General features: G+C 69.6%; 50 protein-coding genes and 5 pseudogenes (1 of these 55 only partly in view). 28 read left to right on the top strand and 27 right to left on the bottom strand.

Annotated features, from left to right (window positions below; translation table 11 throughout):
* On the top strand, window positions 1–149 hold the 3' end of the coding sequence (locus ABZ904_RS35460) for an IS200/IS605 family accessory protein TnpB-related protein (RefSeq protein WP_361828087.1). The gene continues 1483 nt to the left of window position 1, outside the view; only the last 149 of its 1632 coding nucleotides appear in the window; the start codon falls outside the window, past its left edge; its stop codon occupies window positions 147–149.
* A gap of 12 nt (window positions 150–161) precedes the next feature.
* Here ABZ904_RS35460 and ABZ904_RS35455 read toward each other — a convergent pair whose 3' ends face one another.
* Complete coding sequence (locus ABZ904_RS35455) at window positions 162–1019, bottom strand: Ku protein (protein WP_361005590.1); 858 nt, start codon at window positions 1017–1019, stop codon at window positions 162–164.
* A gap of 330 nt (window positions 1020–1349) precedes the next feature.
* Here ABZ904_RS35455 and ABZ904_RS35450 point away from each other — a divergent pair.
* Window positions 1350–1592 (top strand): annotated as a pseudogene (locus ABZ904_RS35450) (transposase); the annotation flags it as partial.
* 276 nt (window positions 1593–1868) lie between these two features.
* On the opposite strand, the gene ABZ904_RS35445 reads toward ABZ904_RS35450, so the two are convergent.
* Entirely contained in the window at window positions 1869–2348 is a 480-nt protein-coding gene (locus ABZ904_RS35445) for a MarR family winged helix-turn-helix transcriptional regulator (RefSeq protein WP_361005587.1), read from the bottom strand.
* Between the two features lie 391 nt (window positions 2349–2739).
* Here ABZ904_RS35445 and ABZ904_RS35440 point away from each other — a divergent pair, with 391 nt between their 5' ends.
* Window positions 2740–3087, top strand: coding sequence for a hypothetical protein (locus ABZ904_RS35440; protein WP_361828083.1), 348 nt, complete (start codon window positions 2740–2742; stop codon window positions 3085–3087).
* 188 nt (window positions 3088–3275) lie between these two features.
* Window positions 3276–3494 carry a hypothetical protein gene (locus ABZ904_RS35435; protein ID WP_361005581.1) on the top strand — a complete coding sequence of 73 codons (219 nt, stop codon included), beginning with the start codon at window positions 3276–3278 and terminating at the stop codon, window positions 3492–3494.
* Between the two features lie 82 nt (window positions 3495–3576).
* Here ABZ904_RS35435 and ABZ904_RS35430 read toward each other — a convergent pair whose 3' ends face one another.
* From ABZ904_RS35430 to ABZ904_RS35420, 3 genes and pseudogenes are all read right to left on the bottom strand, one after another.
* Window positions 3577–3858, bottom strand: coding sequence for a hypothetical protein (locus tag ABZ904_RS35430; RefSeq protein WP_361005578.1), 282 nt, complete (start codon window positions 3856–3858; stop codon window positions 3577–3579).
* Between the two features lie 210 nt (window positions 3859–4068).
* Window positions 4069–5252: pseudogene (locus ABZ904_RS35425) on the bottom strand (IS3 family transposase).
* A gap of 155 nt (window positions 5253–5407) precedes the next feature.
* Entirely contained in the window at window positions 5408–5863 is a 456-nt protein-coding gene (locus ABZ904_RS35420; protein WP_361005575.1) for a hypothetical protein, read from the bottom strand.
* Window positions 5864–7723: 1860 nt separating this feature from the next.
* Between ABZ904_RS35420 and ABZ904_RS35415 the strand changes: the two genes are divergently transcribed.
* On the top strand, window positions 7724–10120 hold the full coding sequence (locus tag ABZ904_RS35415) for an alkaline phosphatase family protein (RefSeq protein WP_361004400.1): 2397 nt from the start codon (window positions 7724–7726) through the stop codon (window positions 10118–10120).
* A gap of 947 nt (window positions 10121–11067) precedes the next feature.
* Here the strand turns inward: ABZ904_RS35415 and ABZ904_RS35410 are convergent.
* On the bottom strand, window positions 11068–11235 hold the full coding sequence (locus ABZ904_RS35410) for a hypothetical protein (RefSeq protein ID WP_361004403.1): 168 nt from the start codon (window positions 11233–11235) through the stop codon (window positions 11068–11070).
* A 145-nt stretch (window positions 11236–11380) separates the two neighbouring features.
* Between ABZ904_RS35410 and ABZ904_RS35405 the strand changes: the two genes are divergently transcribed.
* The 3 genes from ABZ904_RS35405 to ABZ904_RS35395 all read left to right on the top strand — a co-directional run bounded on the left by ABZ904_RS35405 (window position 11381) and on the right by ABZ904_RS35395 (window position 15163).
* Complete coding sequence (locus tag ABZ904_RS35405; RefSeq protein ID WP_361004406.1) at window positions 11381–12208, top strand: sulfurtransferase; 828 nt, start codon at window positions 11381–11383, stop codon at window positions 12206–12208.
* A gap of 41 nt (window positions 12209–12249) precedes the next feature.
* The gene (locus ABZ904_RS35400) at window positions 12250–13935 is read left to right on the top strand and encodes a DUF1416 domain-containing protein (RefSeq protein WP_361004409.1); all 1686 of its coding nucleotides are present in this window, start codon (window positions 12250–12252) and stop codon (window positions 13933–13935) included.
* Between the two features lie 610 nt (window positions 13936–14545).
* Window positions 14546–15163 carry a superoxide dismutase family protein gene (locus ABZ904_RS35395; protein WP_361828078.1) on the top strand — a complete coding sequence of 206 codons (618 nt, stop codon included), beginning with the start codon at window positions 14546–14548 and terminating at the stop codon, window positions 15161–15163.
* A gap of 222 nt (window positions 15164–15385) precedes the next feature.
* Here the strand turns inward: ABZ904_RS35395 and ABZ904_RS35390 are convergent, their stop codons facing one another.
* Window positions 15386–15592, bottom strand: a complete 207-nt coding sequence (locus tag ABZ904_RS35390) for a hypothetical protein (protein ID WP_361828075.1) — start codon at window positions 15590–15592, stop codon at window positions 15386–15388.
* Here ABZ904_RS35390 and ABZ904_RS35385 point away from each other — a divergent pair.
* The 5 genes and pseudogenes from ABZ904_RS35385 to ABZ904_RS35365 form a co-directional block, all read left to right on the top strand.
* A pseudogene (locus tag ABZ904_RS35385) lies at window positions 15585–16106 on the top strand (hypothetical protein); the annotation flags it as partial. The gene ABZ904_RS35390 and the pseudogene ABZ904_RS35385 sit on opposite strands and share 8 nt — an antisense overlap.
* 212 nt (window positions 16107–16318) lie before the next feature.
* Window positions 16319–17587 (top strand): glycosyltransferase, encoded by a 1269-nt coding sequence (locus ABZ904_RS35380; RefSeq protein ID WP_361004415.1) that lies wholly within the window; start codon window positions 16319–16321, stop codon window positions 17585–17587.
* Window positions 17584–19230: a glycosyltransferase family 39 protein gene (locus ABZ904_RS35375; protein ID WP_361004417.1), complete on the top strand. Its 1647-nt coding sequence runs from the start codon at window positions 17584–17586 to the stop codon at window positions 19228–19230. Before ABZ904_RS35380 ends, ABZ904_RS35375 begins: the two co-directional genes overlap by 4 nt.
* Window positions 19227–20396 (top strand): glycosyltransferase family 2 protein, encoded by a 1170-nt coding sequence (locus ABZ904_RS35370; protein WP_361828071.1) that lies wholly within the window; start codon window positions 19227–19229, stop codon window positions 20394–20396. The genes ABZ904_RS35375 and ABZ904_RS35370 overlap by 4 nt, the downstream gene beginning before the upstream one ends.
* On the top strand, window positions 20393–22792 hold the full coding sequence (locus ABZ904_RS35365) for a galactose oxidase early set domain-containing protein (RefSeq protein ID WP_361004423.1): 2400 nt from the start codon (window positions 20393–20395) through the stop codon (window positions 22790–22792). The genes ABZ904_RS35370 and ABZ904_RS35365 overlap by 4 nt, the downstream gene beginning before the upstream one ends.
* Here the strand turns inward: ABZ904_RS35365 and ABZ904_RS35360 are convergent.
* Window positions 22789–23163, bottom strand: a pseudogene (locus tag ABZ904_RS35360) (Mut7-C RNAse domain-containing protein); the annotation flags it as partial. The gene ABZ904_RS35365 and the pseudogene ABZ904_RS35360 sit on opposite strands and share 4 nt — an antisense overlap.
* Between ABZ904_RS35360 and ABZ904_RS35355 the strand changes: the two are divergent.
* Window positions 23111–23518 (top strand): substrate-binding domain-containing protein, encoded by a 408-nt coding sequence (locus ABZ904_RS35355; RefSeq protein WP_361828068.1) that lies wholly within the window; start codon window positions 23111–23113, stop codon window positions 23516–23518. The pseudogene ABZ904_RS35360 and the gene ABZ904_RS35355 sit on opposite strands and share 53 nt — an antisense overlap.
* On the opposite strand, the gene ABZ904_RS35350 is transcribed toward ABZ904_RS35355, so the two are convergent.
* Complete coding sequence (locus ABZ904_RS35350; protein WP_361828065.1) at window positions 23415–24362, bottom strand: DMT family transporter; 948 nt, start codon at window positions 24360–24362, stop codon at window positions 23415–23417. The genes ABZ904_RS35355 and ABZ904_RS35350 overlap by 104 nt on opposite strands.
* Window positions 24363–24471: 109 nt before the next feature.
* On the opposite strand from ABZ904_RS35350, the gene ABZ904_RS35345 reads away from it, so the two are divergent.
* The gene (locus tag ABZ904_RS35345) at window positions 24472–26103 is read left to right on the top strand and encodes an IS200/IS605 family accessory protein TnpB-related protein (protein WP_361828062.1); all 1632 of its coding nucleotides are present in this window, start codon (window positions 24472–24474) and stop codon (window positions 26101–26103) included.
* Window positions 26104–26356: 253 nt separating this feature from the next.
* Window positions 26357–27784 carry a cytosine permease gene (locus tag ABZ904_RS35340; protein ID WP_361828059.1) on the top strand — a complete coding sequence of 476 codons (1428 nt, stop codon included), beginning with the start codon at window positions 26357–26359 and terminating at the stop codon, window positions 27782–27784.
* Here the strand turns inward: ABZ904_RS35340 and ABZ904_RS35335 are convergent.
* On the bottom strand, window positions 27678–28061 hold the full coding sequence (locus ABZ904_RS35335) for a transcriptional regulator (RefSeq protein ID WP_361828056.1): 384 nt from the start codon (window positions 28059–28061) through the stop codon (window positions 27678–27680). The genes ABZ904_RS35340 and ABZ904_RS35335 overlap by 107 nt on opposite strands.
* A 110-nt stretch (window positions 28062–28171) precedes the next feature.
* On the opposite strand from ABZ904_RS35335, the gene ABZ904_RS35330 reads away from it, so the two are divergent.
* On the top strand, window positions 28172–29146 hold the full coding sequence (locus tag ABZ904_RS35330) for a zinc-binding dehydrogenase (protein ID WP_361828053.1): 975 nt from the start codon (window positions 28172–28174) through the stop codon (window positions 29144–29146).
* A gap of 96 nt (window positions 29147–29242) precedes the next feature.
* On the opposite strand, the gene ABZ904_RS35325 is transcribed toward ABZ904_RS35330, so the two are convergent.
* Entirely contained in the window at window positions 29243–30223 is a 981-nt protein-coding gene (locus ABZ904_RS35325; protein ID WP_361005695.1) for a 2-oxoglutarate and iron-dependent oxygenase domain-containing protein, read from the bottom strand.
* Complete coding sequence (locus tag ABZ904_RS35320; RefSeq protein WP_361828050.1) at window positions 30201–30653, bottom strand: nucleoside deaminase; 453 nt, start codon at window positions 30651–30653, stop codon at window positions 30201–30203. Before ABZ904_RS35320 ends, ABZ904_RS35325 begins: the two co-directional genes overlap by 23 nt.
* A gap of 96 nt (window positions 30654–30749) precedes the next feature.
* Here ABZ904_RS35320 and ABZ904_RS35315 point away from each other — a divergent pair, with 96 nt between their 5' ends.
* A complete protein-coding gene (locus ABZ904_RS35315) occupies window positions 30750–32033 on the top strand; it encodes a PucR family transcriptional regulator (RefSeq protein WP_361828047.1) in 1284 nt (427 codons plus the stop codon).
* Window positions 32034–32743: 710 nt separating this feature from the next.
* On the opposite strand, the gene atzF is transcribed toward ABZ904_RS35315, so the two are convergent.
* Genes atzF through ABZ904_RS35295 form a run of 4 tightly spaced genes read right to left on the bottom strand, consistent with a single transcriptional unit; the run spans window position 32744 to window position 39406 of the window.
* Window positions 32744–34417, bottom strand: a complete 1674-nt coding sequence (atzF, locus tag ABZ904_RS35310; protein ID WP_361828045.1) for an allophanate hydrolase — start codon at window positions 34415–34417, stop codon at window positions 32744–32746.
* Complete coding sequence (gene uca / locus ABZ904_RS35305) at window positions 34414–38004, bottom strand: urea carboxylase (protein ID WP_361828042.1); 3591 nt, start codon at window positions 38002–38004, stop codon at window positions 34414–34416. The genes atzF and uca overlap by 4 nt, the downstream gene beginning before the upstream one ends.
* A gap of 5 nt (window positions 38005–38009) precedes the next feature.
* Window positions 38010–38648, bottom strand: a complete 639-nt coding sequence (locus ABZ904_RS35300; RefSeq protein ID WP_359407639.1) for an urea amidolyase associated protein UAAP2 — start codon at window positions 38646–38648, stop codon at window positions 38010–38012.
* On the bottom strand, window positions 38645–39406 hold the full coding sequence (locus ABZ904_RS35295) for an urea amidolyase associated protein UAAP1 (RefSeq protein ID WP_361828039.1): 762 nt from the start codon (window positions 39404–39406) through the stop codon (window positions 38645–38647). The genes ABZ904_RS35300 and ABZ904_RS35295 overlap by 4 nt, the downstream gene beginning before the upstream one ends.
* A 238-nt stretch (window positions 39407–39644) precedes the next feature.
* Here ABZ904_RS35295 and ABZ904_RS35290 point away from each other — a divergent pair, with 238 nt between their 5' ends.
* Window positions 39645–40331 (top strand): helix-turn-helix domain-containing protein, encoded by a 687-nt coding sequence (locus tag ABZ904_RS35290; protein WP_361004011.1) that lies wholly within the window; start codon window positions 39645–39647, stop codon window positions 40329–40331.
* Window positions 40332–40341: 10 nt separating this feature from the next.
* Here ABZ904_RS35290 and ABZ904_RS35285 read toward each other — a convergent pair whose 3' ends face one another.
* The 3 genes from ABZ904_RS35285 to ABZ904_RS35275 are packed head-to-tail and all read right to left on the bottom strand — an operon-like array spanning window position 40342 to window position 43841.
* A complete protein-coding gene (locus ABZ904_RS35285) occupies window positions 40342–41934 on the bottom strand; it encodes an amino acid permease (protein WP_361828036.1) in 1593 nt (530 codons plus the stop codon).
* A gap of 60 nt (window positions 41935–41994) precedes the next feature.
* Window positions 41995–43032 carry a 2-oxoglutarate and iron-dependent oxygenase domain-containing protein gene (locus ABZ904_RS35280; protein WP_361828033.1) on the bottom strand — a complete coding sequence of 346 codons (1038 nt, stop codon included), beginning with the start codon at window positions 43030–43032 and terminating at the stop codon, window positions 41995–41997.
* Window positions 43029–43841, bottom strand: coding sequence for a hypothetical protein (locus tag ABZ904_RS35275; protein WP_361828030.1), 813 nt, complete (start codon window positions 43839–43841; stop codon window positions 43029–43031). Before ABZ904_RS35275 ends, ABZ904_RS35280 begins: the two co-directional genes overlap by 4 nt.
* A 612-nt stretch (window positions 43842–44453) precedes the next feature.
* Between ABZ904_RS35275 and ABZ904_RS35270 the strand changes: the two genes are divergently transcribed.
* Window positions 44454–44945 (top strand): hypothetical protein, encoded by a 492-nt coding sequence (locus ABZ904_RS35270; protein WP_361828027.1) that lies wholly within the window; start codon window positions 44454–44456, stop codon window positions 44943–44945.
* Here the strand turns inward: ABZ904_RS35270 and ABZ904_RS35265 are convergent.
* On the bottom strand, window positions 44911–45051 hold the full coding sequence (locus ABZ904_RS35265; RefSeq protein ID WP_361828024.1) for a hypothetical protein: 141 nt from the start codon (window positions 45049–45051) through the stop codon (window positions 44911–44913). The genes ABZ904_RS35270 and ABZ904_RS35265 overlap by 35 nt on opposite strands.
* Before the next feature lie 305 nt (window positions 45052–45356).
* On the opposite strand from ABZ904_RS35265, the pseudogene ABZ904_RS35260 reads away from it, so the two are divergent.
* Window positions 45357–46538: pseudogene (locus tag ABZ904_RS35260) on the top strand (recombinase family protein); the annotation flags it as partial.
* Window positions 46539–47332: 794 nt separating this feature from the next.
* Here ABZ904_RS35260 and ABZ904_RS35255 read toward each other — a convergent pair.
* The 3 genes from ABZ904_RS35255 to ABZ904_RS35245 form a co-directional block, all read right to left on the bottom strand.
* Window positions 47333–48187 carry an IS5 family transposase gene (locus ABZ904_RS35255; protein ID WP_361828021.1) on the bottom strand — a complete coding sequence of 285 codons (855 nt, stop codon included), beginning with the start codon at window positions 48185–48187 and terminating at the stop codon, window positions 47333–47335.
* Between the two features lie 433 nt (window positions 48188–48620).
* Complete coding sequence (locus ABZ904_RS35250) at window positions 48621–50018, bottom strand: IS1380 family transposase (RefSeq protein ID WP_361828018.1); 1398 nt, start codon at window positions 50016–50018, stop codon at window positions 48621–48623.
* Between the two features lie 321 nt (window positions 50019–50339).
* The gene (locus ABZ904_RS35245) at window positions 50340–50654 is read right to left on the bottom strand and encodes a DUF6415 family natural product biosynthesis protein (RefSeq protein WP_361828015.1); all 315 of its coding nucleotides are present in this window, start codon (window positions 50652–50654) and stop codon (window positions 50340–50342) included.
* Between the two features lie 57 nt (window positions 50655–50711).
* Here ABZ904_RS35245 and ABZ904_RS35240 point away from each other — a divergent pair, with 57 nt between their 5' ends.
* The 6 genes from ABZ904_RS35240 (at window position 50712) to istB (ending at window position 55050) form a co-directional block, all read left to right on the top strand.
* Window positions 50712–51548, top strand: a complete 837-nt coding sequence (locus ABZ904_RS35240) for a hypothetical protein (protein ID WP_361828012.1) — start codon at window positions 50712–50714, stop codon at window positions 51546–51548.
* The gene (locus ABZ904_RS35235) at window positions 51545–52030 is read left to right on the top strand and encodes a hypothetical protein (RefSeq protein WP_361828009.1); all 486 of its coding nucleotides are present in this window, start codon (window positions 51545–51547) and stop codon (window positions 52028–52030) included. Before ABZ904_RS35240 ends, ABZ904_RS35235 begins: the two co-directional genes overlap by 4 nt.
* A complete protein-coding gene (locus ABZ904_RS35230) occupies window positions 51913–52413 on the top strand; it encodes a phytanoyl-CoA dioxygenase family protein (RefSeq protein ID WP_361828090.1) in 501 nt (166 codons plus the stop codon). The genes ABZ904_RS35235 and ABZ904_RS35230 overlap by 118 nt, the downstream gene beginning before the upstream one ends.
* Before the next feature lie 38 nt (window positions 52414–52451).
* Window positions 52452–52907 (top strand): class I SAM-dependent methyltransferase, encoded by a 456-nt coding sequence (locus ABZ904_RS35225; protein WP_361828006.1) that lies wholly within the window; start codon window positions 52452–52454, stop codon window positions 52905–52907.
* Between the two features lie 64 nt (window positions 52908–52971).
* On the top strand, window positions 52972–54225 hold the full coding sequence (gene istA, locus ABZ904_RS35220; RefSeq protein ID WP_361828003.1) for an IS21 family transposase: 1254 nt from the start codon (window positions 52972–52974) through the stop codon (window positions 54223–54225).
* A 3-nt stretch (window positions 54226–54228) separates the two neighbouring features.
* Window positions 54229–55050 (top strand): IS21-like element helper ATPase IstB, encoded by an 822-nt coding sequence (gene istB / locus ABZ904_RS35215; protein ID WP_361006047.1) that lies wholly within the window; start codon window positions 54229–54231, stop codon window positions 55048–55050.
* 1 nt (window position 55051) lies between these two features.
* Here istB and ABZ904_RS35210 read toward each other — a convergent pair whose 3' ends face one another.
* Entirely contained in the window at window positions 55052–55291 is a 240-nt protein-coding gene (locus ABZ904_RS35210) for a hypothetical protein (RefSeq protein WP_361828000.1), read from the bottom strand.
* Between the two features lie 73 nt (window positions 55292–55364).
* Between ABZ904_RS35210 and ABZ904_RS35205 the strand changes: the two genes are divergently transcribed.
* Window positions 55365–55751 carry a hypothetical protein gene (locus ABZ904_RS35205; RefSeq protein WP_361827997.1) on the top strand — a complete coding sequence of 129 codons (387 nt, stop codon included), beginning with the start codon at window positions 55365–55367 and terminating at the stop codon, window positions 55749–55751.
* 178 nt (window positions 55752–55929) lie between these two features.
* Here ABZ904_RS35205 and ABZ904_RS35200 read toward each other — a convergent pair whose 3' ends face one another.
* The 3 genes from ABZ904_RS35200 to ABZ904_RS35190 form a co-directional block, all read right to left on the bottom strand.
* Window positions 55930–56334, bottom strand: coding sequence for a PIN domain nuclease (locus ABZ904_RS35200; protein WP_329512225.1), 405 nt, complete (start codon window positions 56332–56334; stop codon window positions 55930–55932).
* Complete coding sequence (locus ABZ904_RS35195; protein ID WP_359407616.1) at window positions 56331–56591, bottom strand: type II toxin-antitoxin system VapB family antitoxin; 261 nt, start codon at window positions 56589–56591, stop codon at window positions 56331–56333. Before ABZ904_RS35195 ends, ABZ904_RS35200 begins: the two co-directional genes overlap by 4 nt.
* A gap of 300 nt (window positions 56592–56891) precedes the next feature.
* On the bottom strand, window positions 56892–57105 hold a 214-nt coding region (locus tag ABZ904_RS35190; protein ID WP_361827993.1), incomplete at its 5' end, for a zinc ribbon domain-containing protein.

Here is a 57105-nt window from a genome sequence, read left to right as displayed (position 1 = left end):
AGGAAACTCGCCCCCGCATCCCCGGACCACGGACACGATCCGTGTCGCCGGACGCGGCGCGAACGCGGGAGACCAGTGCATCCACCACCGTTCGGGATGCGCCAGTTGACCAGGATTGGGTACAAGACTCACTCCTGCTCACTGATTAAGAACGGTTGTGGTCAGCCGGCGGAACGACGCCGGTGTGCCTTCTTTGCCGCGGTCTTCTTCGCCGTCTTCCTTCCGGTCGGCTTCGCACGGCGTGTCTGTGCTGCGTCCACGCTCTGTTGCAGCACCGCCATCAAGTCCACCATGGCTCCCTCGACGCCCCGGGACTCCGGTGCGTGCGGCGGCTCCATGCCCTGAAGCCTGGCAGCGACGACCCGCTGCAGGGCGCGGCTGTAGTCGTCGTGCTGCTCCGCCAGGTCGAAGCCGGAGCCCATGGCGTCCATCAGGCTGTACGCCATCTGCAGTTCCTGGCGGCGGGCCGGTGGGGTCTTCGGGACGGTGATCTCCTGAGCAGGGCGCAGTTGGTCGGGCCACAGCATGGTCTGCATCGCGATTACCTCGTCCCGAGCCCAGAGTACGACGAGCGATTCCCGGGTACGCAGCGCTGTCCGTGCGATGGCCACTCGCCCGGACTTCCTCATGGCGTCGCGCAGCAGGACATACGGGCGCGCGCCAACGGTGCCGGTACCGAGGTAGTACGCCGTGTCCAGTGCGAGCGGGTCGATCTGGTCTGCGTCGACGAACGCCAAGATCTCGATGCGTCTGGCGGTAGGAAGCGGAAGGTCGGCGAGATCGTCGTCGCTCAGTATGACGACCCGGCCGTCCGGGGCCTCGTAACCGGGCGCCACTTCCTCAAACGGGATTTCGACGTCCTCGTGTTCGCAATAGCGGCGCAGGCGTACCCGGCCACCGCCACACCGCGTGTGCACCTGGTGCAGCGGGACCTCGTGTTCCTTGGTGGCCGCGTGCACGGTCACCGGGATGGACAACAGGCCCCAGGTGATGGCCAGCTTGATGATGGTCTGCGGCATGGCTCCCATCGCACCTATGCCCGCCAATGATCGCATGTCGAGCAGGCCGCATTGGGTGTTCCGCTTGGCCTGTCTGCATGCTTCGGCTGAGACACTTTGGCCGTCAAGGAGCTTGGTGAGCTGATCCGGAGGGTGCAACATCGGGTGTGGAAGCTGCGCTCGGGGGTGGCTGGTGTACTTCGATCAAGCAGCGTGACACCTCGGGATGCCAGTGGGGTTCCAAAAGTCCCGCATACGTGCTGACCTGTTTGTTCGCCAGCTGATGTCGATCTTCGTCAAGCCGTGTTGCGGTACTCGTGGATCAGGCCGCCAGGGACGTCGTGGCGCTGTATCCGCTACAAGGCTCGACGTGCCGGAGTCCCGCTCGTGTTCGTGGATCCCGCCTATTCCTCCAAGGAGTGCGCGCAGTGCGGGCACGTGGACCGGCTCAACCGCGTCTCCCAAGCCAAGTTCGCATGCCGGTCGTGTGGCGTCGTTGCGCACGCCGACCGGAACGCTTCCCGCGTCCTCGCCCGCAGGGGCGAAGACGCGTGGACTGCGGGGTGTGAGTCACACGCCCCTGCCACCTCGTAAGGGTGTCTGGACGGAGGAGCCCACCCAGCAGCCAGTTGGGCGCTACCTCCAAGCCCGCTCCTTCAGGGCCGGGTCAAGTGACTTCCACCCCGGCGGCCCGACCCGTCACGGGGAGCCGGGCGACGACGACACCGCGGCGCGTACAGCGGCACTGTCAACAACGGCGTGATCTTCGGCTGAGTATCCGGCCCGCCGACCCAACCTCCAGCACCTCCGGCCACCGGGGGTGCTGTTCCCGTTCGGGCATGCCGCCAGACGCCGGGCCGGGCGCCGGGGTCATTGCTCGGCGCAGACTGCGTCGCCCGGTGAGGTGCGTACCCGGGCCAGGAGTGCGCGGAGTGCGGTCATCTCCTCCGGGGACAGGTCGCCGAAGAGTCCGCGTTCGACCTCGTCCACCGCGGTCTGGGTCTCGGCCAGGACGCCGCGGCCCCGGTCGGTGATGGCGACGATGTGCCGGCGCCGGTCGGAGGGGTTGCGGCGGCGCTCGACGAGCTGGGCGGACTCCAGGTCGTTGAGGATCGCGACCATGATGCTGGGATCCACCTCGAGCGCCGCGACGAGGCCCTGCTGCCCCATGGATCCGCACCTGCCGAGCAGCATCAGCGTGGCTGCGGCCCGCGGCGCGAGGCCGCAGGAGGCGAAGGCGCGCTGGACGCGGCTGTTGGCGATGGCGCCGTGCCGGGCCAGCAGGAAACCGAGCCGCTCCAGCGGGTCGCCGCCGGCAGCATCCTCAACCGCGATCTCGTTCCCTGTCATGGCTCCATGGTAGCGCGATGCCAACCATCGTGATCGATGGTTAATCCACGACTTTCAACGATTCTTCGGCGACCCGCGCCGCGACCGCGACCGCGTGCGGGACCCGCCCGCAGCCTTGGCGGGCGTTTGTGCCGGGTTATTCCACTTCCCCGGTTTCCTTACGCGAGGCGATGGTCACACTTCATAAACGATTGAGCGACATCAATCATCTGTTAGGTTCCATTCACCAGCGGTTCACAGCGCCGCCGGCCCCTCGGAACCAGCGCCTGCGAACCAGGCGCCCGCCCCGGGCGGCCCCGCGCGAATCGCCCCCGCACGACGCAGACCGGCCCACCGGCCGGACCGTCGTCCGACGCCCCCCACACCGGGGCACGGCAAGGAGAGACCCGACATGAACAAGTGGACGCGCATCATCGCAACCTCCACTGCCTCGGTGGCGCTCGCCGGCACCGCCCTGCTCGGAGCCACGGGTTCCGCCTCCGCCGCTCCCTGGCCCACCGGCCAGGACCGGCAGACCGTGACCGTCAGCAGCACGGCATGGGACAGGACCGCCGACCGCGCCGGGAACGACGACCGGCGCTGGAACGACGAGATCACCCGTCGCCACTACGACTACGGGCACCACCGCTGGAACGACGAGATCACCCGTCACCACTACAGCCACCAACGCGTGCAGTACTGGAGCCACGGCCACTGGGTGACCGTCTGGCTGTCCCACGGCCACGGACCCGTCCGCTGAGGCGCGACCGGATCCGGCACACCCCGCCGGACCACGACGCTGCGCCGTCCGGACGACGTCCCGGCCGACAGGGCAGGGAGCCACGCCGGTGCCCAGCCGCGCCGTCCTCACACAGCCCGGCACCGGCCGGCCCCCACCCCACTGCCTCCCGTCGCGCCACCGGCACACCGAAAGACCCGGAGAACACCATGCTCAACACCATCCCGACCACGAAGAACAGCAGCCTGCTCACCAACGCCCTCGTGGCCATGCGGCGCCTGCCAACCCCCACCCCCACCGCCGGCACCGGACGACACCGCGGCCGACCCGCCAACGAACGCCTCGCCTCCGTCGGCGCCCCCGGCATGGGCACCCACCGCCGCCCGCCCGGCACCCCCGCCCCCGGCGACACCGCCGCCCAGGACTGAACACCACGGGCATCCTCGGAGTTCAGCCGGCCTTGGCCGGGCGCAGCCGCGCCGCTCAGGCGTTCCCCCTCCGCGCGGGACTTCAGCACCTGCGCGACGCCGATCGCTGCGCCAACATGACCGTAGTCAGAACGCGGAGTTGCTCGTCGACCACGCCCTCAGAGGACTCGGCAATGGCTTCGAGGCTGGTGCCCGCGGTGATCCAGGCATTGGTCAGTGCTTGGAGCGACAGGGCAGTGGCGATGAGCCGGCTACCGAACGCGGAATCCAGTCCGCTCCTCACCCGGGCCAGCACATCGAGCCGGAGCCACCAGCGGCGCCCTACCGCACGGACCTCACGCCACCACCAGGGCCTGGACGGCATACCCGCCGATGATCACCAGCGGGTACGGGGAGCCGATGGCCAGGACGTCCGCCAGCAGGCGGCGTGCAGGTCGGGAAGTCTCACGCGGCCGCCGGGCCGGGGTGGGTACGCCGTCGCCGGGCCGGGGGCTGGGCGGGAGGCACGTCGGCCAGAGCCCGCAGCTGGGGGAACCGGTCCTTGAGGCTGATCCCCGGGAGTGGACACCGGGTTTCATGCGACGAGTGACAGCGTATGTGATGTGGTCAGTTGCTGTTCGAACTCGGCTGGTGTGAGGTAGCCGAGCGCGGAATGCCGACGGCGCCGGTTGTAGTACGACAGCCAGCGGAGCAGTTCCAGTCGAGTCTGTGCCTTCGAGGTTCAGCGCCTTCCGTGGAGCAACTCGCGCTTGAGACCCTGGAAGAACGACTCGGCGAGGGCATAGCTTGAGCCGACCCGGCCCATGCTGCGGCGGATGCCGTGTCGGCGGCAGACCTCGGCGAAGGCGGCCGCGCTGTATTGGGCGCCCCTGTCCGTGTGGAAAATGACGCCGCGAACCCGGCCGCTGCGGGCGGCCACGGCCATCTCGATCGCGTCGGTGACCAGCGAGGTGCGCATGTGGTCGGCGATCGACCAGCCCACCACCTTCCTGGAGCAGATGTCGATCACCGTGGCGAGATAGAGCCACGTCGAGCCGACGGCTATGTAAGTGATGTCGCCGCACCACCTGGTATTCAGCGTGTCCGCGGTGAAGTCGCGCATGACCAGGTCCGGCGCGGGCGGCGCGGTCCTGTCCGCGATTGTTGTTCTCTTCTTCTTGCGTAGGTGCCGGCCGACGATGTGGTTGATCCGCATCCGCCGGGTGACGCGCTTGCGGTTGATCCTCCGTCCTCTCGCACGCAGCTCAGCATGGACGCGCGGAGCCCCATACGCCCCCTGGTGTTCGGCATGGATGGCGCGGATCTCGCTCACGGTCCGCTTCTCCTCGGCCCGCCGCTCGGCGCGGGCCTGCTCGGTGGCCAGATGCCGGTAGTAGCCGGCGCGGGACACCCCAAGCACCCGGCAGATCCGCTGCACGCCGAAGTCGGCGCGGTTGTCGGAGATGAAGTCCCAGCGGCAGGGGCTCACTTCACCTCTCGGGCGAAATAGGCCGCTGCCCGGCGTAGGATCTCGCGTTCCAGCTGCCACTCCTGCTCGGCCTTGAGCAGCCGGGCCAGCTCCTCCGCCGCGTTCCCCCTGCCATCGCGGTCCTCGGGCGCGGACTGGGCCTCGTCCTTGCGCACCCAGGTCCGAAGCGACTCCGCGGTGATGCCGAGATCTGCGGCTACCGCCGCGTACGTCCGCTTCCCGCCCGCGGCGCGGTACAGCGCGACGGCGTCCTTCCTGAACTCCTGCGGATACGGAGACTTGCGTCCCACCTGGACATCCCTTCCTGGACCATCAAGATCCATTGTCAGGGTGTCCACTCCAAAGGATCATCCTCAGTCAGTTTCCGCGAGTGGTACGTGCCCTACGCGGTTCTCGGCCAATTCAGGGCGACGCAGACGCCCGCTGGCTTCCGTTGGTCCATTGCTTACCGATCGGAGCGAATCTCTTGCCGAAGACGCAGGTTGAAAGTCCGGAGAACTTCCACAACATCTGCTTGGTCCGTCACGTTGTCGGTGCCTTCTGCTCGCCATACCAGCCGGGCGAACTCATCGGCGGATTCGCGCGTCTCGACGCGACACAACAGATGCACGACTGACCTGCCGGTCTGTAGCTTGCCCTGCCAGGCCACACGGTCTGCCCTCGTAAGGTGGCGCTGGTCACTGCCTTCGAGCTGGGACTCATAGAGATGCAGACCGGCGGTGATGAAGTCCGCTGCGCTCTTCAGCTTCTGTTCCCGCAGCCAACGCCGGTCTTCATTGCGGCCGGTAACCCCCGCGCCAAGTACCACACCAGCCAACCCGATGAGCGCCCCCACAAGGCCCGCCAAGAGGTTCCCCACGCACACCACCACTCTCAAGACGCCAACGGTCCCGATCTCCATACCGCATCCTGAACACCACTCGCACTCACATTGGCAGAAGAGGACATCGGCGATGTCCGGCACTCGCTGTCGACTCCAGTGAGAAATGCCAGTTCGGATGAGACACGAAGTAACGCAAACAGGATAAGTCCGATGGTGATCTGCGCTGTCGGCCGAGAACCTGCCAGCGATGCTGGTATCACAGTGAGACTCAACAAGCTCCGTTGAGAACGGACACCAATCCCGTCCAGGAAGGTCAGCGGCGCGAGGACGACCAACTTCGTTGAGACAGGACACCAGCCGCTCCGCTACGTCTTTCTGCCAGACGAGCGGCGCACCCGCGTAGGTTGAGGCGTCCCTTCCGTCCGCGGACGTCATCGTCCATCGGATACGGGTAGATCATCCGTCGCCGAAGTCAGCGGTGTTGTTGGTGACGAACCAGACATGCTCGGCAGGGTTGTTCTTCAGGAACTCCAATTCGGAGCCTGCGCAGAGCATTCGGGGGTAGACGGTGCAGAAGTGACGCCAGGAACGCCCTGTCGCTTGAAGTAAACCGTGGTCTGTTGTTGCCGAGTTGGCGTTCCAGCACTGTGATCTGGTGGCGCCGGGCGAGGATCTCCGTGTCTTTATCTCGGTCGCTCACCGGCAGCAGGCGGAGCATCGCGAACGCGTTCGTCACACCGAGATAAGCCAGTCGCAGCAGCACGACCGATCATGATGCCGGGGTGATCGCCATCCCCGTCAAGGTGCCGACTCAGCCCCCGCACCCGACATTACGGAGATTACCGCACGCCTGCTCTCACGAGGGCGGATGAGGTTATCGGCAAGGGCACCGTCTAGCATGCCGTATCGACGTATCGATATACGAAGAAACTCGTATGGTGCCAGCCCGCGGCGTGGCTGCATACTTCCGGGGGAGCAAAGACGGGCGTCGATGGCCCGGGACCACCGGCATCGGCGGAACGTGGCTGCCAGCAGGCGGTAGCGTGCGGCGACAGCCCCGCCGCCGACAAGACCGTCCCAGCCTGATGAAGCCGAGGTTGGCTTTTGATCATGTGACTTGAAGGGGGGCTGCGATGGGGGCGTGCGGTGAGGTCGAGACCGTCGAGGTGACGTCCTGGCATTTGTGCTGGACCTGGCACGGGCCGTGGCTCTGCAAGGAGACGAAGACGGTCAACCTGTTCTTGTATGAGTTCGCAATTCTTCGTGAGCGAGTGCGCTGGTTCACGGCGAAGTACACGGCGTGTTGCGAATCTAGCGGGGGCGAGTTCCAGTGGAGCGAGTTCAGCTGGAGATTGTATTGGAACCCGCCGGACCGACGCGACGTGAGGCGCACCTTCGACCATCAGTTGGTGTCTACCGGAAAATGCTCGCTGTCGTGAGCAGATCTTCGGGCAACTTCTCGCCGGGTCCCGCGGGGGCCGTGGACGGCAGCCCTGTCAAGTGAGTGCTAGGTCTACCGTGAAATCGCCATGCTCCGCTGGCCCGCGAATGTAGTCGAAGCAAGGGCGAGAGCTTTGGCACCGGGCCGGGAGACGGGGTCGGGTTGTGGTCAGCAGGGCGTATCGCGAGAACGGGACCGGCATCGACATTTCGGCCGGAGAAGAGCGGACCTACCGATTGCCGCGGATGTCCCCCGGGGAGTTCGTCGTGCGGGCGCAGAACATCACCCTCGTGGGGCCCCCGAGTAGGGGGACTCCTTTTCCCCCGACGGGATCTGGTGGCGCTGGTTTGCCCGGCGGCAACCTCGGTGGTTCCTTGCCCTCGATGCACCGGCCGGCGCCTGGGGGAGGTTCCCTTGGCCTCCCTCCGCTCCAAGCGACGTTGGCCAGCCCGGGTGATGGCGGCTCCTTGCCGCCGCAGCTGGCGAGTGAGCTCACCATGGAGCTCCTCCACGGCGGTCAAGTGGTCGGATCCGACCGCAACACCGTCCTGGTGCAGACGCCCTCCGAGGGTGATGACACCTGGGAGCTGCGGGTCACTCTCGACCCGCACGCGACGATGAGCCCGGCCCGCTATGTGATAACGGTCCAGTACCCGTCGATGCTGCCCATGCTCACCCGCCGCATCCCCCTGACCTACCTCCAGAACGGGTTCAACGAGAACTGGAACGGTCGTGACTACCTCTTCGCCACCCTCGAGGGGTCAAACTTCACGCTCCAGATCGACCAGCAGGTCGCGACGTACTACAAGCTGCAAGAGGCCTACACCTGGAATCTATCCGACAAGCACGTGAGCTTCAGCAACTTCGACATCAGCGAGCTACACCTGTCGTGCGGGTCAATGCCCAGCCCCTTCGCCTTCGCGTCCGGCACCCTTGCGTTCTTCCAGGTCACCGTTCACGTCAGACGGAGGATCCACGGAGAGCCGATGAAGGTCAGCTTCTGGAACGTGGACTTCGACGTCGCTCCGTTCGACATCACGGTCCGCTTCTTCCCGTGGTCGTTCAATCGGCTGACGTTCTTGTCGACGTTCGACTGCACCCTGCTGGACCTGATTCGCCAGTACCCGGGGCTCGGGTCCCAAGCGGATGACCTCCATGCCTTCATCGTCCAGCAGCTCGACGAGATCGGCTACAAAGTGGGCGCTGCACTGGCGCCGTGGTTCCTCGGCGCGGACTACGAGATCCGTGACCTGACCTTCGCCCCGACCAGCAGCCAGCCCGATCCTTGGGGTCTCGGCGACATTGTCATCACCTACGTCGGGCTTCCGCTCGACGATGACAGCGGACCTTCCAACACCACCGGGGGACCCGTTTTCACCAGCTCCAACCCGCCGCTGTTGCTCGACACCCGGTTCCTGCCCAAGGGCCGCGCGGACGCGGCGACTGAGGACGTCCCGTACGCGCCACGGGGAGCAGGAGACGTCGCCTGGAGGCCACCACCGGTACCGGACGCCGGCGGGCTGCCGCACCCTCCGTCCGGACACCGGCCGACGACGGAGCCCGGCGACCTCGCGAAGGTGGACCACATCGTGGTCGTGATGATGGAGAACCGATCCTTCGACCACATGCTCGGCTACCTCAGCCGCGAGGGCGGCCGCAGCGACATCGAGGGTCTGGAGCCCGCGGACGTGGCGGTCCCGACCCAGTTCAACTACTTCAACGGGCGCTACTACTACCCCACCCACCTGACCAACACCCAGATCCTCGACAGCCCCCACCACAGCCACGAAAACGTGAAGGGCCAGCTCGCCGACGGGCACGGTCACTTCGTCAGCGACTACGCGAGGATCGTCTCCGACGACCCCGAGACGCTGCTACAGGTGATGGGCTACTACGGCGCGGAGCTGACGACGTATGCCCACCTCGCCGACCAGTTCACGGTGTGCGACCACTGGTTCTGCTCGCACCCCGGGCCGACGATCCCGAACCGGTTCATCACGCTCACCGGCGACCTCAACCGGGATGAGTACGGTCAGCCTGAAGTCGACACCCCCGACTTCCGCACCTTCACCCCCTCTGAGACCCCCACGCTCTTCGACCACCTGACCGAGCGTGGCGTGTCGTGGGTGTACTTCGAGAACAGGGTGAGCCTGATGCGAGCCTTCACCAAGTACACCTTCGACATGACCAACGTCCGAGGGTTCCTCGACCCGATCAACGGGTTCGAGGCGACCGTTGCCGGGCAAGCCCCGCTCGGCGGCTCCGGCGGACTGCCCAGCGTGACGTTCATCGACCCGGCGTTCGGGGACCTGCCGGCAGGCACCCACGCCGCCCAGCAGGACAACGATGACGCGCCACCGTCAGACCTGATGGACGGGCAGAGGTTCATCAACGGAATCGTCAAGATCCTTTTCGACCCGGAGGCCAACCCGACAGGCTGGCGCAACACGATGCTGCTGGTCGTCTACGACGAGCACGGCGGCTTCTACGACCACGTCGAACCGCCCATCGTGTCCACGTCCCTCACCGGCCAAGGCTCGGGCCGGCTCGGGCCGCGCGTCCCAGCCTTCGTCGTCTCCCCCTGGACCCCGGCCCGCAGCGTCCTGAAGGACACCTTCGAGCACGCCTCCATCGCCGCCACGATCCTGCGCCGTTTCTGCTCGCCGCACCCGCCGTCGATGGGCCCTCGCGTGGACGCAGCCGCAGATCTGCGCGGCGCCCTCTCACTGGGCAGACCCCGCGAGGGCCGGATCCGACCCCCAACCGCCGTGCCCAGCCCACCATCAGCGATCACGCGAACGGCCCCACGCCAGTTCCGGGCACCAGACCGCGCCGACGACTACGGCGCCTTCCTCAGCGGCCTCATGCTGACCCTGGGCAGCGCACCCGCCTGACCACTGTCCTGGGCTGTGCTCAGGTGGGCCTTGGCGCGTGTCCTGTTGCGCATGCGGGGTCTGGGGTGCGGTAGGGAAGTCTGCGCAAGCGCTATCCGGCTGCGCATGTGCGCAGCTTCATTGCTTGGCCTGTTTGCCGGTTGCGTAGCGCTGTGACCTGCTGTGGTGAGGCTTGTGGTCGGGGTTGTGGCCCTCGTGGTCGGGCCTGTGGTCGGGAACTGGGGCCTGCGCAACGACCTTGTTTCTCCTGTGACGCGGCGTGTGCCTTGTTACGGCACCGGCTGTCTTCCGGTGCTGCTCACCGTCGCCGTCTTGGGCGGTGGTCCTTGTGTTCGCGGATTTCGACGTGCAGTCCGAGACCTTCGAGTAGTCCCCGCCCGCCGCGGCCTCGTTCCGCTGTGTGGCGAGTGCGGCGCACACGCCGCAGCGTGGTGCGGGCTTGGGTCACGCGGGCGGCAGCGCCAGGTCGACGGGTGGGCTCATCGTCTTCGACATCGGGGGTCTCCGTGGGGCGTGGGTGGCTGCTGGGGCTGAACGCGGTGGCGAGGGCGGCGGGATCGGTGAGTAGTCCGGATCCGTCGGGACGGGACAGCCAGAAGCGGCCGCAGGCCTGCCGGCCTGTCGGTGGGCAGTGCAGGACCGAGCCGGCAGGTTGCACGGCCACCTGCCGTATCTCTGCGAGCTCGGCTTCGGCGGTGATGGGCACCAGCCACCAGGTTTTCCGCTGCCCGGAGGCCGACTGCGGGTGCGAGCTGACGGTGACCAAGGCGGCTCCGCCTTCCTGCACCAGCCGGCAGGACGCCCCGAGGTGCTGCTGCGGCAAGACCATGGTCAAGAAGTCCGAGTAGCGTGGGAACCGGAGAGCCCGGCCCTGCGATGCCGGACGATACCCGCCCTGGTGGTTTCCCCCGTGCCACCGTGGCGGGGCGATTTCGCCGACCGTGCGGTCACTGGCCGTCCGTCGCCTGGAGGACGGCGAGGTCGGCGTGGGCCCCCGACGGCGGCGTGGCCGCCGTCTTGGCCGCGGCCGCCATCGTGGGCGGGGCCGACGTGGTGGTCGGCGCCCACAAAGTGGCGGCAGTCGAGCACAGCGTTGCGTTTACGGGCGCGGTCACATGGTTGGGCGCTGGGATGAGTCGTGCCCGGAGTTGCCGCCCGCATCGCCGAGGGTTGTGCTGGAAGTGGCGGCATTTACGCCACGTGTCGGTGCGCTTCCGAGGCTGCGGAGGGTCTCACCCGCCGGACTGGAAGGAGGCGGCGATGAGCCGTGAACACTCTTTGGTCGACGCTGACTGGGCCGAGCAGCACCTGGACGACCCGCAGGTGGTATTCGCCGAGGTGGACGAGGACGTCAGCGCCTACGAACAGGGCCACATCCGCGGCGCGGTGAAGTTCGACTGGAAGATGGACCTGCAAGATCCCTTCCGCCGCGACTTCGTCGACCGCGAGCACTTCGAGGAGTTGCTGTCCAACCGCGGCATCGCGCCTGACCATACGGTGGTGCTCTACGGCGGCAACAACAACTGGTTCGCCGCGTACGCCTACTGGTACTTCAAGATCTACGGGCACGACCAGATGCGCCTCCTCGACGGCGGACGCAAGCTGTGGGAACTGCAGTCCCGGCCGCTGACCGACGAGGCGCCGCAGCGGCCCAGGACCGACTACACGGCCAAGGAACCGGACTTTTCGATCCGGGCCTTCCGTGACGAGGTACTCGCCTCGATCGGGAGCAAAAACCTGATCGACGTCCGCTCTCCCCAGGAGTTCTCCGGAGAGCTGCTGGCCCCCGCCCACCTGCCACAGGAAGTGGCTCAGCGCGGCGGGCACATCCCGACCGCCAGGAACGTGCCCTGGTCAAAGGCGGCCAACGACGACGGCACCTTCAAGTCCGACGAGGAACTGCGGGCGCTGTACCGTGACGCCGGCGTCGACTTCGACCGGGAGACCATCGCCTACTGCCGGATCGGCGAGCGCAGCGCCCACACCTGGTTCGTCTTCCACGAACTGCTCGACCATGCGGACGTCAAGAACTACGACGGCTCGTGGACCGAGTACGGCTCGATGGTCGGCGTCCCGATCGAGAAGTGACCGGAGCAGCAGCCTCACAGACGGTAAGCAACGGACCAGACGTGACCAGAACCCCAGCGGCGCCGACGGGTGGCCGACGCCAGGCAGCCGCTGTACCGGAGATCGACACCACCGCCCGGACCGAGGTGGCCGGCCGCGTCGAGGCCGCCGACGGGCCGGTCGCGGGTGCCTGGGTCCGCCTGCTCGACCCGGCAGGGGAGTTCGTCGGCGAAGTGGTCACCGCCTCCTCGGGCACGTTCCGCTTCTACGTGACGCCAGGGCACTGGGTGCTGCGCGTGCTGTCGCCGCGCGGCGCCACAGAGCTGCCGGTGGAGGCGCAGCTCGGTCAGGTCACCGAGGCCCAGCTGCGCCTGTCGGCTCAGCTGCCCGAGGGCCTGGAGGTCATCCAGCTCGCCACGCTGAGCCTGGGCAACCGCAGCTACCTGATCACGGACGGGTCGGTAGCGGTCGCCGTGGACCCCCAGCGCGACCTGGAGCGGATCACCGCCGTGCTCGACTCGCGGGCCTTGCGGCTCGACGCGGTCGTCGAGACCCACCTGCACAACGACTACGTCACGGGCGGTCTCGAACTGGCCCGCCGATTCGATGCCGCCTATGCGGTGCCGGCCGGGCCCAAGCTCGGCTTCGACGCCGTCCGGGTACGCGACGGCGACCAGCTTCCGGCCGGCGAGCTGCAGATCCAGGTGATCGGCACGCCGGGGCACACCGACCACCACGTCGCCTACGCCTTCGCACCCTCCGGCGGGACGCCACGGCTGGTATGCACAGGCGGTTCGCTGCTGTACGGCACCACCGGGCGCACCGACCTGATGGGTGCGGACCTGGCCGAGCCGCTGGCCCGCCGGCAGTACCGATCAGCCCGCCACCTGGCCGAGGTACTGCCCGATGACACCGTGGTCCTGCCGACCCACGGATTCGGAAGCTTCTGCACGGCGACGACCGCCACCGCGGTCGCACGTTCCACCATCGGCCGCGAACGCGCCGCCAACCCCGTCTTCACCCTGGCAGAGGACGCCTTCGTCTCCAGCGCCCTGGCCGGTCTTGAGCCCTACCCCGCGTACTACCGCCACATGGCACCGATCAACGCCGCCGGACCCGTGCCCCTGACCACCCTGACCGTGCCGCACACCGCCACTCCCTCCGAGCTGGCCGACCGCATCGCAGCCGGGGAGTGGGTGGTCGACGTCCGGCCGCGAGCCGACTTCGCCCACATCCACCTGCGGGGCACGGTGAACTTCGACGCCCGCGGATCGCTGGCCACATACCTGGGTTGGCTGGTGCCATTCGACGCTCCGCTCACGCTGCTGGCCGCCGACGCCGAGCAGCTCGAAGCCGCCCGGCACGGGCTGCTGCGGATCGGCTTCGACCACCCCGCGGCCGTCGCCGCCGGAAGCCCGCTGGTATGGGCAGGCCCACCCCGGCTGGCCTCCTACCCCCGATCGGACTTCACGACCCTGGCCACCGCCCGGGTCGGGCGGCCGATAGAGGTCCTGGACGTCAGAAGCGGCAGCGAGTGGCGCTCCGGACACCTACCCGGCGCCCGGCACGTTCCGCTGCCCGAAGTGCCCGGAGCCCTTTCCGCCCTGCCGGACACCGAAATCTGGGTGCACTGCCGCAGCGGCTTCAGAGCCGCGATCGCGGCTTCACTGCTTGCCGCCGCAGGACACCAGGTCGTCCTCGTCGACGACGCCTTCGAGCACGCAAGGCCCATGGTGCAGGGACAGTAGGGCCACCGCCCCCATGCAAGCCGGCACGCCCGTCCCAGGCATCACCCCGGCACAGCTCCAGCGTCCGCGCCGCTCCTTGCTGTGGTCACCGTGTGACGTCCAGCTCTGTGTACTCCCCGGCCGCGTAGCGGCCGGGGAAGTTGCAGACCAGCTCGTAGCGGCCGGGCTGCACCGTCACCGTGCTCCAGGCCATCGCGCCGGGCGTGATGCCGATCCCGGCTCCCGCACTGCAGCTGCGTGAAGCGTCTCTGGTTGGCTTAGCGAGCCTGAGCGTTGCTCAGCCTTGGGAGCCAATCGCCTTCGTGCCCTGGTATTGAACGACAGGAGCCGCCAGCCCGCGTGGCACGTCCCTCCGGACGCTGGTCGACCGGGCCGCAAGACCCGACCGAGGAGGGTGCGGGCGTCGCCTGGGCGCCGGGCGTGCGCGTAGCACTCTGCCACAGGTTCACTACGCTTCGCTAATCAAACTGGTGAGCCTCACCCGAGTGCGCCCGCTCGACCGCTTCACTCCAACGGACGCCTTCTACGCGTGGCGCGGAATCGTTGGCCCGTACGGTGGGACGGCCATCCCGCCGGACCGCTCATCGCGCTTCGTCGAAGGAGACCGCTCATGAGGATTCTTCTTAAAGCCTCCGCCGCCCTTGCCGTCACAGCATTGCTCGCGCTGCCGGCCACATCCGCATTCGCGGATGACGGCTCCCGCACGGTGAAGGTGGAGGGGCAGTTCGTGCCGTCTTCGCCGTTCCATCCGTCGCAACCGCTGACGTACGACGCGAAGACGGTGCCCGTGGGCGCTCGCATTTCCGTCGTCGAGCAGGTGGGAGGTCCCATCGGCGGCGCGGCCACCAGCGTTCGGCTCCAGGTGAGCGGGCTGCTCCCGAACCGCGTGTATGGAGCGCATGTGCACACCAAGCCGTGTGGCCGCACCCCGGATGCCTCGGGTCCGCACTACCAGAACGTCAAGGACCCCAACCAGCCTTCTACCGACCCCGCCTATGCGAACTCCGAGAACGAGGTGTGGTTGGACTTCAGGACCGACGCCCAGGGCCGTGCCACCGCCGAATCCTGGCATGACTGGGGCTTCCGGCCGGGCGAGGCCCGGTCCGTGATCATCCATGAGCACGGGACGGCGACGAAGCCCGGCGAGGCAGGAATGGCTGGGGCACGGCTCGCCTGTCTTACTGTGCCGTTCGCCGGCACGACCGACGAGGCAGGCACCGGCAACTAAGGCCGGCCAGCCATGGGGGCGTCGGTGGCCCCATAGCTGGTGCCCGGCTGCATTGTCGTCAGTCGCCACGCTCCGCGCGGGCCCCTCATGAGCGGCCATACCGGGCGCGATCTTGCGGCTCCGTCGGGAGATAGAGCAATCACAAGCGCCTCCGGCGCGCCCCACGGGATTTACCACGCCCCGGCGCGCACCGAGCGTGCGGTGGTTCGCTGACCTGCTGTTTCAATTCCGGTCCGCCTGGGCGAAGGCGGCCAGCATGGGGATCACGGAGCTGGGGCGGCCGGTCGCCTCCACCTGTACCCAGTCGCCAAAGCGGCCGACGATCGCGCACACGTCCTCCACCTCGACGTGGCCGGGCTCACCGGACGGCCTGGACTCGCGCCGCCCGACAACCCGCGTACGGCGCTGCTCCTTTGAGATGCGCTTCACCGACTCGGCAACCGGTGCGCTCTACGACACCGACGCCGACGCCGAGCCGCTGATCCGCCGGCCGCAGGAGCCCCCCGACAACGCCGCCCCGTCGGGATGGACCGCGGCGGCGGGTGCCTTGTTGAGCTATGCCGCATACACCGGATCGGCGCCCCACCGGGCCGCCTTCGAACGGGCGTTGGGGGTGGTGAAGGCTTTCGGGCCGCGCGTGCCCCGGTTCGGTGGCTGGGGGCTCGCCGTCGCCGAGGCCGTGCTCGACGGGCCGAAGGAGGTCGCCGTCGTCGGGCCCGGCCTCGCGGACGAGCGGACAATCGCCCTGCACCGTACGGCGCTCCTGGGCACCGCGCCGGGCGCCGTCGTCGCCGTCGGTGCCGCCGAGAGTGACGAGTTCCCGCTCCTCGCCGGCCGCCCGCTGGTGGCCGGCGAGCCGGCGGCGTACGTCTGCCGCGACTTCACGTGCGACGCGCCGACGACCGATCCGGAACGGCTCATCTCGTCCCTGAACAGGAGCTGAGCACCCGGGACGCGGTGCATCGGGCTGGTGAACTGTCCGAAACGGGGCAGGTGTTCGCATAGGTCCTATTACTCACGTGCCCGTTCCGAAACAAGCTGTTTATCGGAATAGCTCTTGCACTTCACAGGTCCCCCCTACTGTCTTCACGGCGGGTCTACTGGTGGTAACTCACCGTTGCGCGCACAGGGGGTAATCGGGGTCTGGGGGATCTTTTGCTCACGTCTGTCTTCATAGCCGCGGTCTCACTGGCCCTGTTCTGGATGGCGGCCTTCACCCTGTGGTGGCAGATGCACGCGTGGCGTACGCCCGAAGTGCTGGCCTCCACCCGGTTCGGCAGACCGGACGGCGGCGAACACCTGTCGTTCTCACTGCTGTTGCCGGCGCGGCACGAGCGGGCCGTGCTGGACCACACCGTCCAGCGGCTGCTCGAGTCCTCACACGCCGACTTCGAGATCATCGTGATCGTCGGGCACGACGACCCCGAGACCACGGAAGTGGCCGAGCGGGCCGCCGCCCGTGACCGGCGCGTCCGGGTCGTCGTCGACACCCACGAGAAGAAGAACAAACCCAAGGCCATGAACACGGCGCTGCCGCACTGCCGCGGCGACGTCGTCGGGGTCTTCGACGCCGAGGACCAGGTCCACCCGGAGCTGCTCGCCCACGTCGACCACGCGTTCCGCACGACCGGCGCGGACGTCGTCCAGGGCGGGGTGCAGCTCATCAACTTCCACTCCAGCTGGTACAGCCTGCGCAACTGCCTGGAGTACTTCTTCTGGTTCCGTTCCCGGCTGCACCTGCATGCGCAGAAGGGGTTCATCCCGCTCGGCGGGAACACCGTCTTCGTGCGCACCCGCGTCCTTAGGGAAGCGGACGGCTGGGACCCCAACTGCCTCGCCGAGGACTGCGACCTGGGCGTGCGCCTGTCCAGCGTCGGCAAGAAGGTCGTCGTCGCCTACGACTCCGACATGGTCACCCGGGAGGAGACCCCCGGAAGCCTCATGTCACTGCTCAAGCAGCGCACCCGCTGGAACCAGGGCTTCCTGCAGGTGTACCGGAAGAAGGACTGGAAGCAACTGGCCGCCTTCGGGCAGCGGCTGCTCGCCCGGTACACGCTGATGACACCCTTCCTGCAGGCCTTCTCCGGCGTGGTCATCCCGCTCAACGCGGCCGTCGCGCTCTTCCTCGACGTGCCCGTCGGCGTCGCCTTCCTCACCTTCCTGCCGCTGGTCACCGCCGCGGTCACCTTCGCCTTCGAGGTGGTCGGGCTGCACGACTTCGGCAAGCAGTACGGCCTGAGGGTCCGCCTCATCCACTACCTGAAACTCGTCATGGGCGGGCCCTTCTACCAGGTCCTCCTCGCCGGGGCCGCGATCCGCGCCGTATGGCGCGAGCAACGCGGCCGAAACGACTGGGAGTTGACCACGCACGTCGGCGCGCACCTCATCGCGGCCGAGACCATCCGAGAGGACGTTCCTGCGTGACCTCCACACTTCCCGCGGTGACCGCAGCGAAGGTCCCCGCAGGGCGCCGACCCGTGCCCGAAACGCCTCCGGCCGGCCGGGCACGGCCGCCGGTACGGCTCCGCTCCTCCCGCCCCGACCTGCTGCTCTGCGGTGCCCTGCTCGCCGTGATGCTCGTCGTCCAGGGCTGGAACATCGCCGGCTACCCGACCCTCAGCGACGACGAGGGCACCTACCTCGCCCAGGCCTGGGCCGTCCAGCAGGGCCGGGGCCTCGCCCACTACACCTACTGGTACGACCACCCGCCGCTCGGCTGGATCCAGATAGCCCTGCTCAGCCGGCTCCCCGCGGCGATCAGCCCCGGCTCGATGACCGTCGGCACCATGCGGATCCTCATGCTCGGAATCAGCGGCGTCAGCGCGGTCCTCGTCTACGTCCTCGGCCGCCGGCTCTCGCTGCCCCGCTGGGCCGCCGGACTCGGCATGGCCCTGCTCGGACTCTCCCCGCTCGCGGTCGTCCTCAGCCGGGAGATCTTCCTCGACAACATCGCCGTGACGTGGCTGCTGCTGGCGTTCTGCCTCGCCGCCTCGCCCAGCCGCCACCTCTGGCACCACTTCGGCGCGGGCCTCGCCGCGGCCGCGGCCGTGCTCACCAAGGAAACGATGTTCGTGGTCCTGCCCGCCCTGTTCGTCACCATGTGGCGGCACAGCCACCGCGACACCCGCAAGTTCGCCCTCACCGGTGCCGTCACCGCGTGCGCCCTGATCGGCTTCTCCTACCCGCTGTTCGCCCTGCTGAAGGGCGAGCTGTTCCCCGGCGCCGGACACGTGTCCCTGTGGGACGGCATCACCTACCAGATGTCCCGGCCGGGTTCGGGCTTCATCCTCGACGGGCGCTCCGGCTCCTACGGCGTCCTGCACTCCTGGCTGTACTACGACCGCGTCCTGCCCCTCGGCGGCCTCGCCGGAGCCCTGCTCCTGCTGCTCACCCGGCGCTGGTCGGTCACCGCCCGCGCCCTCGCCGGCCCCGCGCTGACGGTCGCCGTCCTGGCCGCCGTGGCCCTGCGCCCCAACGGCTACCTGCCCGCCATGTACATCATCGGCGCGCTGCCCTTCCTCGCCCTGGTGCTGGCCGGCGGCACCGCCTCCGTCGTCCACGCGGTCGTGCGCCGCTGGCGGGCCGACAGCAAGAGCCGGTACCTCACCGGTGGCCGGTACGCGCTCGCCACCGTCCTCGCCCTCGCCGCCGGGACCTACGTCGTACCGCACTGGTACGACGGCGACCGCACCGCCGTCACCGCCGACGCCAACAAGCCCTACCGGCAGGCCTCCCACTGGATGAGCACCCGGGTGGCGGACCCGGAGGACACCCGGGTCCTCGTCGACGACGCCCTCTGGCTGGACCTCGTGCACGCCGGGTACCGGCCCGGGCTCGGCGCCATCTGGTTCTACAAGGCCGACCTCGACCCGGCCGTCACCAGGACCATGCCGCGCGGCTGGCGGGACATCGACTACGTCGTCGCCTCGCCGACCGTGCGCCGCGACGCCAAGGACCTGCCCAACGTCAGGGCGGCGATCCAGCACTCCACGCCGGTCGCCACCTTCGGCACCGGACCCGACCGCATCGAGATCCGGCAGATCCAGGCCGTGGGAGCCACCAGATGAGCGAGTACACCGCACCCATACCCGGCCTCGACGCCGTCGAGGTACCGGAGCCCGGCGCCGTCACCATCGTCGTACCCACCTTCAACGAGTCCGCGAACGTCCGGCAGTTGCTGCACCGGATCACCGAGTCGGTGCCCGCGCGGCTGCCCTGCGAGGTCCTCTTCGTCGACGACTCCACCGACGACACCCCCGAGGTGATCTGGGTGGCCGCCCGCCACTGCCCGTTCCCGGTGGCCGTACTGCACCGTGAGGAACCCGTCGGCGGGCTCGGCGGAGCGGTCGTCGAGGGGCTGCGGGCGGCCACCTCGGACTGGATCGTCGTCATGGACGGCGACTGCCAGCATCCGCCGTCACTCGTACCGGAGTTGGTGGCCACCGGAGAGCGGACGAACGCTGGGCTGGTCGTCGCCTCCCGGTACACCGAGGGCGGCAGCCGGGCCGGGCTCGCAGGCAGCTACCGGGTGGCCGTCTCACGCGGGGCGACCTGGCTCACCAAGGCCCTCTTCCCGCGCAGGCTGCACGGCATCAGCGACCCGATGAGCGGCTTCTTCGCCATCCGGCGCAGCGCCGTCACCGCCGACGTGCTCCAGCCGCTCGGCTACAAGATCCTCCTGGAACTGGCCGTGCGCAGCTGCGCCCGCCGGGTCGCCGAGGTGCCGTTCGTCTTCCAGGACCGGTTCGCCGGCGAGTCCAAGTCCACCGCCCGGGAGGGCTTCCGCTTCCTGCGCCATCTCGCCGGGCTGCGCGCCGCCTCACCGGTCGCCCGAATGGTCGGCTTCGGGCTGATCGGCGCGAGCGGATTCGTCCCGAACCTGCTGAGCCTCTACGCCCTCACCGCCGTCGGCATGCACTACGTGCCCGCCGAGATCCTCGCCAACCAGCTCGGGGTCGCCTGGAACTTCCTGCTCATCGAGCAGCTGCTGTTCCGCGACCGGCGCGCGCACCGCCGCTGGTGGGACCGGCTCGGCCGGTTCGCGCTGCTCGCCAACGCCGACCTGGTGCTGCGCATCCCGCTGATCGCCCTGCTCGTCGGCCGGTTCGGCATGGGCGCCCTGCCGGCCACCGCGCTCGCGCTGGTCATGACGTTCGTCCTGCGCTTCGCCGGCACCGAAGCGCTGGTCTACCTCCCCCGCCGCCGGGGGAGCCGAGCAAGGAGAGCCGGGTGAGAGTCACGTACCGCAGGCGGACCGCGCTGGCCGGGGTGGGCGCCCTGACCGCCGGTCTGCTCCTCACCTCACCGCAGAGCGCCGAGGCAGCCAACCTGATCAAGAACCCCGGCTTCGAGACCGCCGGTACCGACGGCATGCCGAACTGCTGGGAGAGGTCGGGCTGGGGCGACAACGACTTCGGCTTCGAGACGACCCCGGACGCGCACTCGGGGTCCACGGCCATGAAGGTCACGCTGACCCGCCGCGTCGACGGCGACCGCAAGGCGCTGATCACGGAGTCCGCCGACTGCGCGCCGGCCGTGTCCGTCGGCAAGCAGTACGACCTCGGGCTCTGGTACAAGACCACCACCCCGGACGCCAACATCACGCTCTTCCGGCACGACACCACCGCCGGCTGGCAGTACTGGACCGACCTCAAGACCCTGGACATGGCGTCGGCCTGGACTCAGGCCACCGTCCGTACCCCCGAGGTCCCGGCCGGCACCGACCGCATCACCTGGGGTGTCTCCGTCTACGGCACCGGATCGGCGACCACCGACGACTACACCATGGACCAGGTCCCGGACGCCGTCCCGCAGGCCCAGTGCACCGGCACGGACGACCAGTGCGCGAACGGCAGCTGGTCGGTCCTGCCCACGCAGAACCCGGTCCGCTCCATGCACTCCGTCGTCCTCGACAACGGCAAGGTGCTGCTGATCGCCGGGTCCGGCAACAGCGAGGAGAACTTCGACGCGGGCACGTTCACCTCGGCGGTGTACGACCCGGCGAACGGCACGTACAAGGTCGTCCCGACGCCGAAGGACATGTTCTGCGCGGGCCATGTGCAGCTCCAGGACGGGCGGGTGCTGGTCCTGAGCGGCAACAAGGCGTACCCGGTCGCGGGCGGCCATGGCTACGAGGGGTTCAAGGACTCGTACATCTTCGACCCGGCGACCGACACCTACAGCAGGACCAACGACCTCAACGACGGCCACTGGTACCCCTCGGCGACCGAGCTGGGCAACGGTGACGTCATCACCTTCGGCGGGCTGCGCGAGGACTCCACCGGCTCGGTGACCGCGGAGAAGTTCTCCTCGGCGCAGAACCAGTGGCTGCCGCTGTCGCAGGTCAACCAGACCTGGTCGTACTGGGGCCTGTACCCGTCGATGATCCTGATGCAGGACGGCCGCCTCTTCTACACGGGCAGCCATGTTTTCGGCAACAACATCCCCGGCACGGGCTCGGCGATCTACGACTACGACGCCAACACGATCACGCAGATCCCGGGGCTGCAGAACAAGGACGAGCGCGACCAGTCGGCGAGCGTGCTGCTGCCCCCGGCGCAGGACCAGAAGGTCCTCACCATCGGCGGCGGCAACATCGACTCCAACCCCGACGCGGGCCGGCTCACCGACCTGATCGACCTCAGGCAGCCGAACCCGTCGTACGTCGCCGGGCCGCCGGTTCCGCAGGGCACGGTCGACCTCGGCAACGGGCCGCAGCCGGAGACCGGCAACCAGGGCAAGATGTACGTCTCCGCCGTGCTGCTGCCCGACGGCAAGGTGCTGGAGACCGGCGGCGCCCTGCACAACCGCGCCGACCCGGTCCACGAGTCCTCGCTCTACGACCCCGGCACCAACACCTTCGACCCGGTGGCCGCCGACCCCGAGTCCCGTGGCTACCACTCCTCGGCGTTCCTGCTGCCCGACGGCCGGGTGATGGCCACCGGCGACAACCCGGGCAACGGCAGCTGGAACCACAACGTGTCCATCTACACCCCGCCCTACCTCTACAAGGGCACCCGCCCGACGATCACTTCGGTGATCAGCCAGGAGTGGAAGTACGGCGAAACCCAGCGGATCACGGTCGACCGCCCGATCGCCGAGGCCGAGCTGATCCGTCCCGCGGCGGTCACCCACTCGTCCGACCCGAATCAGCGGTTCGTGGACCTGCCCCTGTCGGTCGACGGCGACAACGTCGACCTGAACGTCACGAACAACCCGGACATGGCCCCGCCCGGCTGGTACATGCTCTTCGCGGTCGACGCCAACGGGGTGCCCTCGGTGGCCAAGTGGGTCCATCTGACGGGCCCGGCCGCCCTGAGCGCCGCGTCCCCGCACGTCCACGCCTTCGCCGACTCCCTGTCCGGCAAGGTCTCCGGCCCCGCCAGGAAGCGCGCCTCCCAGCAGGTCAGCCCCACCCTCTCCGGCTGCGACCGCCACTACGGCTCCGCCAACGTGTGCGTGCCGACGGTCTTCCCGCCGAGGGTGAAGAAGACGGCCCGGGCGCGGTGCGACTGGCTCCGGCAGAACGACTACGGGCGGTTGAAGGTCAACGGGGCCGACGACCCGCTGGGGCTGGACCGCGATCGCAACGGGACCGCGTGCGACAAGGGGGATGTGACCCGGCGCTAACCGTGCTCCGCCAGGGCGCGCTCCACGATGGCCTCCAGCTGGTCGTGGTGCGCGCCCTTCCAGTAGGCGCGGCCGCACTCCGTGCACTGGGCGAAGACGTCGTAGGAGCGCTGGGTGCCGCCCTTGAGCTGGTCGGCGACTTCGGCCTTGCCGGCCTGTTTCAGCAGGCCGTTGCAGGCGGTGCAGCGGGTCCAGGGACGCAGGTCGGGGGAGAATCGGCCGAGGACGTCGTGCAGCTGGTCCTCGGGGCGGGTGCTGTAGACGAACGCGCCGGCCCACAGTTCACGGCGGTGCAGCAGACCCCGGTCGCGGCTGAGCATGACCCGCTTCTCGGCCGCCGAGCGGGTGGCGAGCGCGGCGTCGCCGATGTCCGGGAAACCGGTCGGGACGGCCGACCTCGTCGGACAGCCCCTCCTGGCCACCGAACCCGGCTGTGCCTACCGGGACTTGTTCGAGCGGGAGCTCACCTCCCTGGCCCCGGTGGACTTCATGGAGTTCGGCACGATCGAGGCCACCAAACGCGCGGCGGCGGCCGGGCTCGGGATCTCGCCGCCGCCCGAGGTGACGGTCGCCGCCGAACTCGCGGAGGGTTCTCTCGTACGACTGCGGTGGGAGCCGCCGTTCACGATTCGCACGCAGCTGGCGTGGCGGGCCGGGAAGCGGCTTCCGGCGCACGCCCGGCTGTTCGTGGCGCAGGCGCGGCGGCTCGTGGCCGAGGAAGCGTGACGCGCAGGCTCGCCGTCACGATCAGCGGGACGCCGAGCGCCTGGACGAGCCCGATGCGATGGCCGTACACCGCCCAGTCCATGACCATCGCGACGGCCGGGTAGACGAAGGCGAGTACGGCGATCTTCGCGGTCGGCAGCTTGGCGTAGGCGGCGTACATCAGGACGTACATCAGACCGGTGTGGATGATCCCGAGGCCGGTCCCCCGCCACCCCCAGTCCGCGCCCTCCCCGCGCATCGCGCCGAAGTCGGCGAAGGGCAGCAGCAGGGGAATGCCGACGACGACCTGGACGAGGGCGATGAGGTGCGGGCGTACCCCGGTGATGCGCTTGGTGACCAGGGTGGACAGACCGTACAGGAGCGCGGCAAGGAGGGCCTGGCCGACGCCGACGACGTACGAGCCGCCGTTCGCGAAGTCGCCCGGGGTGACGCCCGAGACGAGGATCAGCCCGGCGGAGGCGACCGCGACCCACCCCACTTTGGCGGCCGTGAGCCGCTCGCGGAACAGCAGGGCGCCCAGCAGGACCACGTAGAACGGCTGGGTGTGATACACGACCGTCGCGACGGAGATCGATGTGTTCTCGTACGCCTGGAAGAGCAGGACCCAGTTGAAGACGATGAACACGCCGCCCAGGACGGCCAGGCCCAGGGTGCGTGGGGTGAAGCCGTGGTCGCGCAGCCAGCCGCGGGCGACGACGTAGGCGCCGAGGGCGAGGGCGCCGAACAGGACGCGGAAGAAGACGACGTCGAAGGGCGAGGCGCCCGACTCGACGACGAAGACGCCGAGGGTGGGGAACTGGTCGTTTTCGGGTGGGCAGGAGCGTGTGTGGGTGTGCAGGAGCATGTACGGGTTGGTGGTGTTGTAGCGCGCACACGTCGTCGGACATTGATGTCAGTGCCGGCTCGTACTGTTCTTCCTGTTGCTGCTCAAGCGTGATGGAGGGAGTACATCGATGCCCGACGAGTCGCTGCGCACGATCGCTGCCCCCTTCGTGGCCGTCGGCCCGTCCGGCGTGGCGATCCGCACCCGCCTCAAGCACCTGAGCGCCGACGACGAGCAGGTGCTGCGCCTGGTGGGCACGCACCTTGGCTCGCTGGCCTCGAAGGACCTCAAACGCCGGTGCGCCGACGGTCTGGAGCACTCCGCGCATAGGTGGGCGGAGCGCAAGCGGGCCCTGACAGAGGAGGCTTCGTCGCGCTGGGCCGGGAGCATCACCAAGGCCACGCACGATCAGTGGGCGCTGTCCAGGCGTGCCCAACGCGCGCACATCCAAAGCCTTCAGGCGGGCGTGCGGACGATCGCGCACCGCCTGTCCCTCCCGATCGGAGAGAAGGGAAACAAGCGTGCGCCCGGCGGCTACCGCAGCGCACAAGAGTGGTTCGCCAAGACCCGGCGCCTGCAGGTACTTCAAGACCGGCTCAGTGCCGAGCAGGCCGACCACGCCGTGGGCCGCGTCCGGGTTGTGCGCGGCGGGAAGCGGCTCGCGCGCAACCGGCACCACCTGCACGCCGCCCAGCTCACGCAGGCCCAGTGGCGGCAACGCTGGGAAGCATCACGCTGGTTTCTGCAAGCGGACGGGGAATCGGGCAAGCGGTTCGGCAACGAGACGATCCGCGTCACCCCGGACGGCGAGGTGTCGCTGAAGCTGCCTGCGCCGCTTGCCCACCTGGCCAACGCCCCGCATGGCCGGTACACGTTCACTGGCGCTGCCCTCTTCCACCACCGGGGCGAGGAGTGGGCCGACCGCATCACCACGAACCGGGCCGTGGCCTACCGCATCCACTACGACACAGACCGCTCCCGCTGGTACCTCACCGCCTCCTGGACCATCCCACCGGTCAAAACCGTCCCCCTGTCCCACGCCCGCACAGGCGGCCTGATCAGTGTCGACACCAACGCCGACCACCTCGCCGCCTGGCGCCTCGATCAGCACGGCAACCCATGCGGCGAGCCGCGCCGGTTCTTCTACGACCTGTCCGGCACCGCGAACCACCGTGACGCCCAGGTACGGCATGCACTGATCCGGCTCCTGCACTGGGCCCAACGCCACGGCCTGTCCATCGCGATCGAAGACCTCGACTTCACCGCGGAGAAAACCCGGGAGAAACACGGCCGCCAGAAGCGGTTCAGGCAGGTGATCTCCGGCATGCCCGTATCCAAACTGCGGGCCCGGCTCGTCAGCATGGCGGCCGAACTCGGCATCACCATCATCGCCGTCGACCCGGCCTACACCAGCAGGTGGGGCGCCCAGCACTGGCTGGGGCCCCTCACTTACACGACCAGGAAGACCACCCGTCACGATGCCGCGAGCATCGCGATCGGCAGGCGCGCCCTCGGGCACCGCATCCGGCGACGGACGGCACCGCCCCCACACGACCAGAGCGATCGTGCGGGGCATCGGACCGCTCAGGCCAGACGCGGCACCCGCGGGCGTGAGGGAACCCGCCCCCGCATCCCCGGACCACGGACACGATCCGTGTCGCCGGACGCGGCGCGAACGCGGGAGACCAGTGCATCCACCACCGTTCGGGATGCGCCAGTTGACCAGGATTGGGTACAAGACTCACTCCTGCTCACTGACTAGGAACGGTGCCGGAGAGCACCATCGCGGTCGTCAGCTGGGCCGTTCTCTTGTTCTCGGAGGTCATGTCCAGGACGCTACGAGCGGGCGGTACGGCCGGTCCACGCGGCAGTGGGGCGTCCTGCCGATGGGGTCATCGGCCCCGCCGATGGCGGCAGGCCGTCCCCGATGCCTACAGGTTGTACGCCGGCAAGCCTCCCGAAGCGGACAATGCGCCCCTGGGCCGGAACCCGCCCGGGCCGGACACTTACCTCGCATGACGACTGCTCCTGCCAGCTCAGCCACCACGATCGTCCCCGAGTACGGTGACCGGGTCATCGCCGTCGAGACGGCGGGCTCGGAACCCATACCCGACGCCGAACGGCACGGCAGCCCGCTGCAGCTGCTGTGGACGTGGGCCTCCCCGAACATCGAGTTCGCGACCGTCTACATCGGCGTGATCTCGGTCCTCTTCTTCGGCCTGGACTTCTGGCAGGCGACCGCGGCCATCCTCCTCGGCACCGTGCTCGGCGCGCTCACCCAGGGTGTGCTGTCCCTGGACGGGCCGCGCTTCGGCGTCCCGCAGATGGTGATCGGCCGCTTCTCCTTCGGTTTCCTGGGCAACATCCTGCCGTCCGGGGTCAACGGCCTGGTGGCAGGCGTCGGCTGGTTCGCGGTGAACAGCGTGAGCGCGGCCTTCGCCCTCAACACCCTCACCGGCCTGCGCCCCCTGCCCTCGCTGCTGCTGGTGGTGGCGGCGGAGATTCTGATCGGCTTCATCGGCCATAACTTCGTGCATGTATTCGAGAAATACGCGTTTCCCGCGCTCGCCGTCGTCTTCCTGTTGGCCGGCGTGTGGACGTTCAAGGACGCGCACCTCGGCGGGGGCGGCTCAGGTGGAGGTGGTGGCGGCTTCCTCCTTGCGGTCAGCACCGCCTGGGGCTACGCGGCGGGCTGGAACCCGTACGCGGCGGACTACTCGCGCTACCTGCCGCGGACGGCGAACCGCTTCAGGACGGTCCTGTTCCCGGCGCTCGGCCTGTTCCTTTCGGTCGCGGTGGTCGCAGTGATCGGCGCGGCGTCGGCGACGATCGTCGCCCCGAAGGACGCCACCCCGACGGCGGCCTTCACCGGCCATCTGCCGGGCTGGCTCGGCGACCTGGTGCTGCTGGCCATCATCCTCGGCGCGATCTCGGCCAACGCCCTGAACATCTACTCGGGCGCGATCTCGATCACCGCGCTCGGCCTGAAGCTCCCCGCGTGGCTGGGCCGGAGCACGCTGGTCGTGGTGTCGGGCGTGGCGGGTACGGCGGCGGCGTGGGCGTCGCTGTCGGACGCGGGGTCCGCGTACGAGGCGTTCCTGCTGATCATCGCGTACTGGGTGGCACCGTGGCTCGGGGTCATCCTGGTGGAGCGGTGGCTCCAGTCTCGTACGGCCACCGGCGAGGAGCTGGCGTGGCGGCTGGGCGACCGCTCCTACACCAACTGGCCCGGGCTGGCGGCCCTGTTGATCGGCGTGGCGGTGTCGGTCCCGCTCTTCTCCAACCAGGAGAAGTACGTCGGCTGGGTCCCGGAGCACTACCCGTCCTTCGGCGACATCACGCCCCTGGTCGGCTTCGTGGTGAGCGCCGGGCTGTACGCGGCGCTGCGGCGGTTGACTCCTGGCGCAGCACCAGTTCCAGCAGCCCCGGAAACCGCGCGCTGAACTCCGCCCGGCGCAGCCGGTTGACCCGCCTCGGTCCCTCGTCGCGCTGCTCGACCAGACCCGCCTGCCGCAGGACCGCGAAGTGATGGCTGAGGGCCGCCTTGCCGACTGGTACGTCGAAGCTGCCGCAGGTGCGGGACCAGTCGGCGGAGGCCGCCAGATCCCTGACGAGCGTGAGGCGTATGGGATCGGCGAGGGCCGTGAGAGCGGTCTGGACGGGGACGTCGTCCGGGTGGGTGTGCTCGGGCGTGGCCCGATGACTGGTGCGTGCCGGCACGCTCGCCTCCCTCGCCGCCTGCGCAGTGTGCTGCGCTTGCCTAGTGTTCGATGAAAACCATACACTCCCGAGTGTTCGCTTTCCGTTGAACACTCGCTGAGGAGTGTGCCATGCGCGCGGTCGAGTTCCAGGAGTACGGCGGTCCCGAGGTCCTGAAGGTGGTGGAGGCGGACGTGCCCGAGCCGGGCCCCGGCGAGGTGAGCGTCGACGTGGCGTACGTGGGCGTGAACTTCGCCGACCTCAAGGCCCGGTCGGAGGGCTATCGCGTGCCAAGTCTCCCCTTCCGGCCGGGACTTGAGATCTCGGGCCGCGTGCGAGCGGTCGGCACCGGTGTCACCGGCCTCGCCGTCGGGCAAAAGGTGGCCGCGCTGACGCAGGACGGCGCGTACGCGGACGTCGTGGTCGCCGACGCGGGGACCGTCTTCCCGCTGCCGGCCGGGGTCGCTCTGCGCGCCGGCGCCACGCTGCCGTCGGTGCTGCCGACCGCCTACGCACTCGTCCACACGGTCGGCCGGCTGCAGCCCGGCGAGACGGTCCTCGTGCAGGGCGCGGCGGGCGGAGTCGGCACCGCGGTGGGCCAGTTGGCCAAGGCGGCGGGCGCGCGGGCGGTGTACGGCGTGGTGTCGAGCGCCGCGAAGGCCTCGTACGCGCAGGAGTACGGCTACGACGAGGTGTTCGTCGGCGAGTTCGAGCAGGCGGTGGGGGCGGCGACCGACGGCCGGGGCGTCGACCTCGCCCTGGACCCGGTCGGCGGCGAGACGCTCCGCGCGAGCCTGGCGTCGCTGGCCCGCTTCGGCCGCCTGGTCTCGTACGGCAACGCGAGCGGGGAGCCGGCCTGGACGGTGGGCCAGCCGGAGCTGTACCCCCGCGGGCTGTCGGTCGCCGGCTTCTCGATCCTCACCCTGGCCCAGACGGCTCCGGAGGAACTGCGCACCCTGACGGAACAGGCCTTCGCGACCGCAGTGGACGGAACCGTGACCCTGCCGGTGACGGCGGAGTTCGGCCTGGAGGAGGCGGCGCAGGCGCATCGGCTGATGGGGGCGCGGACGAGCACGGGGAAGCTGCTGCTGCGGGTCGCCCGCTGACGTGCCGACGATCCGCAAGAACCGCTACGGCTGCTGAGGCCGGTACCCGGTCGGATCCCCTCTGCGACCGGGGTTCGCCTTCGATTCCGGCTTCTGTCAGCCCACGGTGATTGAGTCCAGCTTCTCCCGCAGATACACATGCGAGTCGACCGGCCCGTACGCCACCCGCCCCACCGGAGCGGGAACCGACTCGACGACGGTCCCCGGGGTGCACTCGCCGAAGTAGACGAGTGACATCAGCTCCTCGGCGGGTGCGTCGGCCGGGGGCGGCAGGACGCGGTGGCGGCCCGAACGCCAGCGGTCGCCCGTCCAACGGGCCATCAGATCCCCGATGTTGATGGTGAACGCCTCCGGGTCGTACGGCGCGTCCTCCCAGCCGCCGTCGTCCGTGTAGACCTGCAACCCGCCCTTGCCGGCCTGCCGGTCGAGGATCGTGACCGTGCCGAAGTCGGTGTGCGGGCCGATGCGGAACTGGCCCGGCTCCGGCTCGCCCATGACCTCCGTCCCCGGATACCAGTTGATGTTGAAGCCGTAGGTGGGGTGGTCCATGTGGCGCGTGAAGAAGTCAGGTTCCAGGCCCAGGGCCTCGCCGAGCAGCGCCAGCAGATGGTTCTCCAGCTCCCCCATCCGCGCCAGGTACTCCTCGCACAGCACCCGCAGCTCCGGCACCTCCCCGGGCCAGACGTTCGGCGCATACCACTCCGCGTTGATCTCCGGGTCCTCGAACGGCTCGTGCGTCGCGAAGGTCAGCGACTCCTTGAGGTCGGGCGGGGTCTCGGTCCCCTCGGAGTAGCCGTTGGCCTCGGCGCCGGGGCCGAGCCAGCCGCGCCCGCCGACCTTGGCGGCGTACTTCTCCTTGAGCTCGGCGGGCAGCGTGAAGAACGTCCGCGCGGCCTGACGGATCCGGGCACGCAGGGACGGGTCCACGCCGTGGCCGGTGACCAGTAGGAATCCGGCGGTCTGGAGGGCCTCGTCGACGGTACCGGCTGTGCGGGCGCGGGCGTCCGGGTCGCCGTCCAGCCACGGCCGCAGATCGATGGTGGGGATACGGGGCTCAGTCACTTCCGATGTCCTCATTCCACAGAGCCGGGTTCTTCTCGATGAAGTCGCGCATCAGTGCCGCGCACTCGCTGTCGTCGAGGAGGACCACCTCCACACCGTGTTCCACGAGCCAGTCGTGGCCGCCGTGGAACGTGGTCACCTCGCCGACGACCACCCGGGAGATGCCGAACTGGCGGACCAGGCCGCTGCAGTACCAGCACGGCGAGAGGGTGGTCACCATCGTCGTACCCCGGTAGGAGCGCTGGCGGCCCGCTGCGCGGAAGGCGGACGTCTCCGCATGCATCGACGGGTCGTCGTCCTGGACGCGGCGGTTGTGGCCGCGGCCGAGGAGGGTGCCGTCCGCGCCATAGAGCGCGGCGCCGATGGGGATGCCTCCCTCGGCGAGGCCTGCGCGGGCCTCCGCGACGACGGTGGCGAGCCACTCGTGTGCCTGTGCCTGATCCATCCCTTCACTCTGCGTCGGCCGAAACACCGGGGCAACGTGCGGAAAGTACTCTCCGGGCAACCCGCAGCCGGACGAACTGTCGCCCTGGAGGCTCTCGTGCCCGCACTCACCCTCCGCGAGATCCTGGCCCTCGACCCGGTGCGGGCCGCCGAGCCCGAGCTGCTCGCGGGCGAGGGCTTCCTCGACCGCCCGGTGCGCTGGGTGCACTCCAGTGAGGTGTACGAGGGCGCGAACTTCCTGGACGGCGGCGAACTGCTCCTGACGAACGGGTTCGGGCTGACGGACGCCGGCGAGGAGATCCGGCGGCGGTATGTGCGCGAGCTGGCCGCGCGGGGCGCGACGGGGCTCGCGGTGGAGGTGGGGCGGTCGCTGCCGCACATGCCGGACGAGGTGAAGGACGAGGCGCGGCGACTCGGGCTGCCGCTGCTCGCACTGCACCGGGTCGTGCCCTTCGTACGGATCACCGAGGCCGCGAACCGGGCGATCGTGGCCCGCGGGTTGTCCGGGCGGTCCGTCGTACGGCCCTGGGGCGGCGACCACACGGCCGCCCTGCTCGCCGACCTGGCCGACGGGCAGGCCCTCAACCAGCCCGAGGTGGAGGCGCGGGCGGCCCTCGCCGGTTTCCAGGCGGGGCCGGGGGCGCGGCTGGTCGGGGTGTCGGTGCAGGGGGCGCGGGACGCGGGGATCGTGGAGCGGGCGGTACGGGCGCTGGGCGGGGGCGGGGTGCTGCGGGCGGTGTTTCCGGGGGACGTGCTGGCGTTGCTCGCCTTGCCCGGCGCAGACGGGCGGGCCGCCGTACGACCGGGTATCGCACGCGACCCGGTGCGCGCCGTGCAGGACGCGTTCCGTGCCGCCGCCGAGGCCGGGCTGACCGTGGCGGTCGGGCATGCCGTGGCGGCGGGCGGCGGCTGGCAGCGGTGGAGCGAGACGCTGCGGGCGGCGCGTACGACGCTGGAGCTGGCCCTGACCGTGCCGTCCGCCGAACCGTCCGCCGACGGGGGACCGCTGGTGACGTCGTCCCGCGCGCTCACCCTCGAACGAGAGCTGACCCGCGGCGGCATGGACGCCAACCGCGACCGCCTCTCCCGCCTGGTCCAGCACAGGCTGGGCCCGCTCCTTGCCTGGCAAGCGGCGCACCCCAGCGATCTGACCCGCACCCTGGAGGTCCATCTGCGCCACGGCTGCTCGCCCACGCGCACCGCGGCCCTCCTGCACATCGGCCGCCAGTCCCTCTACCAGCGCCTGGACCGCATCGAGTCCCTCCTCGGCGTGGAGATAGCCGACCCCGACCTGCTCGGCGACCTGCTCACGGCCCTGTGCGCGCACCGCATCGTGCGGGGCGCACCGGCCACGACTCAGGGGCTGCGGACGGTGGCGTGAGGAGGCCGTGCCCCGCCCCGGGCAACGCCGCGCCCTGTGACCACCCTCCGCGCGGCCCCCGCCGATCGTGATCATCCCGCCGTCCACGGCGAGCCACCACGGATTGTCGAGAACGGCCACGTCCTTGGCGCTGCGCAGCGATTTCAACGCACGAGCCCGCGCGACGGCATCGGCATACGGCGAGTCGCCGCCAGCCAGCTTCCACAGCTGGAGATCTTCGACGGCCTCACGGGCAAGCGCAGGTCGCAACACCCGGCCGGCGGTGACCTGCCGTCCCTCGCGGCACCAGGCGGCGAGCCGCAGCGCCGCGTCGAAGAGCGGAACACTCCGCACGGCAGCGACAAGGTCCCCTCGCGCAGCCAGGGTCACCGGGCGCAGCACAGGCACATCCTCGGCAGGCCCGTCGACTCCGGCATCGACCGGATCGCCCACCCGGCACTGCCCACAGGTACACAACGCCACGTCCTCGGCGTTCAGCCGACCAACACCGCCGCGCCCGGCCCGATCACCGGCCGGCGACTTCTGGGTGCCCGACATGCCCAACAGGGTGCAAACCGCGGCACCACGCTCCGCGTCGGCCAGTCGCTGGTGGATGTCGATCAGCAGAACGTCACGGCTGGTGAACCGTGGGTTCCGGCGCGGTACTTCGCCCCAGATCGCACAGCGCGTCTCCGGGGCGGTGGCCACAACACACGAGGAGCGGCGCTGCGTCAGCGCCGGTCTTCCGGGCGGGGAAGAGCGTGCACGTACGCGCGCCAGCCGCCGAATGAGGTGATCTCACGGGCACCCTCGACCGCCTGGGGCTCGCAGAGGAAGCCGGTCACGAAGCTCCCGTCCGCAAGTTCCACGCTGCCGAGCGCCATCGGGCGAGGCAACGCGGCGAGCAGCGCGCCCAGCCCCTGGGCGGGCAGTTGCCACACCTCGGCCTCGATCGTACTACCGCCCTTGCCGACCCGGACCAGACCCGGCTTCGGAGGCAGAGTGTCCAACGCGTACAGCCGGTAGGCGGGCGCGGTCATGGTCGTACGTACCAGCCGTCCTCCCACGGCGAGCAGTTGTCCGTTCAGGGGCTGCCCGGAGAGGTGCGCACCGATCACAGCGAGCCGCAGGGGCGGGGCGGTGAGCAACCCGGCGATCGGCAGGAGCCGCTCGTCCGTGAAGGTGGGGCCGATCAGCATGACGCCGAATGGCAGTCCGTTCACCTCACCCGCGGGAACGGCAACCGCCGCTAGATCGAAGAGGTTGGTCGAGTTGGTGTAGCGGCCGAGCCGGGCATTGGCGCCCAGCGGGTCGGCCGCGACCTCGGCGATAGTCGGGTGGCCCGGTGCAGTCGGCAGGAGCAGTGCGTCCGCGTCGCCCAGGGAGGCCAGGGCCCGGGCGCGGAGGGACGCCACCTTTTGCCGGTCGGCGAAGAGCTGGTGGGCCGGAATGTTCTTCGCTCGGGAGATGATTCCGGCCACGGTCGGGTCGAGGTCTGGCGAGCCTGCGTGCGAGTCGATGAAGGCTCCGACGGCGGTGTAGCGCTCGGCGACGAACGCGCCCTCGTACAGCATCGCTGCTGCCTCGGTGAACGGTGTGAGGTCGACGGGCAGGAGCTCCGCGCCCGCGTCGGCGAGCAGCTGCGCTGCTGCCTGGAACGCCTCAACCCAGCCTGTGTCCAGTTGGCCGAGCTGCTCGGGTTCCGGGACGGCGATCCGCCACGGGCCAGGGCGACGTGGGGCCGGCGCCGTTACTGGGCGCCCGGAGGGCGCTGCCATGAGGGACAGCGCCCGCTCGGCTTCCGGGAGCGTACGGGCGAAGACCGTTACACAGTCGAGCGAGGCGCAGGCCGGAACGACGCCCTCGGTCGGGACCAGCCCGATGGTCGGCTTGAGACCGACGATGCCGTTGAAGGCCGCCGGGACCCGGCCCGAACCCGCGGTGTCCGTGCCGAGCGCGATGTCGGCGATGCCGAGCGCGACAGAGACCGCCGAGCCGGACGAGGAGCCGCCGGACACGCGGTTCGGGTCGACGGCGTTGCGGACCGTGCCGTACGGGCTTCGGGTGCCGACCAGCCCGGTCGCGAACTGGTCGAGGTTCGTGGTGCCGAGGACCACGGCCCCCGCCGCCTTCAGACGGGCCACGGCCGGGGCGTCGGCGTCCGGTATGTACGCATAGGCGGGGCAGCCGGCGGTGGTCGGCAACCCAGCCACGTCGATGTTGCCTTTGACCGCGAACACCGTCCCGGCCAGCGGTAGCCGTTCACCGGCGGCAATCCTCTTGTCGACCGCGGCGGCGTCCGCCTCGGTCTCGGCTTGCGGGCGCAGGCAGATCCACACCTCGGGCCGGTCGACCTGCGCGATGCGCGCGTAGGCGGCCCGTACCCGTTCCACTGCGGTGATCATGCGGCTGCCTCCACGGTCTCGACGGGAGCGATGACGATCAGCGCGGTGCCCGCCTCGACCTGGCTGCCCGGCTTGGTCAGGATCTGCGCGACGATACCGTCGGTGGGGGCCGGGACTCGGGACTCCATTTTCATCGCTTCGAGCGCGAGGAGCGGCTGCCCGGCCGACACGCGGTCGCCGACCTCGACGTTGACCTGCCAGACGGAGGCGGTGAACTCGGCCTCGACCAGGTGGCCGCCCTTGGGGACTGCGACGTCGGTGGCCGGCGGGGCAACCTCTGCGGCCGTCTCCGCGCGGCCGAACTCGCCTGCCACCTCCCAGGCGGTGCGTTCCGCGTCGAACGCCGCGCTCTGCTGGGCTCGGAACTCGGCGACCGAGTCGGCGTTCTCGGCGAGGAACCGCTGGTAGGCGGCGAGCGAGAAGGAGCCCTCCTCGATTCTCGGTACGAACCGGCCGGACGTGATGTCCGCGCGCAGCTCCAGGAGTTCGTCCGCATCGACCGGGTACCACCTGATCCGGTCGAAGAAGCGCAGCAGCCAGGGCCTGCCTGGCTCGAAGGCGCCGCGCTGCTGCCAGCCCGACCACACCTGTGTGGTGCGGCCGACGAACTGGTAGCCGCCGGGACCCTCCATGCCGTAGACGCACAGGTACGCGCCGCCGATGCCGACCGAGTTCTCCGCGGTCCAGGTACGGGCCGGGTTGTACTTGGTCGTGACCAGCCGGTGCCGCGGATCCAGCGGCGTGGCCACCGGCGCGCCCAGGTACACGTCTCCCAGACCCATGACCAGGTACTCGGCGTCGAAGACGGTGCGGTACACGTCGTCGACCGTCTCCAGGCCGTTGACGCGACGGATGAATTCGATGTTCCAGGGGCACCACGGGGCGTCGTCGCGCACGCCCGCCATGTAGCGGGCGATGGCCTCGCGGGTGGCCGGGTCGTCCCAGGACAGTGGCAGGTGGACGATCCGGCTGGGCACCACCAGCTCGTCGGTGGCGGGGAGTTCCTCCTCCTCCACGCGCTGGGCGATCTCGAGGAGCTTGTCCTGCGGCAGGACGTCGGGGTCTGTCTGGATTTGGAGGGAGCGGATGCCCGGGGTCAGGTTAACGATGCCGTCGAGCCGCTGCCCGCCCAGCACCTGTGTGAGCGCGTGGATCCGCATGCGCAGCGCCAGGTCCAGCTGCATCGGTCCGTACTCGATGAGAAGGTTGTCGTCGCCGCTGCGCCGGTACGTGACCGACGGGCGGGCCTCGGTCTGCGCCAGGCGGGCCAGGATACCGCCGTCGACGATGGCCTCGCGATCGGCGCGCGGTGCGGCGGCCGGGTTCCGCCGCAGCCCGGCGGCGGCCTTGGTGGTCACCGGGACGAAGCGGACCGAGTCGCCGGGACGCAGCTGGCCGAGTTTCCAGCGCTGTCCGGTCACGATCGTCGCCGGGCAGACAAAGCCGCCGAGGGAGGGCCCGTCGGGGCCGAGCAGGACGGGCATGTCGCCGGTGTAGTCGACGGCGCCGACGGAGTACGGCGTGTCGTGGATGTTGGACGGGTGCAGTCCAGCTTCACCGCCGTCCGTTCGCGCCCACCGCGGCCTGGGGCCGATGAGGCGTACACCGGTGCGCGCCGAGTTGAAGTGCACCTTCCACTCCGCGGTGTAGAAGTCGCGGATGTCGTCGCCGGTGAAGAACTCGGGGGCGGCGTGCGGGCCTTCGACCGCGCCGATGTACCACTCGCCGCCGAAGGCCGGGCGTCGGCCCGGGGGGACGGCGCAGGTCTGCGGGCGCCGCTCGCCGCCGTGCAGGACGTCACCCGCGCGCAGGGCGCGGCCGCCGTGCCCGCCGAACCGGCCGAGGGTGAAGGTGGCCGCGCTGGCCAGGAACTCAGGCACGTCCAGGCCGCCCGCGAACAGCACGTAGGTGCGCAGGCCGTGTTTGTCGGGCGCCCCGACGGCCAGAATCTGCCCGGCCTCGACGGTGACCGGCTCCCACTGCGGTACGGCGATGCCGTCGATCGTCACGGGTGTGGGTGCGCCGGTGACGCAGACCGTCGTCGGGTGGGTGAAGCGCAGCGAGGGGCCCTGGAGGGTGCACTCGAGGCCGGGCGCGCCCTCGGCGTTGCCGAGCGCGGTGTTGCCGAGCCGGAAGGACAGGTCGTCCATCGGTCCGGACGGGGGGATGCCGACCTGCCAGTAGCCTGTGCGTCCGGGCCAGTCCTGCACGGTGGTCAAGGTGCCCGCCACGAGGACCTCGATGCGCGGCGTCGGGTCGCTGATTGAGGCGAGCGAGGCGGTGGAGTGGGCCGCGAGGCGCACGTCGGCGTCCCGGAGTGCGGCGCGCACCAGGCCGAGGTTGGTCTCGATGCCGTCGAGGCGGGTCGCGGCGAGCGCCGCGTCCAGCCTGCCGAGCGCCTCGGCGCGGTCGGTGCCGTACGCGATGACCTTGGCGAGCATCGGGTCGTAGGAGGTGGTGACCTCGGTGCCGGTCTCCACCCAGGTGTCGACGCGGACGCCCTCGGGGAAGGCGACACGGGTCAACAGGCCGGCGCTCGGCCGGTGGTCGCGGGAGGGGTCCTCGGCGTAGATGCGCGCCTCGACGGCGTGGCCCCTCGGCGCCGGGGGCGCGGTGACGACCGCGGTCTCACCCTGGGCGAGGCGCAGCATCCACTCCACGAGGTCGACGCCGTAGATCTCCTCGGTGACCGGGTGTTCGACCTGGAGGCGGGTGTTGACCTCAAGGAAGAACGCCTCCTCGCGGTCAGCGTCGTAGACAAACTCGACCGTGCCGGCGGAGCGGTAGTGCACGGACGTACACAAGTTGCGGGCCGAGGTGGCTAGCTGCTCGCGAACCGCGTCCGGCAGCCCCGGCGCCGGGGCCTCCTCCAGGACCTTCTGGTTGCGGCGCTGTAGCGAGCAGTCGCGGTCGCCGAAGGTGACGACGTGGCCCTCGCCGTCGCCGAAGACCTGCACCTCGACGTGGCGGGCGCACTCGACGAGCCGTTCCAGGAAGACCCCGGCGGAGGAGAAGGAGGCGGCGGCCACGCGCTGCACCCGCTCCCAGGCGTCGGCGAGGTCGTCGGCGCTGTGGCACGCCTGCATGCCGATACCGCCGCCCCCGCCGGTCGCCTTGAGCATCACCGGGTAGCCGATGTCCTCGGCTGCCACAAGGGCCGCGTCCACGTCGGGCAGCAGTCCGGTGCCGGGGGCGAGCGGCACGCCGGCGGCATGCGCGGCGGCGCGCGCGGTGTGCTTGACCCCGAACAGCTCCAGCTGTTCGGGGGTGGGGCCGACGAAGACCAGACCCGCTTCGGCGCAGCGGCGGGCGAAGCCGGCGTCCTCGGACAGGAAGCCGTAGCCGGGGTGGACGGCGCCCGCTCCGGTGTCCTTAGCGGCCTTCAGGACCAGGGCGGCGTCGAGGTAGGAGTCCTTGACGGGCGCGGGGCCGAGCCGTACGGCCTCGTCGGCCAGTCGGACGTGCTCGGCCCCGCGGTCCGGGTCGGAGTAGACCGCGACGGTGCGCAGGCCGAGCCTGCGGGCGGTGCGGATGATGCGCGAGGCGATCTCACCGCGGTTGGCGACCAGCAGGGTGTCGAACGTCATGGGGTTCAGGTCCCGTCCGGCTCGGTGATCGTCGTCTGCAGGGCGCTCGGGTCGAATCCGTTGCAGGGGTTGTTGATCTGCGGGCAGTTGGACAGCAGCGCGAGGACGTCGGTCTCGGCGCGCAGCACGACTTTCAGGCCCGGAGCCGAGATGCCGTCGACGATGCCGAGGGTGCCGTCCGCCTCGACCGGCACGTTCATGTACCAGTTGATGTTGGACACCAGGTCGCGCTTGCCCAGGCCGTGCTTGCTGCCCTCGGCGAGGAAGTTCTCCACGCAGGCGTGCTGCGACCAGGTGTGGTGTCCGTAGCGGAGGATGTTGGACTCCTTGGAGCAGGCGCCGCCGACGGTGTCGTGCCGCCCGCAGGTGTCCTTTACGACGGTCATCAGCGGGGTGTGCTCGTTGGACAGCAGCACCGAGCCGGTGGTCAGGAAGATGTTGCCCTGGGCCTGGATGGTGTCGGGGGCGCTGTAGCGCACGAAGGTGTCGTGCGCGTCGTAGACGAGGAAGTCCGCGGCCTGGTTGCCGTACAGGTCGGTGATGGTCAGCAGCTGACCCCTGCGGACGACGGCGGACCAGGCGGCGCGGGCCGGGACGGTCTGGTCGGAGACGACGCGGCCCGCAAGGGCGGTGGCGGCGGTCATGCGATCCCCCTGGCGGTGAGGTGCTCGGCGGTGTTGAGGAAGGCGCGGCGACCCTCGGGCGTGAGGTCCCACAGGGCGTCGGCGGGGGTGGTCGGCCTGGCCCGGTACGCGAGGACCTCGAGGTGTCCGCAGATGTACGTGGGGCGCGGGTCCAGTGGGTGCGGGACGTTGACGATCAGCGCGGTCAGCGGCTGCTCGGCGCGCAGCGTGACGGACCTGCCAGAGCCCGCCGAGCCGGTGAACTCGGTGGTGCCGTCCGCGGTGATCCTGACGCCCTGGAAGAAGGAGACGGACGGCGGGATGTCCCGCGGGCCAAGGCCGTTCTTGAGGGCGGCGAGCTTGAACAGCTCACGCCCGGCCGGGGAGGCCGACTGAGGGGTTCCGTCCCCGTACCGCTCGGTGTTTCGGGCAAGGGTGGAGGTGCCGGTGAGGGCGTCGTGCCGGCCGGAGGTGTCCTCCGTGATGGAGGCGAGGACCCGGCCTTGGTCGGACAGCAGCAGGTGTCCCTCGCCGAGGTACGCGTTCCAGAGCACCTTGACCGTGTCGGCCGCGTTCAGCCGCTCCCAGGGACGGTCGGCGCTGTAGAGCAGGACGTGTGCGCACGCGTCGCCGGTGAGGTCGGTCAGCCGCAGCTCGGTGCCGCGCGCGAGGACCTTGTGGGTGTAGCTGCCGCCCGCCACGGTCTCGGCCCACACAAGGTCCTCGGAGACGATTCCCTCGGGGGGCGTCGGCCAACTGCTCGCGGGGAGTACGGGCATGGTGTCGGACTTCGTGCCCTGCTGGGCGCGGGCATGATCGCGGGCACCAAAGGCCGACGCTGTTGCTGAGGGTGTCGCCACGGCTGAACCTCCGGCTAGACGCTATTTCTGTCGTGTGACAGAAATTAAGTGCGGGGCGAGTCGGGGCCATTGCCCGTGCGTTTCGCGGTGGTAACCGGCAACTCACTCCGGCAGCTCGGCGCGCGGGGAGCTCGCGGGCCTGTGCGAGGATCACGGAGTGAGCCCGTCCACCAGCAGAAGAGTCGGCCGCCCACGCGCCCAGGAGCGTCCCGCCAGTGGGCTGGAGCCGCGCGAAGAGGTTCTGGCCGCGGCGGCCGAGCTGTTCACCACACACGGCTACACCGCGACCTCCACCCGGGCCGTCGCCGAGCGGACCGGTCTGCGCCAGGCGTCGCTGTACCACTACTTCGACGGCAAGGAAGCGATTCTCGCGGCACTCATCGAAGGGACCGTCCGCCCCTCGCTGGAGGTCGCGCGCCAGCTGGTGGCCCGTACCGAGGCAGCCGCCGAGGCGCGACTATGGGCTCTGTGCCAATGCGACGTCATGCTGCTGTGCCGCGGCCCGCACAACCTGGGGGCCCTCTACCTCCTGCCCGAGGTGCAGACGGAGCGCTTCGCCGTCTTCCACCAGGTCCGCGCCGAACTGAAGGCGGCCTACGGGCAGTTGCTGGCGGGCACGGAGCCGGGCGCGGCGCTCGGCGCACTAGAGCTCGCGCTGCGTACGGACCTCCTCTTCGGCCTCACTGAAAGCGTGATCCTCATCCGGCGCGCCGACCCCGCCCGCGACCCTCAGGCCCTCGCGGTGGCGACGGCCGACGCGGCACTGCGGATCGCGGGCGTGCCGCAGCGGTCCCTGGCACGACTGCGCCGCGAGGGGCAGCGGCTCCTCGCGGCGCGGGGGTGACGGCTGCTGCTCAGGACCGTGCGGCCGCGGGCTCCAGCTCGGTACGGGCCGCTTCGTCGAGTCCCCTCACGGTCCGGGCGCCCCCTCGGTACAGGTACACCGCGCCCGCCACGACCGTGGCACCGACGAACAGGATCGTGAACCACTGGAAGTACCAGTGGCCGCCTGCAGGGTCGTACACCGCGGCGCGCGGCCACGCCAGATTGACCGTCATGAACAGCCCGTACGCCAGCGCGAGCACGTTGACGGGCAGACCCCAGCGGCCGAGCGAGAACAGCGGCCTGCCGAGTTCGTCCCGCTCCCCGTCGGCCGACGGGGACCACTGGCCCTTCAGCCGCCGGACCAGCATCGGCCCGGTGACCATGGCGTAGGCCAGGTACAGCATCACGATGCAGGTCGTGCCGATGGCCAGGAAGGCGTCGGGGGAGACGAGGTTGAGCAGCAGCAGAAGGCCAGCCAGGAGGCCGACGACGACCGCCGGGGCGTTCGGCATCCCGGTGCGAGACGAGACCTTCGCCAACCGCTCGGCGCAGGGCAGCCTGCCATCACGCGCCATGGAGAAGATCATGCGGGAGGCCGAGGTCTGCACAGCGAGGGTGGCCACGCTGATCGCGACGGCCACGTCCGCGAGCAGCAGCCGGCCCACGCCATCGCCGAGGTCGCTGGTCAGGACGTAGCTGAGACCGTTCGTGGCGAGGTTGCTGTCGGTCAGGCTCGGCGCGGCCAGCAGCCCGCCGAGAACCAGCAGTCCGCCGAGCAGTCCGCCAGCGAGCAGCGCGGCGAGGATCGTACGCGGTGCAGTGCGCCGCGGATTGCGGGTCTCCTCGCTCATCTCGCCCGCGCTGTCGAAGCCGACCATGACGTACGCGGCGGTGACGGAACCGACCAGCAGCATGCTGATCAGGGGGCCGCCGGAGGCCCCGCCGGTGTGGAAGGTGATGCCGGGGTCCCGCTTGGAGTGCGTGAACAGCAGCAGGACGATCAAGGCGGCGCCGATGATCTCGCAGGTGACGCCGATGCTGTTGACGGCCGAGAGGACGCGGTTGTTGATGACGTTGATGAGGGTGGTCAGGGCCAGCAGGATCACGCCCAGGACCGCCGCGTTGGCTCCCCCGGTGGCAGAGAGCGGCGCCGGGTCGCCGCCGATGACCTGGAAGCCGGACCAGATAGGCGGCAGCACCATCTGCAGGGCCAGTGCCGCCGCCGCGACGACCACGATCTGCCCGATCACCATGATCCAGCCCGCGAACCAGCCGAAGACCGGAGTGCTCAGCCGGGTCGACCACTGGTAGATGGCCCCGGAAATCGGGTAGCCGGCGGCCAACTCGGCGAAGCACAGGGCCACCAGGAACTGCCCGCCCAGCACCACGGGCCAGGTCCAGAAGAAGACCGGGCCGCCGAGGGAGTATCCGACGGCGAAGAACTGGAAGACGGTCGTCAGGATCGACAGGAAGGAGAAGCCGGCTGCGAACGAGGCGTAACGGCCCATGGTCCGGTGGAGTTCCTGGCGATAGCCGAAGGTCTCCAGCGAGCCGTCGGCCGCCGTGTTCACGGGGGCGGACGGGGGGTCGGGGCGTACGTCGCTGGGAGCGGTGGCGGACATGGCAGTACCTGCTTTCGTCTGGGAGCTTTCGACGGTGAAGAGGGCGGGGCTGAGCGGCGGTCAGTCGGCGGGGGAGGACTGCCGCGCCTCCTGGCCGAAGGAGGACAGGGCGAGCGCGCTGCCCGGCAGGGAGATCTCGCCGTCGGCGACGCGCTGCCGGAGGTAGCGGAAGGTCTGGGCGGTCTGCGCGAACAGGTGCTCGCCGGCTACGAGTTCGCTGACTCCGGGGACCTCAGAGAAGCCCGGCAGCGGCGCGACCCGGGTGGCGTAGTCAACGGAGAAGAAGAGCGGGAAGGCGTACCGCTCCTCGCTGACCTTGCGCACCCGGTGGGTCGTGGCGGCGAATTCGCCGCCCGTCCACAGTTCGAGCATGTCGCCGATGTTGATGACGAAGGCGTCGCCCAGCGGCGGTGCGTCGATCCAGGTACCCGCGCCGTTCATGACCTCCAGCCCTGCAGCGGTGGGCCGCAGCAGGGTGAAGCACTCGTAGTCGGTGTGCGCGCCGATGCCCGGGCGGTCTTGGGGCGAACGGTCGTACGGATAGTGGATGAGCCGCAGTTGGCTCGGGGGCTTGGTGAGGTACCGGTCGAAGGCGTCCGGGGCGAGGCCGAGAGCGACCGAAAAGCCCTGGAAGAGGGTCCGCCCGAGGTCGAAGACCGCGTCGTACCAGCGGGTGACCGCTTCCTTGAAGCCGGGCAGATCGGGCCACTGGTTCGGGCCGAGGAGCGGGTTCCCGGCCAGGTAGTCCGGGTCGTCGGCGGGCAGGTCGATGGAGAGGTCGAAGGCTTCCTTGTGATCGGGAGAGCCGCCCGCGAAGACCTCCTCGCCCTTGGGCACATAACCGCGATGGTTGCGGGAGGCGCCGATCCAGCAGCGCATCTTGTCCTCGTAGGGCAGGGCGAAGAACTCCTTCGTCGTGCGCAGCAGGTCGTCGAAGAGGCCGTCCGGGATGCCATGGCCCGTGACGTACATGAACCCCACCTCGCGGGCTGCGCGACCAAGTGCATGCGCGACACGTCGCCGCGCCTGGAACGAGCCGTGCGACAGGGGCGAGACGTCCACGACGGGGATGCGGGTGAAGTCGCAGGGCGCGGTCAACTGTGGACTCCTTTCCAGGCATGGCCGGTGAGGGCGAAGACCGCGCCTTCGCCTGCGGTGACGGCGAAGACCCGGGTGCGGGGGGTCCCGCCGGGTCCGGTGTCCGCGATGGAAAGGCGCTCACCGGGGAGCAGGCGCGGAGCGAGCTCAGCACCGACGCGGTGGGGGAGTGTGGAGCACCGCACGGTCCAGCGGCCTGTGGCGATCCGTCCGAGGGAGACCTCCAGGTCGACCAGCAGGCGAGCCTGGGAGAGGTCCGCCGCACCGCGCACAAGGTCGGCGAGCGGGGCGCCGACAGGGACGGGTACGGCGCGGTCGCGCACGTAGCAGAACCAGCTTCCGGTGCGCACGAGCAGGCCCGCACGGCCGTCTTCCGGGTCGGTGAGATCGAGGGCGGCATGCGGTGGGCCCGACTCGGGCGCGGGGTGCCAGTGCTCCACGTACGGCGTGTGAAGCCCTTCCTCGATGAGGGCGGGACCCTGCCGGTGCAGTCGCCCGGAGTCGGGGAGCGCGACCGGGGCGAAGTCGAAGAAGCGGTCCCAGTGGTACGCGTCGTCGAGGCGGCGCAGCCGGCCGGCGAAGGCTTCCTGGGCGGTCAGATCGAGCAGTTGGGAGGCGCTGAGGTCGGCCAGACCCGTGATGCCGCGCGGCTGGGGGCGGCCGGCCGGCTGCCGAAGGTCGGCGTAGCGGGTGGGACCCTGCACCCAGGTGACCGAAGTGGTGGTGTCACGGCCGCCGCCCGCGTCGACGAGCAGCGAGCGGAACCACACGCCGCGGAGGTCAGCGAGGGCGGGAGCGGCGTCGGACATGCGGTCTCCGGCGGCTGGATTTCTATCGGGAGACAGAAATTAAGCGCCGGCTGTTTCCGTCCTATAACACCGCGGTATCCGGCGAGATCCGAAACCCTCACCCTTTCGGGCCGCGCATGCCGCGCAGCGATAGCAGCAGGTCGGGACGCTCGCCCTCGCGGCTGGTGATACAGGGCACGAGCCGGCTCGCGGCCGGGTCTGCTGCGCTGGCTGTGCTGGCGGTCATCGGATGGTTCCCATCGCGGTGAGTGTTGAACGGTGTCGTGAGGCGGCCGCCCCAGGCTCACCGGTTGGAGTAGCGAACCGTAGTGAACCTGTGGCAGAGTGCTGCGCGCACGCCCGGCGCCCAGGCGACGTCGGGCACCCTCCTCGGTCGGGTCTCGCGGCCTGGTCGACCAGCGTCCGGAGGGACGTGCCACGCGGGCTGGCGGCTCCTGTCGTTCAGTACCAGGGCACGAAGGCGATTGGCCCCCAAGGCTGAGCAACGCTCAGGCTCACTAAGAAGCCGTTGTCTTTCCGATCGTGACCGCTGCGTTTCCGCTGGTCAGGCATAGTCCGGTTCTCGTGCGGCAGTGATGGCATGTCGTGCTGTCTCCTCGGTGGAGGTGCCAAGTGCCGTCGGTGATGGGGTTGCTGGAGGAGCGGGAGCGTGCCGCCCGGCAGCGGGTGGAGGTTCTTCAGGCAGAGCTTCGGGAAGCGGAAGCCGCATTGGGGCGGTTCGTGATCGCCCGTGAGACGGTCGGGCAGGTCCTGGCGGAGCCGAGCGGAGGCGAGGACGCTGTGGTGACCGTGCGCGAGGAGCGGTCGGCACCGGTTGCGGGTGCGGTCGGTGCGGTGCCCGGCTCGGTGGTGCCGAGGTGGCGGGAAGGGCTCGACGCTGGCGTGCTGGCGTCGGACTATCGGCGGATCATGGCCATCGTGACCGAGCTGGTCGAGGAGGCGATGGACTGCCGGCAGCTCGCCGTGGCGCTCGGGCTGGAGCCGGTTCCGGCGAAGGTCGAGGGTGTGCGGTCGAAGGCCAAGCGCCTGGCAGCGCGGGGCTGGCTGGTCGAGGCGGTGCCCGGCAGGTTCAGTGTCGCCGCTGGGCCAGGCGGCGGCTCATGACCATGCTCATCGACCACAGAATCATCGCCTCCGCGCTGTCGGTGCGGGCCTCGTAGTCGCGGGCCAGGCGCCGTGAGCGCATCAGCCACGCGAACGTGCGCTCCATCGCCCAACCACACTGCGCTTATGGATAGTCAAGGCAGCGAGCGAACGCCGATAATCAGCCGTGAGGGCCTGCAGCGGTTGGCCGCTGTGGCCCGACGGTTGCGGGGCCGGCTGAGCGACGAGGGGAACGGGTCGTCATGCGCGACGACAGTGACGTCGGCCCCAGAGAAGGATTCCGGCGGTGCCGGATGGGCAGGTGTGGGCAGCACTGCCGGCGGTGAACCGGCAGGCGGTGGTGGGTCAGTTGGTGCGGCTGGCGAGCCGCGCGTTGTCGGCCGCCGGGACGGCGAGTGAGCGGGACCGGCGATGTCCTCGGTGATGCCGTGGGAGCGGCCTGGCAGCAAGATTGACGACCGTCACCTGCAGCGGCTCGCGGTGATCTACGTCCGTCAGTCCACGCGCCAGCAGCTCGTCGATCACCAGGAGTCGACGCGGTTGCAGTACGCCCTGGTGGACCGGGCGGTCGCGCTCGGCTGGCAGATGGACCGGGTCCTGGTGATCGACGAGGACCTGGGCAAGTCGGGGGCGAGTGCGGTGGCCCGGACCGGCTTCCAGCGTCTGGTCACCGAGATCGGGCTGGACCACGTCGGTCTCGTGCTGGGGATCGAGATGTCCCGCTTGGCCCGCTCCGGCAGGGACTGGTACCAGCTGATCGAGCTGTGTGCCCTGTCGGGTGCGGTGCTGGCGGACACCGACGGGGTCTACGACCCGGCCGAGTACAACGACAGGCTGTTGCTGGGGCTCAAGGGCACGATGAGCGAGGCCGAGCTCCACCTGATCAAGCAGCGGATGTGGAGCGGGCGCCTGAACAAGGCCCGCCGCGGCGAGCTGGCCTTCGCCCTGCCCAGCGGTTATGTCCGCCGCCCGTCCGGGGAGATCGCCCTCGATCCGGACGAGCAGGTGCAGACCGTGATCCGCATGATTTTCGTGCAGTTCGAGCGGCTCGGCACCTTGCACGCAGTACTTCGCTATCTCGTCGACCACGACATCCAGTTGGGCATCCGGCTGCGCGAGGGACCGGACAAGGGCACCCTGGAGTGGCGAAGGCCGAACCGGATGACGCTGCAGACCCTGCTGCATAATCCGGCCTATGCCGGGATCTATGCCTACGGGCGGCGCCGTGTCGACCCGCGCCGCCAGGATCCGGCACGGCCAAGCACCGGACGGGTCGTCCGCTCCCGGGACGGATGGCATGTGATGATCCCGAATGTCCTGCCCGCTTACATCACCGTCGCCCAGTTCGAGGCGAACGAGGCGAGATTGGCGGCCAACCGCGCCGTCGCCGAGGCCATGGGCGCGGTCCGGGGCGGGCCCGCGCTATCTGCCGGGCTGGTGCACTGCGGACGCTGCAACCGGCGCATGAGCGTGCGCTACCACACGCAGCACAGCAAGGCTCTGCCCGAGTATGTGTGCGCCCGGGACGTGACCAACTACGGCGCGCAGAAGAGCTGCCAGCTGCTCAACTCCGCCTGCGTGGACGCCTTCGTCGAGCAACAGGTCCTCGCGGCACTGACCCCCGCTGCCGTCGAGGTCTCCCTGCGCGCGGCCGACCAGGTCCTGGCCGAGCGAGCCGAGCTGGAACGGCTGTGGTCGCAACGGCTGGAACGCGCCGCGCACGTTGCCGACCGGGCCCGGCGCAGCCATCACCTCGCCGAACCGGAGAACCGCCTGGTCGTGCGCCAGTTGGAGAAGGAGTGGGAGGACGCACTCGCTGCACAGCAGCGGCTTAGCGAGGAGTACGACCGCTTCACTCGCAGCAGTCCGCACACCCTCACTCCGGCTGAGCGGCAGACCATCACCGCCCTGGCCTGCGACATCGAGGGTTTATGGCATGCGAACAGCACCACGACAGCGGACCGCAAAGAGATCATCCGCGCGGTCGTCGACAAGGTCGTCGTCACCGTGCTCGGCGCCAGCGAGCAGGTGAAGGTCACGATCGTCTGGGCCGGCGGGACCACCACGGCTCAAGAAGTCACTCGCCCGGTCCAGCGGCTGGAACAGCTCAGCTACTACCCACAACTGACCGATCGGATCCGCGAACTCGCAGGCCAGGGCATCGGCGCGACTGGGATCGCCGACCGCCTGGAAGCCGAGGGCTTCCGGCCCGCGAAGGGCGGCAAGCGTATCTCCGCGGCCACCGTCCGCGACCTCATGCGCCGCCTCGCCTGCCCCGCGGGCCGTGTCCACCGGCATCGCCCCGCACCACCTGGGGAGGAGCCCGGCCCGGACGAGTGGTGGCTCAAGCACCTGGCCGCCGAGTTGGAGATGACGACCTCCACTCTCTACGCCTGGATCGACCGCGGCTGGATCACTGTCCGACGCGAGAGCTGCTGGCCCCACCGGCTCATCGCCCACGCCGACCAGCGAGAACTCGCCGAACTCCGCGAACGCCGCACCCGTCCGCCTGGCTGGTACAGCCGCCGCATCTGGACCGAGACCGCCGAGACGGCAGAGCAACAGACTCCATGAGTGCACTGTGCTTGACGGATCTCCACCAGCCACCTCTTGGGCAGCACGGTGAACCCCGAGGCGTCGTCACTGCGCTTGACCACCGTCAGCGCGATCTGCCAGAGGCTGCGGGCGACGTCGACCAAGTGCCCGGTGTATCCGCCGTCGGCCCACACCCGCGTGATCCGCCAGTGCCGCTCGCGTAGCCGGGCCAGCAGACTGCGGCCTGCCTCCCGGTCGGTGACCGACGCCGCCGTGACCACCACGGCCAGCAGCAGCCCGAGGGTGTCCACCACGATGTGCCGCTTGCGGCCGTTGACCTTCTTCCCGCCGTCGAAGCCCCGGGTTGCGGCCGGCACCGACGCTGCCCCCTTCACCGACTGTGCGTCGATGACCGCCGCCGTCGGCTCCGCATCCCGTCCCTCGGCCTCGCGGACCCGGTCGCGCAGCCGATCGTGCAACTCACTGATCAGGCCCTTGTCCCGCCAACGCCGCCAGAAGGCGTAGACACGGTCCCACGCGGGAAAGTCGCTCGGCATCGCCCGCCATGTGATGCCGCCGGCCACCAGGTAGCGGATGGCGTCGACCATCTGCCGGTGGCAGTAGCCCTCCGGCTGCCCACCCCTTCCCTCCAGCCAGCCCGGCACCGGCAGCACCTCACGGACCTTGGCCCACTCTGCGTCCGTCATGTCCGACGGATACCTCGGCAGCCTGTCCGGACGATCCTCCGCGTTGCCGTACACGTGCGCGAGGCAATCACACGACCGGGCAACCGAGTTGGACGACGAGGACACCGGAACGGAAGACTGCAGCACAGGGCCTCCTGGCACTCGAAGGACTTCAGCAATCCCGAGCTGGCCAGGAGGCCCTGCCTTCATACCTGCTGTGATCCAAGATCACCCAACCGAGTCACCGCACTCGAACCGGTGATCACCATGATCGATAGAGCAACGGCTTCTAAGCCTTGATCCACCGACGTGGCCTGGACTGGATCTTCTGACCGGTTTTTGAGCGGGTTTCGGGTCGGCGTCTGTGTCTGGGCAGGTGGTATCCGCTGGTCTGCCCAGCTTTTCCACGTTTCGGTTCCGGTCGTGCCCTGGCGGGCGGGGTGGGCAGGGGCTGTCAAGCGGGTTCGGGCGGCGCGTGGACGGTGTCGAACAGCTGCGTCCAGGCATGCCGCCAGGGCCGGTTGCGGGGCAGGTGCAGGGTGAGGCGCCGGGCGGAGCGGGCGATCCTGGCGGGGACGTGGACGAGGTGGGCGCGGAGGGTGGCGGTGGTGGCTTTGGCGTGGAAGGCGGAGGCCAGGGCGCCTGCGGCCCGCAGCAGGTTGTAGGCCATCGCCCACAGAGTGAGCCAGGCGGCGTTGGCGTGGAAGTGTCCCGAGGGCAGGTGGGCCAGGGCGGAGGCTTTGCTGTCCGCGATGACCTGCTCGACGACGGCGTGGTGGCGGTGTTCCCGCTCGGCCTGGAGGGTGGGGGCGGGGTTGTCGGTGAAGAACGGGTGGTAGCGCCAGGCGGGGAAGAGTTCGCCCTGCTCGCCCAGGGTGGCGGGTTTGGCCAGGTCACGCACCCGGCGCACGATCAGCCGGGCGGTGACCCGGTCTGCTTTCTTCCGGCCGGCGAACGCGGTGTAGGCGGGCATCTCGGCGACTTCGGCGTCCGAGATGAGCTCGCCGGTCTCGGGGTCGGGCACTGCGGTGGGATAGGTGATCTGCTGCCAGGCGGTGTCGGGGATGGCGGCGATGGCCCGTTTGATGGAGGGGTTCATGCCGGTGGTGAGGGAAAAACGGGCGCCGGCCCGGCGGCAGGCGGCGATGACACCGGCGTTGTAGAACTGCGAGTCGGCGCGCAGGATGCGCAGGCCGGTGCAGCCGGCCTCGTGGGCAGTGGCCAGTGCCTCGCTGACGAATTTCGGGGCGCCGCGGGAGTCGGCTGCCTTGCCGCGGCGCATCCGCACGGTGGCGATCACCGGCCGGGAGGTGGGGGTGCAGATCGTGGCGAGCAGGGGGTGCAGAGTGCGGATGCCCTTGAACCGGCCGTACTCGGCACCCTGCTTGGTGCGGCCGTAAACGCGTTTGTGAGTGGAGTCGACATCGATGAACGCCTTCTCGCCGGAACCAGGCAGCAGCGGGGTGTGCGCGGCCAGCGCGACCAGGAACTGGCGGTGCACCGCGTGTAGTTGGAGGGCATGGCCGTGGGTGAACGCGCGCAGGAACGTGCCCAAGGTGGACGGGGCACGGACCTGTCGGAATACGGCTGGCATCGCACCGTGGCGCAGTATGCGCAGGTCGTCGATGCTGTCCGCCCCTGCGGCCATGCCACCCACGATGCTGGTGACCTTGGCGTCTGCCCCGGCGCCCGCGCCATTCTTCGCCCCGCTCAGCTTCACCTTCTGCGACGTCAGACGGGCGAGCCCGCACCGCTCGGCCAGCCGCATCACCGGAATCAGGCCGGCATGCGCGATCAGGTTCGGGTCGTCGAACGCAGCGGAGACCGCCGCCGGCGTATGGGAAACTTGCATCTCGGAAGTGCCTTGCTGATCGTGCGTGCTGGAAGCCTCAAGAACTCCCATCATCGCAGGTCACAAGGCACTTCCTCGTTTCCTCAAACGTTATCCACAAGGCATCGGTCGGTGGATCAAGGCTAAGCCAATCAGAGACGCTCGACCCGTTCAGGGGGCGGCAGCCTGGCGGGCGTACGTGGCCCCCCGGCGAGACACTCTCGGCGGGATGGCCAACGTGGCTGTGCTCCAGCCTTCGGTGAGGCGGGTGCTGGTGCGGCCCTGACCCGAAGCGGCCACCATGGGCCCCGGCCCGTATTCACCGGGCGCGGTGGGTTTTCATCACCCGCGGCGCACGGTATGGGCGCACCGCGTGTGGATGCGGCCTGCGCAGGCGGCTCCGCCGGAGGGACTGACCTGCCCGTACGAAACCGAGTCCTCGCGATCTCTGATCGGCCTGTCGCAGGCCAGACACATCTCCACGCCGGTCAGCGCCTCGTAGTGGTCGCACAAGGCCGTAAGGGAGCGCGCCAGCCTCCGGGCGTACGCCACGGCCTGGTCCGGCCCGTCACCAACCGTGGCCCGCAGCTTGACGCGGGACTCGCCGATGCAGGCGAGTGCGCAGTGCCGGGGCACGTCATCCTCCGGCAGCCTCACGAACGGGCGACACCACATCATCAGGAACGGGACTTAACGACCTCTGAACAGACGAACTTGACAGGGAACACCGCCGGCCGGCGCATCTGGTACCTGGTCGACGTCGAGCGCCGCACGGTGTGGATCGACCAGGCATCCACTGCCCACCCCAAGACCACCGACCGATTGGCCCGTGTGTTCCGTAAGACTGGGCGGGGCGGGCTGCCGTCGGTCAACTACCTGATCACCTTGCTGGGCTGGCGCAACACCTACACCCACCAGAACCCCGGCCTGGTCTCGTCGATGCTGGAGACCGAGGACGGTTTCGTACACGTCTACACCCCGGCGGACGCGATGCGGGCCGCCGCCGTCCTCGCGGTGATGGTGGCCGGGCACGACCGCGTGAACTTCTTGATCACCGACAAGCACCCGGGTCCCTCGTTCCCGCCGGACCCGTTCCGCGACGAGCTCACCGACGGCGCCGCCGTCTGGCCCCACCTGAGCCACCACGGCCGCCCGGACCTCGTCCTCGCCTCGGCCGGCGACATCCCAGCCCGCGAGCTGTCCGCCGTCAGGCTGCTGCGCGAGTCGAACCCCGAGATCAAGATCCGCTATCTGCATGTCAACGACCTCGCGGCCCTCGGTCCGGCCCCGCGCTGGCCCTACGCTCTTCCTGAGAAGACCTTCACCCGCATGTTCGGTACTGACACCCCCGTCCTGATGGCCGTCCCCACCCATCCCGGCACCGTCCGCGCGTTGCTGGCCGCTCGTGGCGAGACGAGCCGGTTCCACGTCGTCGGCTACCGGGAACCCGCTCGCCCCACCACCCCGGAGGGCCTGCTGGAGCACTGCGGCCTCTCGGCCGCCGCCCTCTCCGCCCAGGCCGCCCTCATGATCAAGGAGCACAGCGGATGACAACCCTCGATACGGCATCCCCGCCCGACCCGAAGGTCCTGAGCGCCTTCGAACGCGAAGGCTTCGTCATCCTGCGCGACGTGATCACGCCCGACTGGCGCGAACAGGCCGCGCTCGCGGCGATGCGGCTGCCGGCCACCCACCGCATCCTCGGGAGGGACCGCAGCGTCGACGGCAAGGACGGCTTCCACGGCATCGTCGCGATGGATGACGTCTTCCTGCCGCTGGTCACCAACCCGAAGGTGCTGCCCACCCTCGTCGCGCTGCTGAGCGCGAACCTGCAGTTGATGTCCAGCAACCTGATCTACATGCCGTCCATCCCGCCCGGCGGCACGCGCACCATCCGCGTCCCCGAGCGACACGGCTGGCACCGCGACATGAGCTCCACCAACCGCGACCTCGGCACCAGGTTGTCCCGCGACTGTCGATCAAGGCCGCCTACTTCCTCAGCGACCTCACCCCCGACGCCGGCGTCACCATGATCCTTCCGGGCAGCCACAGCGACACCGGGCCCGTCACCGTCCCGGCCGGAGCCATCGACCCGCCCGGCGCAATCACCCCCGACATCGGCCCTTGCGATGCGCTGCTGTTCGAGAACCGCACCTGGCACGCGGGCGGCCTGAACACCTCCGGTCACCCCCGCCTCGCCGTGATGATGCAATACGGCTACCGCTGGCTCGCCCCCGTCGACGACCCCGCCCCCCACCTGCTGGACCGCGAGGACCTGACCGACATCGAGCGGCAGTTGCTCGGCCGACCGGACCGTCACCCCGACGGCTCCGTCGCACACGAAGGCGCCCGAGCCGCGCCCCTGCGCACCTGGTGGCAGCACCTCAACCCGGCCCCGGCTCGTTCTTCGGGATGACACCGCACCCGGCCAACTGGACGCGAAAGACTGAAGAGATGACCTCCTACACGCCTGACGAGCTGTTCACCTCCACCGCCCCCTACTACGCCCGTTTCCGGCCCGGCTACGACCAAGCCTTCTACGACATGCTGGCCGCACGCTTCGCCCTGGACGGCACTCAGCGCGTCCTGGACCTGGGCACCGGCACCGGCGTGCTCGCGCTCCCCCTCGCCAGGCTCGTCGGCCACGTCACCGCCGTCGACCCCGAGCCCGGCATGCTCGACGAGGGCCGCAAGCTCGCCGCCGAGCAGGGCATCACCAACATCGACTGGCGCCAAGGCGACTCCACCGCCCTGCTCAGCATGGGCCTCGAACCGGTGCTGCTGACTGCGATGGGCGCGGCCTTCCACTGGATGGATCGCGATCAGACCCTGCGCGACCTCGACCGGCTCATCGAGCCGAACGGGGCCGTCGTCCTCGCCTCCGGCGGCGCCCCCGGCGACCTTTGTTGACGCTCCCGCAAAACTAACCCCGTAGCGATCCCGCACTATTGACCCCCTTGATCACTCTTGGAGGGTGCTGAAGGTGGAGGACTGGGCAGAGATACGCCGTCTGCATCGCGCGGAGGGTGTGCCCATCAAGGAGATCTCACGGCGGCTGGGGGTGGCCCGGAACACGGTCTTGGCCGCGTTGAACTCGGACCGGCCGCCGGTGTTCCAGCGGGCTCCGCGGGGGCAGGTCGCGGACGCTTACGAGCCGCAGATGCGGGCTCTGTTGCAGGAATGGCCGAGGATGCCGGCGCCGGTGATCGCCGAGCGGATCGGCTGGCCGTACTCGCTGCCGCCGCTGCGGAAGCGGCTCGCGCTGATCCGGCCCGAGTACGTCGGGATTGATCCGGTGGACCGGGTGACCTACCAGCCTGGCGAGGTCGCCCAGTGCGACCTGTGGTTCCCGGAGATGAGGGTGCCTGTCGGGGCCGGTCAGCAGCGGGTGCTGCCGGTGCTGGTGATGACCTGCGGTTTCTCGCGGTTCCTGTCCGCGGTGATGATCCCGTCCCGGCAGGCCGGGGACATCTTGTCGGGCATGTGGTCGCTGATCCACGGGATCGGCCGAGTGCCGAAGACGCTGGTCTGGGACCGGGAGGCTGCGATCGGCGGGACGGGGAAGGTGACCGCCCCGGCGGCGGCCTTCGCCGGCACCCTGGCGACCAGGATCAGGCTCGCCCCGCCCCGCGACCCTGAGTTCAAGGGTCTGGTCGAACGGAACAACCAGTACCTGGAGTCCTCGTTCCTGCCGGGCCGCCTGTTCGCATCTCCGGCGGACTTCAACCGGCAGCTGGAGGACTGGCTTACCAGGGCGAATGCGCGGACCGTCCGCGCGATCCAGGGTCGGCCGGTCGACCTGCTGGAGACCGACTACCAAGCAATGGTCCCGCTGCCGCCGGTCGTCCCGCCGATCGGCCTGAGCTCCCGGATCCGGCTCGGCCGGGACTACTACGTCCGCGTCGACGCCGTCGACTACTCGGTCGACCCGCAGGTCATCGGCCGGTTCGTCGACGTCACCGCGTCTCCGGAGACGGTGACCGTGTTCTGTGACGGGAAGGTCGTCGCCCGGCACGAGCGGTCCTGGGCCAAACAGCAGGTCATCACCGATCCGGTCCATGCGGCCACCGCCGCGAAGATGCGCGAGGCGCTCACGCTGGACCGCCAACGACGCCAGGCAGCCGTCCGCCATCACACCGACGGGCACCCTGTCGCATTGCGGGCCCTGCCCGACTACGACGCCCTGTTCGGCGTCGACTTCAATCCGCCGTCCACGAAAGCGAAGTGACACGTGAGTACAGCCACGAAGCCCAAGCCGGCCGCCGCGGCGAGCGGGCCGAAGGACGGCATGCCGTCGATGCTGTCCTATCTGACCCGGGTGCTGAAGATGCCGACCATCGGCGCCTTCTGGGAGGAGCTGGCCGACCAGGCCCGCGACCAGAACTGGTCCCACGAGGAGTATCTGGCGGCCCTGCTGCAGCGGCAGGTCGCCGATCGGGAGTCCAAGGGCACCACGATGCGGATCCGCACGGCCCACTTTCCGCAGGTCAAGACGCTGGAGGACTTCAATCTCGACCACCTGCCGTCGCTCAGGCGGGACGTTCTCGCGCACCTGGCGACGGGGACGTTCGTCGCGAAGGCCGACAATGTGATCCTGCTCGGGCCGCCCGGGATCGGGAAGACGCACCTGGCCATCGGGCTCGGCGTCAAGGCCGCTCATGCCGGCTACTCGGTCCTGTTCGACACCGCGAGCAACTGGATCGCCCGCCTTGCCGCGGCCCACCAGGCCGGCCGGCTCGAAGCGGAGCTGAAGAAGATCCGCCGCTACAAGTTGATCATCATCGACGAGGTGGGCTACATCCCGTTCGATCAGGACGCCGCGAACCTGTTCTTCCAGCTCATCGCGTCGCGCTACGAACAGGGCTCCGTAATGGTCACCTCGAACCTGCCCTTCGGACGCTGGGGAGAGACCTTCTCCGACGACGTCGTCGCCGCTGCGATGATCGACCGCCTAGTCCACCATGCCGAGGTTCTCACTCTCACCGGAGACTCCTACCGGACCCGCCAGCGACGCGAGTTGCTGGCCAAGGAGAACCGCGCTCACCACGGCTGAACTACCAGTCCATATCCCGGGCGACTTCGCTCTGAGCCACCGCGATGTCCTTGGCGGTCGCCCCGGTCACATCGGCGTCCGCGGCCCACTCCAGCCGTGACAGCAGATCGGCCAGGGCCTGCTTCTGGGCAGGATGGGTGACTGGCACCGAGTCGAGATCCGTGGTCATCAGCCAGTCGAACAGGACGATGGCGTCCGCACGCCACAGGCGCACCGACACGGTCGGCAGATCATCTTCCATGCGCCCATGATGCCGGGCAAACCGAGCTGCTTGACCCAACCGCACGACCCCGGGGGTCAATTCTGCGGGACTGGTGGGTGTTCAGTTCTGCGAGAGCGTTGACAACCTTGAGCCCGCCCCCTGGCTCCAGGTCATTGCCGATGTCCGCACCCGCTACCTCGGGCCCGAGCGCCGAGCCGGGTCGGGCACCTATTCCCACCCCAAGGAACGCCACCAGGACGTGCTGGCTCGGTCCCCGTTCTCCAACGTCGAAACCGCACGCTGGGACCGCACCGTCACCCGCACCCTCGACGAAGTCGTCGGCCTGCAGTTCTCCTACAGCTACTCCAGCCCCGCCCAACTCGGCGACCACAAGGACGCCTTCGAACGCGACCTGCGCCAGGCGCTCAGCGAGTTCAACCCCGACGGCGTCTTCGACGAAGTCGCACGCACCGAAGCCATCATCGCCATCCGCCCCTGACGACCTGCGCGTTGCCGCACGGATCGTGTCCGTGGTCCGGGGATACGGGGGCGGTTTTCCTCGCTCTCTCGGTCGCCGGGTCGGGCCTGGGCGGTCCGATGCCCGTGCACATCGCTCTGGTGTGCACGGGGCGGTGTCTTGGGTGGGGTGGGTGGCGCCGCGGGGGCGTCGGCGGCCCTTATAGGCCGGGGAGGATCTTGGTGGGTTGGCCGGTGTGCTTGGCGATCGTTTCGAAGTCGGCGTCGCGGTGCAGCAGGATCAGGTTCGACAGTTCGGCCGTGGCGGCGACCAGTAGGTCGACGGTGCCGGGGCCGCGGTGCTCGCCGTGGTTGGTGAGCAGCTGCTGGACCTCGCGGGCGCGCTGGTAGATGCCATCGGGGATCGGCACCCACGTGTACGCGGCGGCGAGGAGGGTGAGGATGGCGGAGCGGTCGGCCGCGGTGCGGGCGGAGTAGCAGAACTCCAGCTCGGTGATGTCGCAGACGCCGACCAGGCCGGCGTCGATGGCCTGGTTGAAGCCGTACTCGTCCTGGATGTCTGGGATCAGGCGCGCCAGGGCGGAGGTATCGGCGAGGTAGTTCACGCCGCGTCCCGCCCCGTTCGGTCGCGGTGCTTATCGCCGGGCTTGGGCCGGTAGTTCTTCTTGTCCAGCAGCAGGTCGAGGTCCACCGCGCCGTCGGCGGCCAATCGGGCGAGCTCCGTGCGGGCCTTGGCCCGGTTGATGCGCGTGGCCGCTTCGGACAGGGCGCGGTTGACGGTGTCCTTCTTGGTCTTGGTGCCGAATGCCTGCTGAGCAGCGGCGAGGGCCTCTTCGTCGATGTCGATGAGCATCTTGGTCATGGCAACCCTCTTTCATCTATACGTAACTCTATCACGTATATATCGCGGGTGTGCCCCGGGCGCCCCGCGCACCCGACCGCCTCGTTGCGACTCGTAGCGCTTCAAAGCTCACCCCGGAAGCCGGTCATCATGAGTCCCTTCGTTAACTCGTCCGGCGGTCTCGCGGCTACCCCCGCTCTGCGCCGGCCTTTGCCCGCGGTGCGCTTGAGGGAGCCCGTCACAGAGATGACCGACTTGAAGGCTCCCCTCCCTGGAGGGAGGGGATTCTCCACCCTCCAGGGCTGAGCGGGGATGTACGGCTCAGGCCGCCTCTTGGTCCAGCGGACCAGGAGGTCTTACGCCCTCGACACCGTCCGGGTTCCAACCTGCCCGGACCAGCATCACGCGGGCGGAGTTCTTGTCCCTGGGGGAGACGGCTCCGCACACGGTGCAGGCATAGGTTCTCATCGAGAGAGGGAGTGCGTGCTTGGTTCTCGCTCCGCACTGCGCGCAGTCCATCGTGGTGTGCGCCGGG

The organism is Streptomyces sp. NPDC046900, from assembly GCF_040644975.1.
GTDB lineage: Bacteria > Actinomycetota > Actinomycetes > Streptomycetales > Streptomycetaceae > Streptomyces.
This window is presented reverse-complemented; position numbering and strand designations above follow the sequence as displayed.

Excerpts from the sequence above, each read along its gene's own strand:
- ABZ904_RS35455 (WP_361005590.1), bottom strand. The coding sequence starts at position 1,019 with ATGCCGCAGACCATCATCAAGCTGGCCATCACCTGGGGCCTGTTGTCC.
- ABZ904_RS35445 (WP_361005587.1), bottom strand. The coding sequence starts at position 2,348 with ATGACAGGGAACGAGATCGCGGTTGAGGATGCTGCCGGCGGCGACCCG.
- ABZ904_RS35440 (WP_361828083.1), top strand. The coding sequence starts at position 2,740 with ATGAACAAGTGGACGCGCATCATCGCAACCTCCACTGCCTCGGTGGCG.
- ABZ904_RS35435 (WP_361005581.1), top strand. The coding sequence starts at position 3,276 with ATGCTCAACACCATCCCGACCACGAAGAACAGCAGCCTGCTCACCAAC.
- ABZ904_RS35430 (WP_361005578.1), bottom strand. The coding sequence starts at position 3,858 with ATGCCGTCCAGGCCCTGGTGGTGGCGTGAGGTCCGTGCGGTAGGGCGC.
- ABZ904_RS35420 (WP_361005575.1), bottom strand. The coding sequence starts at position 5,863 with ATGGAGATCGGGACCGTTGGCGTCTTGAGAGTGGTGGTGTGCGTGGGG.
- ABZ904_RS35415 (WP_361004400.1), top strand. The coding sequence starts at position 7,724 with ATGGAGCTCCTCCACGGCGGTCAAGTGGTCGGATCCGACCGCAACACC.
- ABZ904_RS35405 (WP_361004406.1), top strand. The coding sequence starts at position 11,381 with ATGAGCCGTGAACACTCTTTGGTCGACGCTGACTGGGCCGAGCAGCAC.
- ABZ904_RS35395 (WP_361828078.1), top strand. The coding sequence starts at position 14,546 with ATGAGGATTCTTCTTAAAGCCTCCGCCGCCCTTGCCGTCACAGCATTG.
- ABZ904_RS35370 (WP_361828071.1), top strand. The coding sequence starts at position 19,227 with ATGAGCGAGTACACCGCACCCATACCCGGCCTCGACGCCGTCGAGGTA.
- ABZ904_RS35355 (WP_361828068.1), top strand. The coding sequence starts at position 23,111 with ATGACCCGCTTCTCGGCCGCCGAGCGGGTGGCGAGCGCGGCGTCGCCG.
- ABZ904_RS35350 (WP_361828065.1), bottom strand. The coding sequence starts at position 24,362 with ATGCTCCTGCACACCCACACACGCTCCTGCCCACCCGAAAACGACCAG.
- ABZ904_RS35345 (WP_361828062.1), top strand. The coding sequence starts at position 24,472 with ATGCCCGACGAGTCGCTGCGCACGATCGCTGCCCCCTTCGTGGCCGTC.
- ABZ904_RS35340 (WP_361828059.1), top strand. The coding sequence starts at position 26,357 with ATGACGACTGCTCCTGCCAGCTCAGCCACCACGATCGTCCCCGAGTAC.
- ABZ904_RS35330 (WP_361828053.1), top strand. The coding sequence starts at position 28,172 with ATGCGCGCGGTCGAGTTCCAGGAGTACGGCGGTCCCGAGGTCCTGAAG.
- ABZ904_RS35325 (WP_361005695.1), bottom strand. The coding sequence starts at position 30,223 with ATGAGGACATCGGAAGTGACTGAGCCCCGTATCCCCACCATCGATCTG.
- ABZ904_RS35320 (WP_361828050.1), bottom strand. The coding sequence starts at position 30,653 with ATGGATCAGGCACAGGCACACGAGTGGCTCGCCACCGTCGTCGCGGAG.
- atzF (WP_361828045.1), bottom strand. The coding sequence starts at position 34,417 with ATGATCACCGCAGTGGAACGGGTACGGGCCGCCTACGCGCGCATCGCG.
- uca (WP_361828042.1), bottom strand. The coding sequence starts at position 38,004 with ATGACGTTCGACACCCTGCTGGTCGCCAACCGCGGTGAGATCGCCTCG.
- ABZ904_RS35300 (WP_359407639.1), bottom strand. The coding sequence starts at position 38,648 with ATGACCGCCGCCACCGCCCTTGCGGGCCGCGTCGTCTCCGACCAGACC.
- ABZ904_RS35295 (WP_361828039.1), bottom strand. The coding sequence starts at position 39,406 with ATGCCCGTACTCCCCGCGAGCAGTTGGCCGACGCCCCCCGAGGGAATC.
- ABZ904_RS35285 (WP_361828036.1), bottom strand. The coding sequence starts at position 41,934 with ATGTCCGCCACCGCTCCCAGCGACGTACGCCCCGACCCCCCGTCCGCC.
- ABZ904_RS35275 (WP_361828030.1), bottom strand. The coding sequence starts at position 43,841 with ATGTCCGACGCCGCTCCCGCCCTCGCTGACCTCCGCGGCGTGTGGTTC.
- ABZ904_RS35265 (WP_361828024.1), bottom strand. The coding sequence starts at position 45,051 with ATGGAGCGCACGTTCGCGTGGCTGATGCGCTCACGGCGCCTGGCCCGC.
- ABZ904_RS35255 (WP_361828021.1), bottom strand. The coding sequence starts at position 48,187 with ATGACGGACGCAGAGTGGGCCAAGGTCCGTGAGGTGCTGCCGGTGCCG.
- ABZ904_RS35250 (WP_361828018.1), bottom strand. The coding sequence starts at position 50,018 with ATGCAAGTTTCCCATACGCCGGCGGCGGTCTCCGCTGCGTTCGACGAC.
- ABZ904_RS35235 (WP_361828009.1), top strand. The coding sequence starts at position 51,545 with ATGACAACCCTCGATACGGCATCCCCGCCCGACCCGAAGGTCCTGAGC.
- ABZ904_RS35225 (WP_361828006.1), top strand. The coding sequence starts at position 52,452 with ATGACCTCCTACACGCCTGACGAGCTGTTCACCTCCACCGCCCCCTAC.
- ABZ904_RS35210 (WP_361828000.1), bottom strand. The coding sequence starts at position 55,291 with ATGGAAGATGATCTGCCGACCGTGTCGGTGCGCCTGTGGCGTGCGGAC.
- ABZ904_RS35195 (WP_359407616.1), bottom strand. The coding sequence starts at position 56,591 with ATGACCAAGATGCTCATCGACATCGACGAAGAGGCCCTCGCCGCTGCT.